37 protein-coding genes and 1 tRNA gene are annotated in these 55,142 nt (G+C 40.4%); 26 read left to right on the top strand and 12 right to left on the bottom strand.

From position 1 onward, the window contains the following. Positions 1 to 290 precede the first annotated feature (290 nt). Positions 291 to 1,121 (bottom strand): Cof-type HAD-IIB family hydrolase, encoded by an 831-nt coding sequence (locus AC2JBO_RS09875; RefSeq protein ID WP_496953470.1) that lies wholly within the window; start codon positions 1,119 to 1,121, stop codon positions 291 to 293. A 695-nt stretch (positions 1,122 to 1,816) separates the two neighbouring features. Here AC2JBO_RS09875 and AC2JBO_RS09880 point away from each other — a divergent pair. The 3 genes from AC2JBO_RS09880 (at position 1,817) to AC2JBO_RS09890 (ending at position 10,171) form a co-directional block, all read left to right on the top strand. Next, complete coding sequence (locus AC2JBO_RS09880) at positions 1,817 to 2,632, top strand: DUF4114 domain-containing protein (protein ID WP_496953471.1); 816 nt, start codon at positions 1,817 to 1,819, stop codon at positions 2,630 to 2,632. A gap of 61 nt (positions 2,633 to 2,693) precedes the next feature. Continuing rightward, positions 2,694 to 5,705, top strand: a complete 3,012-nt coding sequence (gene polA, locus AC2JBO_RS09885; RefSeq protein ID WP_496953472.1) for a DNA polymerase I — start codon at positions 2,694 to 2,696, stop codon at positions 5,703 to 5,705. A gap of 587 nt (positions 5,706 to 6,292) precedes the next feature. Next, positions 6,293 to 10,171 carry an NACHT domain-containing protein gene (locus AC2JBO_RS09890; protein WP_496953473.1) on the top strand — a complete coding sequence of 1,293 codons (3,879 nt, stop codon included), beginning with the start codon at positions 6,293 to 6,295 and terminating at the stop codon, positions 10,169 to 10,171. Between the two features lie 418 nt (positions 10,172 to 10,589). On the opposite strand, the gene AC2JBO_RS09895 is transcribed toward AC2JBO_RS09890, so the two are convergent. Next, positions 10,590 to 10,663: transfer RNA gene (locus AC2JBO_RS09895), tRNA-Pro, on the bottom strand. A gap of 232 nt (positions 10,664 to 10,895) precedes the next feature. Between AC2JBO_RS09895 and lipA the strand changes: the two genes are divergently transcribed. The 4 genes from lipA to AC2JBO_RS09915 all read left to right on the top strand — a co-directional run bounded on the left by lipA (position 10,896) and on the right by AC2JBO_RS09915 (position 15,875). Next, positions 10,896 to 11,777: a lipoyl synthase gene (gene lipA / locus AC2JBO_RS09900; protein ID WP_496953474.1), complete on the top strand. Its 882-nt coding sequence runs from the start codon at positions 10,896 to 10,898 to the stop codon at positions 11,775 to 11,777. A gap of 187 nt (positions 11,778 to 11,964) precedes the next feature. Then, the gene (locus AC2JBO_RS09905; protein WP_496953475.1) at positions 11,965 to 12,894 is read left to right on the top strand and encodes an NAD(P)H-dependent glycerol-3-phosphate dehydrogenase; all 930 of its coding nucleotides are present in this window, start codon (positions 11,965 to 11,967) and stop codon (positions 12,892 to 12,894) included. Between the two features lie 733 nt (positions 12,895 to 13,627). Beyond that, positions 13,628 to 14,890, top strand: a complete 1,263-nt coding sequence (gene sigC, locus AC2JBO_RS09910; RefSeq protein WP_496953476.1) for an RNA polymerase sigma factor SigC — start codon at positions 13,628 to 13,630, stop codon at positions 14,888 to 14,890. Positions 14,891 to 15,419: 529 nt separating this feature from the next. Further along, positions 15,420 to 15,875, top strand: coding sequence for a Fur family transcriptional regulator (locus tag AC2JBO_RS09915; protein ID WP_496953477.1), 456 nt, complete (start codon positions 15,420 to 15,422; stop codon positions 15,873 to 15,875). A gap of 92 nt (positions 15,876 to 15,967) precedes the next feature. Here the strand turns inward: AC2JBO_RS09915 and AC2JBO_RS09920 are convergent, their stop codons facing one another. After that, entirely contained in the window at positions 15,968 to 17,113 is a 1,146-nt protein-coding gene (locus AC2JBO_RS09920) for a peptidoglycan-binding domain-containing protein (RefSeq protein WP_496953478.1), read from the bottom strand. 112 nt (positions 17,114 to 17,225) lie between these two features. After that, positions 17,226 to 21,053 (bottom strand): cobaltochelatase subunit CobN, encoded by a 3,828-nt coding sequence (cobN, locus tag AC2JBO_RS09925; RefSeq protein WP_496953479.1) that lies wholly within the window; start codon positions 21,051 to 21,053, stop codon positions 17,226 to 17,228. A 126-nt stretch (positions 21,054 to 21,179) separates the two neighbouring features. On the opposite strand from cobN, the gene AC2JBO_RS09930 reads away from it, so the two are divergent. Further along, positions 21,180 to 23,135 carry a GAF domain-containing sensor histidine kinase gene (locus AC2JBO_RS09930; RefSeq protein ID WP_496953480.1) on the top strand — a complete coding sequence of 652 codons (1,956 nt, stop codon included), beginning with the start codon at positions 21,180 to 21,182 and terminating at the stop codon, positions 23,133 to 23,135. Positions 23,136 to 23,253: 118 nt separating this feature from the next. On the opposite strand, the gene csaB is transcribed toward AC2JBO_RS09930, so the two are convergent. Next, the gene (csaB, locus tag AC2JBO_RS09935) at positions 23,254 to 24,291 is read right to left on the bottom strand and encodes a polysaccharide pyruvyl transferase CsaB (protein WP_496953481.1); all 1,038 of its coding nucleotides are present in this window, start codon (positions 24,289 to 24,291) and stop codon (positions 23,254 to 23,256) included. A gap of 1,093 nt (positions 24,292 to 25,384) precedes the next feature. On the opposite strand from csaB, the gene AC2JBO_RS09940 reads away from it, so the two are divergent. From AC2JBO_RS09940 to AC2JBO_RS09955, 4 genes are all read left to right on the top strand, one after another. Further along, positions 25,385 to 25,690, top strand: a complete 306-nt coding sequence (locus AC2JBO_RS09940) for a DUF2499 domain-containing protein (RefSeq protein ID WP_496953482.1) — start codon at positions 25,385 to 25,387, stop codon at positions 25,688 to 25,690. A gap of 32 nt (positions 25,691 to 25,722) precedes the next feature. After that, positions 25,723 to 26,022 (top strand): DUF3593 domain-containing protein, encoded by a 300-nt coding sequence (locus AC2JBO_RS09945; protein ID WP_496953483.1) that lies wholly within the window; start codon positions 25,723 to 25,725, stop codon positions 26,020 to 26,022. A gap of 179 nt (positions 26,023 to 26,201) precedes the next feature. Next, positions 26,202 to 26,621 carry a hypothetical protein gene (locus tag AC2JBO_RS09950; RefSeq protein WP_496953484.1) on the top strand — a complete coding sequence of 140 codons (420 nt, stop codon included), beginning with the start codon at positions 26,202 to 26,204 and terminating at the stop codon, positions 26,619 to 26,621. A gap of 268 nt (positions 26,622 to 26,889) precedes the next feature. Then, on the top strand, positions 26,890 to 27,300 hold the full coding sequence (locus AC2JBO_RS09955) for a hypothetical protein (protein ID WP_496953485.1): 411 nt from the start codon (positions 26,890 to 26,892) through the stop codon (positions 27,298 to 27,300). Positions 27,301 to 27,340: 40 nt separating this feature from the next. Here AC2JBO_RS09955 and AC2JBO_RS09960 read toward each other — a convergent pair whose 3' ends face one another. Then, positions 27,341 to 27,760 carry a class I tRNA ligase family protein gene (locus AC2JBO_RS09960; protein ID WP_496953486.1) on the bottom strand — a complete coding sequence of 140 codons (420 nt, stop codon included), beginning with the start codon at positions 27,758 to 27,760 and terminating at the stop codon, positions 27,341 to 27,343. A gap of 261 nt (positions 27,761 to 28,021) precedes the next feature. Between AC2JBO_RS09960 and AC2JBO_RS09965 the strand changes: the two genes are divergently transcribed. The 10 genes from AC2JBO_RS09965 to AC2JBO_RS10010 all read left to right on the top strand — a co-directional run bounded on the left by AC2JBO_RS09965 (position 28,022) and on the right by AC2JBO_RS10010 (position 44,120). Beyond that, a complete protein-coding gene (locus tag AC2JBO_RS09965) occupies positions 28,022 to 33,292 on the top strand; it encodes an ATP-binding sensor histidine kinase (protein WP_496953487.1) in 5,271 nt (1,756 codons plus the stop codon). A gap of 81 nt (positions 33,293 to 33,373) precedes the next feature. After that, a complete protein-coding gene (locus tag AC2JBO_RS09970; protein ID WP_496953488.1) occupies positions 33,374 to 33,853 on the top strand; it encodes a L,D-transpeptidase in 480 nt (159 codons plus the stop codon). Positions 33,854 to 34,058: 205 nt separating this feature from the next. Continuing rightward, positions 34,059 to 34,907: an STAS domain-containing protein gene (locus AC2JBO_RS09975; RefSeq protein WP_496953489.1), complete on the top strand. Its 849-nt coding sequence runs from the start codon at positions 34,059 to 34,061 to the stop codon at positions 34,905 to 34,907. Positions 34,908 to 34,924: 17 nt separating this feature from the next. Beyond that, positions 34,925 to 35,335 (top strand): STAS domain-containing protein, encoded by a 411-nt coding sequence (locus AC2JBO_RS09980; RefSeq protein ID WP_496953490.1) that lies wholly within the window; start codon positions 34,925 to 34,927, stop codon positions 35,333 to 35,335. Further along, positions 35,322 to 35,720 (top strand): anti-sigma regulatory factor, encoded by a 399-nt coding sequence (locus AC2JBO_RS09985; protein ID WP_496953491.1) that lies wholly within the window; start codon positions 35,322 to 35,324, stop codon positions 35,718 to 35,720. Before AC2JBO_RS09980 ends, AC2JBO_RS09985 begins: the two co-directional genes overlap by 14 nt. Position 35,721: 1 nt before the next feature. Beyond that, complete coding sequence (locus tag AC2JBO_RS09990; protein ID WP_496953492.1) at positions 35,722 to 36,726, top strand: anti-sigma regulatory factor; 1,005 nt, start codon at positions 35,722 to 35,724, stop codon at positions 36,724 to 36,726. Beyond that, positions 36,723 to 38,867: an ATP-binding protein gene (locus AC2JBO_RS09995; protein WP_496953493.1), complete on the top strand. Its 2,145-nt coding sequence runs from the start codon at positions 36,723 to 36,725 to the stop codon at positions 38,865 to 38,867. The genes AC2JBO_RS09990 and AC2JBO_RS09995 overlap by 4 nt, the downstream gene beginning before the upstream one ends. Then, positions 38,860 to 40,845, top strand: coding sequence for a hybrid sensor histidine kinase/response regulator (locus AC2JBO_RS10000; RefSeq protein WP_496953494.1), 1,986 nt, complete (start codon positions 38,860 to 38,862; stop codon positions 40,843 to 40,845). Before AC2JBO_RS09995 ends, AC2JBO_RS10000 begins: the two co-directional genes overlap by 8 nt. Before the next feature lie 325 nt (positions 40,846 to 41,170). Beyond that, on the top strand, positions 41,171 to 41,611 hold the full coding sequence (locus tag AC2JBO_RS10005) for a retroviral-like aspartic protease family protein (protein WP_496953495.1): 441 nt from the start codon (positions 41,171 to 41,173) through the stop codon (positions 41,609 to 41,611). A 241-nt stretch (positions 41,612 to 41,852) separates the two neighbouring features. After that, positions 41,853 to 44,120, top strand: coding sequence for a response regulator (locus AC2JBO_RS10010; RefSeq protein ID WP_496953496.1), 2,268 nt, complete (start codon positions 41,853 to 41,855; stop codon positions 44,118 to 44,120). Here the strand turns inward: AC2JBO_RS10010 and AC2JBO_RS10015 are convergent. Together AC2JBO_RS10015 and AC2JBO_RS10020 are read right to left on the bottom strand one after the other, a co-directional pair. Then, positions 44,098 to 44,640: a GrpB family protein gene (locus AC2JBO_RS10015; protein WP_496953497.1), complete on the bottom strand. Its 543-nt coding sequence runs from the start codon at positions 44,638 to 44,640 to the stop codon at positions 44,098 to 44,100. The two genes, AC2JBO_RS10010 and AC2JBO_RS10015, sit on opposite strands and share 23 nt — an antisense overlap. 241 nt (positions 44,641 to 44,881) lie before the next feature. After that, the gene (locus AC2JBO_RS10020; RefSeq protein ID WP_496953498.1) at positions 44,882 to 45,064 is read right to left on the bottom strand and encodes a hypothetical protein; all 183 of its coding nucleotides are present in this window, start codon (positions 45,062 to 45,064) and stop codon (positions 44,882 to 44,884) included. Between the two features lie 217 nt (positions 45,065 to 45,281). Here AC2JBO_RS10020 and AC2JBO_RS10025 point away from each other — a divergent pair, with 217 nt between their 5' ends. Continuing rightward, positions 45,282 to 45,731, top strand: coding sequence for a DMT family transporter (locus AC2JBO_RS10025; protein WP_496953499.1), 450 nt, complete (start codon positions 45,282 to 45,284; stop codon positions 45,729 to 45,731). 10 nt (positions 45,732 to 45,741) lie between these two features. On the opposite strand, the gene AC2JBO_RS10030 is transcribed toward AC2JBO_RS10025, so the two are convergent. The 3 genes from AC2JBO_RS10030 to AC2JBO_RS10040 all read right to left on the bottom strand — a co-directional run bounded on the left by AC2JBO_RS10030 (position 45,742) and on the right by AC2JBO_RS10040 (position 50,855). Continuing rightward, on the bottom strand, positions 45,742 to 47,388 hold the full coding sequence (locus AC2JBO_RS10030) for a beta-barrel domain-containing protein (RefSeq protein ID WP_496953500.1): 1,647 nt from the start codon (positions 47,386 to 47,388) through the stop codon (positions 45,742 to 45,744). Positions 47,389 to 47,601: 213 nt separating this feature from the next. Beyond that, positions 47,602 to 50,562 (bottom strand): peptidase domain-containing ABC transporter, encoded by a 2,961-nt coding sequence (locus tag AC2JBO_RS10035; protein WP_496953501.1) that lies wholly within the window; start codon positions 50,560 to 50,562, stop codon positions 47,602 to 47,604. A gap of 50 nt (positions 50,563 to 50,612) precedes the next feature. After that, entirely contained in the window at positions 50,613 to 50,855 is a 243-nt protein-coding gene (locus tag AC2JBO_RS10040; RefSeq protein WP_496953506.1) for a Mo-dependent nitrogenase C-terminal domain-containing protein, read from the bottom strand. A 434-nt stretch (positions 50,856 to 51,289) separates the two neighbouring features. Between AC2JBO_RS10040 and AC2JBO_RS10045 the strand changes: the two genes are divergently transcribed. Then, a complete protein-coding gene (locus AC2JBO_RS10045; RefSeq protein WP_496953502.1) occupies positions 51,290 to 52,522 on the top strand; it encodes a glycosyltransferase in 1,233 nt (410 codons plus the stop codon). Positions 52,523 to 52,661: 139 nt separating this feature from the next. On the opposite strand, the gene AC2JBO_RS10050 is transcribed toward AC2JBO_RS10045, so the two are convergent. Further along, the gene (locus tag AC2JBO_RS10050; RefSeq protein ID WP_496953503.1) at positions 52,662 to 53,123 is read right to left on the bottom strand and encodes a cupin domain-containing protein; all 462 of its coding nucleotides are present in this window, start codon (positions 53,121 to 53,123) and stop codon (positions 52,662 to 52,664) included. Positions 53,124 to 53,150: 27 nt separating this feature from the next. On the opposite strand from AC2JBO_RS10050, the gene AC2JBO_RS10055 reads away from it, so the two are divergent. Continuing rightward, positions 53,151 to 53,315 (top strand): hypothetical protein, encoded by a 165-nt coding sequence (locus tag AC2JBO_RS10055; protein WP_496953504.1) that lies wholly within the window; start codon positions 53,151 to 53,153, stop codon positions 53,313 to 53,315. 217 nt (positions 53,316 to 53,532) lie between these two features. Next, complete coding sequence (gene nifV / locus AC2JBO_RS10060) at positions 53,533 to 54,663, top strand: homocitrate synthase (protein ID WP_496953505.1); 1,131 nt, start codon at positions 53,533 to 53,535, stop codon at positions 54,661 to 54,663. Positions 54,664 to 55,142: the final 479 nt, after the last annotated feature.

Raw genomic sequence — 55,142 nt, forward strand, 5'->3', positions numbered from 1 at the left:
AGTAAGCTAATATTAAAAATATAAAAACTTTTGTAAAAGCTATTGACTCATCAAGGTGGTCAGGATATAGTATCAAGTGTGTGAGGAGCGAACCAGCAAGGGCACCGAGACGAAACACGGCCAGTCGTCGGTGCCCTTTCTGATTTTTTGTTGTAATGTATATCTCCTTACATCCATTAATTTGCCTTTAAAGCAATAAACTAAAATAATAAATTACAATAATAAATAAATATCAATGGTAATGATTAATATATGTTTATGGATGAACATTAATCATTATCCATTAAGTATTAACTCAGAATAAATTTTTTGATAGCGGCAGCGACTCCATCGTTCTCAACGCTTGGAGCAACCCATTTTGCAATAGTCTTGACTTCAGAAGGTGCGCTACCCATTGCAACACCGATACCAGCATATTGCAGCATTTCTACATCATTAAAGTTATCTCCGACTGTCATAACGTTGCTGCTTTCGATTCCTAGCAATTCTTCAGCTAGATATTTAACAGCTACTCCTTTATTGACTAATGGGTTGGTAGCTTCAAAGAAAGTTGCAACAGATGTAGTTAGGTAAAGTTCTGCGGGAGTATATTGACGGCGTAAATTTCCTAGCAGATTGTTTATTACATCGGTATCGTCACAAAGGGCAAGAATTTTAGTTGGTTCGTTGTCAAGTGTTGAGCGTAAGTCACCAACTGTAATAGGAGTAATATTAGAACGTTTGGCATAAATCTTTGTTTCGCGCGTAACTGAGCGGACGTAAAGTTGGTCGTTGATATAAAAGTGTACAGATAACAGTTCGCGTAGTTCTGGTTGCTCAAAATAATCAAGTAGCGAAAGAGCAGTCACGCGGTTAACTGGGTAGTGTCTATGAATTTTATCACAAGCTGGGTCTTGTATCCAGGCGCCTTGATAAGCTATAAGCGGTAGCGTCGAACCAATTTCTTGATGGAACCGTAACGCAGAACGATACATCCTACCAGTTGCAACAGCTACTTGAACTCCGCGCGCAGTAGCTTGTTGGATAGCATTTTTCACACCTTGGCTGATTTTATTCGAGTGTCCAGCTATTGTGCCGTCAATATCAACGACTAATAACTTAATATCTGTTTGTTGATTCATGTTTTGTGGTGATTAAAGTTAACCAGTACAAGACTATCAGCTATCGTCGCCTTCGCTTCAACAAATTATGAGTATGTTCTAATACTCGAAATTATCGAACAACCTTAAATCCAGTATAAACTCGGTAAATAAAACCTGAACGCTTACTGCGATTATATGTGTGAAAATAATTTTCTTGCTGCACTGTCTCCAGTAATACACACCGTTAATCAAATGAACTAAGCAATACGCAAGATTTGACGTAGACTTCTAGCATTTTAGTTAATCAAGTCAGCAATCATACGAAATTTGCTCAGTAATTAGACAGAGATTATCTAATTTTGTGCTGATAAATAGTCTGAGATAGATGTACATAGGCAAGCTATTTCAAAAATTTGCTTAGTAATACGGAAAATTTCACAGATACTTTCGGAATTTCCGCTTATTAAGTCAGCAATTGTACGAAAAATCTCAGTAGTTAAGCAGATATTTTATAATTTAAACTCGATTTTTTGCTGATAAATAGCACAGTATATATTGCGAAAAGCTAATTATTATAAAGACTCTGCAAAAACAGTTTTTAGGTATCGACATTTCTCTATATGCTGAGATACAAAGTATATATTGAAACAATTTTGCTTCGGTGCATAAAAAACGAAGTGAATCGTTTTAAGCACGTTCAAAAATATTGTGTAAAACGAGAAGGATTTGAAATCATGTTTAAGAAAGCTTTAACTGGATTCGCTGCTGCTCTAACTGCTGCTGGTTCTTTAGCTGTAATGGCGCCTGCACAAGCTGCTTTGACCTCTAATTTGCCTCAATTTGAGTGGAAAGACCTGACACAACACGAAACAAAAGACTATTCGACTGATCAGTCAGGTTTCCAAGCTTTAATTCCTGAGTTTCAAAAGTTTGTACAACAAGAAAAACTTTCAATTAGCGCAGAAAAGCAAAAAGCTCAGGCATTAGACCCAACCAAGCTTTTCCTGAATTTTGACCATAACATTCGCATTTGGTTTCTAAATGAAGGTGCTGCTTATAAAAACCAATTAGGGTATCAAACCGTCAAAGATGGCAAGGAAACTGGTAAAGGTCAGATATTCAATAACGTTTCTTGTGATATTTCTGGTGGCAAAAATAGCGCTTGTCAACTTGGTAATAACGGTGATGGTGTTCTAGACATCGGTGATTATGTTGATATTGGTAACGTCAGTGCAGGAACACAACTCAACTTTTTATTAAGGTCAGATGGATATAATGGAGGAACCACTGTACTTGGCGGTGCCGACCCCAGCCAAAACGTAGATAAGCTTCAGCACTTAATGGCTTACTCATATGGTAACTACTTGGTAATGGGCTTTGAAGATATTATTGGTGGTGGTGACCTTGACTTTAATGATGCCATGTTTGTAGTTGACTTCGGTAAAGGTAACTTGACTCAAGTGCCTGAACCAGGAACAATGGCTGCGCTTTTAGGTGTTACTGGCGCCGGGATGTGGATGCGTCGTCGTAAAAAGCAAGCTACGGCTTAATCGATAAAAAAGTCTAAATAAAAAATGCTCTGTGGCGGAATCAACTGGTTACAATTGAAGTATGTCAGATACTAATACATCAAACCAGTTGACTTCCCAATCTATCGCAGAGCAACCCACGTTCATCCTCATCGATGGACACTCACTAGCATTTCGTTCCTACTTTGCCTTCGCCAAAGGACGCGATGGCGGTTTGCGAACCAAGTCGGGAATTCCTACGAGCGTATGCTTCGGTTTTCTTAAGTCCCTGTTAGAAGTAATAGCTAAGGAGCAACCCTCCCACATAGCTGTAGCATTTGATTTAGGTTTACCGACTTTCCGTCACGAAGCCGATGATACCTACAAAGCCGACCGTCCAGGGACTCCCGAAGATTTCGTCCCCGACCTTAAGAATCTGCATGAGTTACTGGATGCACTCAATTTAAAAATATTGACTGCATCCGGTTATGAGGCAGATGACGTTCTTGGTACTCTTGCGAAAAAAGCTTCTGATGCTGGTTATCGCGTCAAAATTCTCACAGGGGACAGAGATTTATTTCAACTCGTTGACCCTGAAAAAGAAATTAAAGTATTGTATCTAAATAAAGAAGCGCTTCAACGTTCCTCTACATCAGGTCCTACCGAGTTTGGATTAGAAGAAGTCAAAAAGAAACTCGGCGTATTACCATCACAAGTGATTGACTATAAAGCCCTTTGCGGCGATACATCAGATAATATACCCGGAGTCAAGGGAATCGGTGACAAGACAGCAGTTGATCTGCTTTCTAAATACGGTTCCCTTGAAAATATTTATAATTCTTTAGATCAAATCAAAGGCGCCGCTCAGAAAAAGCTTGAAGCGGGTAAAGAAGACGCAGAAAAATCCCGTTATTTAGCCACAATAGTTCAAGATGTTCCATTATCTGTAAATCTCGAAGAGTGTAAACTCCAAGGTTTCGACACAAACAACCTCACACCACTCCTCGAAAAACTTGAATTTAAATCCTTCCTAGGCAAAATCAACCAAATTCAAGAACGTCTCGGTGGCGCCACACAAGAACCACCTACCACTCAGAACTCAACATCCACAACTCGTACACAAACGATTAATCCTGTCTCTACACCTACCGAAAACTCAGCACTCAGCACTCAGCACTCAGCACATAGTAGCGATTATGACTTATGGTTTTGGAGTGCAGAAGACACCGACGCATTTCAACAGCAAGAAAAATCAGAAATTCAACCGCGCATTATTACTTCTCAGTCTCAGCTAGAAGAACTAATTAATATACTTGACAATCATACTAGTGCCGAAACTCCTGTAGCCTGGGATACAGAAACAAGCGACTTAGAACCGCGCGATGCAAAACTAGTTGGTATTGGTTGTTGCTGGGGAACTAAGCCAGATGAACTTGCCTATATTCCACTTAACCATAGTCAAGGTGAAAACTTTGACTTAGAAACAGCACTGAATGCGCTAAAACCAATTTTAGAAAGCGACAAATATCCTAAAACTTTCCAAAACGCTAAATTCGACCGCTTAGTATTTCGTTGCCAGGGAATAAATTTAACTGGGGTTGTATTTGACCCGATGCTGGCAAGTTACATTATTAATCCCGATGCATCTCACAGTTTAAACGGAATCACCGAGCGTTACTTAAAGTTAACACTCACAAGCTACCAAGACTTGGTGTCCAAAACCAAAACTATTGGTGACATCGATATAAAAAGTGTAGCTGATTACTGCTGCTCACAAGTACACGCTACCTACCAACTCGTTCCTAAACTACGTGAAGAACTCGATAAAATACCGGATTTATCAAAGCTATTATTAGAAGTCGAGCAACCACTCGAACCAGTTTTAGCTGAGATGGAATATCAAGGTATCCGTATTGATAGTGATTATTTAAAAGAATTATCTAAGCAGTTAGAAATTGATTTAGCTAAATATGAACAGCAAGTTTATGACCTTGCTGGTGAAAAATTTAACTTGGGTTCACCCAAAAAACTCAGTGAAATATTATTTACAAAATTGGGATTAAGCACCAAGCACTCGCGTAAAATTCAAACAGGCTACTCAACCGATGCTGCAACATTAGAAAAGCTTCGCGAAGTCGATGATACAGGTATAATTGATGCCATCAGCGAATTTAGAACACTCTCCAAATTAAAATCTACTTATGTAGACGCATTGCCATTACTGGTACGTTCAGATACTCATCGTGTCCACACAAACTTTAACCAAACGGCAACATCAACTGGACGCCTATCATCATCAAATCCAAACTTACAAAATATTCCTATACGTACAGCCTTCAGTCGTCAAATTCGTAAAGCCTTCATTCCCGAATCTGGATGGTTACTAGTAGCAGCAGATTATTCGCAAATCGAACTCCGAATTTTAGCGCACTTGTGCCAAGAACCCATATTAGTAGAAGCATACAAAAACAACGAGGATATTCACACCGTAACCGCGCGCTTAATGTTTGAAAAAGAAAACGTCACATCAGACGAACGTCGCGTAGCAAAAACAATCAACTTTGGTGTTATCTACGGAATGGGTTCATTAAGATTTTCCCGTTCCACAGGTGTAGACAAAAACTTGGCAAACGAATTCATCAAACGCTTTTATACTCGTTACCCCAAAATATTTGAATACTTAGAAGGAGTCAAAAAGCAAGCAATTAGCCAAGGCTACGTCGAAACCATTATCGGTAGGCGTCGTTACTTTGACTTCACAACAGACAGCTTACGTAAACTAAAAAACAGCAAACCCGAAGACATCGACCTCAGCAAACTAAAAAACCTCGGAAACTTCGACGCAGGACTACTACGTGCCGCAGCTAACGCCCCAATTCAAGGCTCAAGCGCCGACATCATCAAAATCGCAATGGTAAAAATGCACCAACTCTTGCAAAACTACCAAGCGCGCGTACTCCTCCAAGTTCACGACGAACTAATATTTGAAGTCCCCCCCAACGAATGGGAAGAACTACAACCTCAAATCAAATCAGTCATGGAAAACGCAGTAAAACTAACTGTACCTCTACTAGTCGAAGCGCGCGCGGGAGAAAACTGGATGGAAACAAAGTAAAGTAATATAAATTAGTTTAAACGTAGAGACGTTATATGTAACGTCTCTAAATTCCGACAAAATTTGCGAAACCAATGGCATAGAACACTAGTTTTTGCAATATCTATGTATAGGTGTGCGAAATTCAATAGAACGTGCTTCACCCCTTTATTTGCGAAGTACTGCTCTATACAAAGTTTTGCGCTAATTTCAAGCAGAAACTCATTGTTTTTTAATTGAGCATTAAGTTAAGTTATTTACTTGTGTTTTTGTTTTTGTTTTAAACTGAGCCTACTAGCATTTTTTTAAGCGCGATTGTAAGCGAACTCTTTAAAAATGCTAAGATGGGCATTACTCATAGACATTTTTACACCTTTTACAGTGATAAGGAAGTAGCAGAAGTTATACTAACAGTGATACTGTTGTCTAGTTACCCTCGGAGAGCAACAAAGTAGTAAAAAACAAAGTAGAACAGTTTATGTTTAAATTAAATACGTGATACAAGTTTTACTTGATTCCATAAAAGTGTTAGTATAGGTTGTTACTTGTAATATTACTGAAAATATGTTTTAGCTATTGATACAACAAGCTCCACGTAGGAAAACATTATGGATTACCCCTTCGAAAATCTAGACCCAGAAACTTTTCAGCAATTCTGCCAAGCGCTACTTGTGAAAGAGTTTCCGAATGTCCAATGTTTTCCAGTTGCACAGCCTGATGGTGGTAGGGATGCACTAAGTCCTCTCAATGAAGATGAGGAGCGCGGTTTCATAATGTACCAAGTTAAATTTTTAAGGCAACCTTCGGTAGAAGCCGATCCTCACAAATGGTTGGTACATACTCTCAAGGGGGAAGCGGCAAAACTTAAACAGCAAATCCCAAAGGGAGCCAAACAATATATTTTACTTACGAATATAAAAGGAACTGCACATCCTGATTCTGGCTCAATTGATAAAGCTGATAAATTACTTAATAGTGAACTTGGTGTTCCCTCAAAGTGTTGGTGGCGTGATGATTTGAGCCGACGTTTAGATAATGCCTGGGATATAAAGTGGGTATATCCTGTATTAATGACAGGTCAAGATTTAATTAGGTCTGTAATTGAGTCTGGATTATCAGAAAATAAGGAGAGAAGAGCTTCTGCAATTAGAGCTTATGTTACATATCAATTTGACATAGACCAAAAAGTTAAATTTAAGCAGGTTGAGCTTGATAACAGGCTTCTTGATTTATTTATAGATGTACCTGTTGTACCACCGAGTAGCGCACCCACAAAAAAACGACTCTACTTTTATCATTTTATTTATCGCTCTATTGCTCGTGATATACTTCGTTATCGTAGAGCGAATAAAAAAGTTTTTTCTTCCGAAGATTTACTCTCCCCATTTGACACAGGCCTTGAAGTTAATGGCGGTAGGGATGAGCAACTAGTTGCGGGAGCAGCAGCAATGTTGCTTAACCCACTTGTACAAAAACATATTCCTTGTGTAGTACTTGAAGGTGCCCCTGGGCAAGGAAAATCAACAATAACCCAGTATATTTGTCAAGTACATAGGATGCAAATCCTTGGTAAACAGCAGATAGAGCAACTAATTCCAGAGAAATACAGAGAAGATGAAGCTTTTGAAAAATTACCAGAGGAGCATAAGTTTTCAGCCGTCCGTTTACCATTTAGAGTTGATCTTAGAGATTTAGCTTCTTGGCTTGCAAAACAAAATCCTTTCTCTGCTGATAGATATAGTGAACCGCACCCCAAATGGCATAAATCTTTGGAGTCTTTTCTTGCTGCTCAGATAGAAAATGATTCTGGTGGATTTGAGTTTGATGTAGCAGATTTACACGCTGTAGCAAAGCTAAGTTCCATTCTTCTTGTTTTTGACGGATTAGATGAAGTTGCTGATATAGAAAAAAGAAGGGAAGTAGTCAAAGAGATCATTAATGGGGTTAAGCGTCTTAGAGGAAATGCAGCATCTCTACAAGTTATAGTAACTAGCCGTCCAGCTGCATTTGCAGATTCACCGGGTTTTCCAGAGGATATATTTCCTTATTACCATTTAGGCTCAGTTACTCGTCCACTAATTGATGAATATGCACAAAAGTGGATGAAGGCTCGAAAGCTAGATCAGCAACAAATTAAGGATGTTAAAAAAGTTATTCAGGAAAAGTTAGACCTGCCTCATCTGCGGGATTTAGCTAGAAATGCAATGCAGTTAACCATATTATTTAGCCTTATACGTAGAAAAACTGCATCTTTACCTGATAAACGCACTGCACTCTATAACAGTTATATAGAGCTTTATTTTGATAGGGAAGCAGAAAAAAACTCGGTAGTCGGAAAGTACCGTGAATTATTAATAGATATTAATGGTTACTTAGCATGGATACTCCATGTAGAAGCTGAAGAAAAAAATGGTAGTGGTCGTATCACTCAAGAACGACTTTATAGTTTATTAGCTAATTATTTGGTTGCTGAAGGCCATCCAGAATCTTTGGTAAAAGATTTATTAGTTTGCATGGTTGAACGTGTGGGTGCTTTAGTATCTCGTATTGAAGGTACTTATGAGTTTGAGGTTCAGCCTCTTCGGGAATATTTTGCAGCAAAACATCTCTATGTTACAGCACCGCCATCACCGCCAGGAAACGAAAAACCAGGGACAAAACCTGATCGGTTTGATGCAATTGCACGTGATTTTTACTGGCTAAATGTTACAAGATTTTACGCTGGGTGCTATAGCAAAGGAGAACTTGCAGATTTAATTGATCGTCTTGATGAACTAATTTCAGAAGAGGGATATTCGCTTATCAGCTATCCAAGGCTACTTGCAGCTATGCTACTGTCAGACTGGGTTTTTACCCAGCATCCGAAGTCTGTACGTCGAGTTATAGAACTGATTCTGGACGGCATTGGATTACGTTACGTATTAACCTCTAATAGTCGCAGGCTTGGTTCTGGTAGCCCATTAGTACTTCCAAAAGATTGTGGACAAGATGAATTAATCATTCGTTGCGTTGCTATTTTAGCAGATATTCCTCCTAAAGACTATGCTTTAGATGTTATTGATTTAATTAAAGCTAATGCGTCCTCAGATGATGTTGATAAGTTATGGCTTGGAGCTGTTCTTGCCCAAAAAAATGGAGACCGTACACGTTGGTTGGAATATGGTTTGTACTTTGGTAGTCTATCAAGACTCTCAGCAAACGAATTAAGTACAGTTCTATCAGATGAGATTAGTAACCTGCAACGTATCGAAATTCTTTTCAAAGCGCGACGATTTGATTATTTTGAAACCACAGAAGAAAGTTTTAGTATAGCTTTGGAAGCAATTTTAAGCGGAGATTTTATTACTGATATTCAATCTCTACCAAAATATATTTTAGAGCTTTTTGGTTACGCTCTAGACGCAAAGCGATATGCTCTAGCTTTTAATGCTTATTATTATCCTTTGCCTTTATCGCAGGTTTGGCAGAAAGAAAGGATTTATGCTAATAATAAAATGATGTATATTTCTCCTCTAAAACGAGATAAAATAAAAAGTCAAGTAAATTTACCTATAGTTTATAAATGTTATAAATTTATAGAAAATGTCGAGAAACAATCAGAACATTCTGTTGCTGAATGGGCATCAGAAATAACACCTTGGGATAATTTGGTTGAAGACGCTCGTACATTATTTGGTGATAAATGGGCATTTTACCATATTGCGAGTATTGCAAGTGGAATTAAATCTAAAAGTGAAACCTGTAAAGAATTTACTGAACTTTTTGATAATTCTGTTTCATTATGTAAGCGGGCACGCTATGCTCGATTGAGAGCTGGGACTGTATCTTATTGGAATAAATTATTTGATTTATTAGACGTAGACAATGAAATGGAAATAATGTTTGCGATTTTACTTGCAATAACATGGGGTAGTAAGAAAACGCTAGAGCAAATCATTGGGAAAATAAATATTTTCCTAGATAAATTATCTATCGAGAATTGGCAACGTTTGTATAAATCTGTAGAAGATTCGGTTTCATGTACACAACAATTTCAAAACCGTTTAATTATATTCAATGTTAAATTATTGCCGGAATCTTTAAACGCAAGAACAGTAACTTTGTTAGGGATTCGCGCAAACACTCCAAAAGAATTGTATTCAAAATATTTAAATCAATATAATGGTAATGACATTCAAATACTACAATATTGGCAAAGCGTTATAATTCAACTACTAGGTGAAGGTAAAATTACTTGGCAATCCGCTTTAGAAATAATATCCAAAAGCTATCTCAAAGGTGTGGTATCTGAACGTTATGCTTACCAAAGATTTATTCGTTTAGTCTCAGCAGATTCTCTTCCTGATAATATTGCCAAACAAATTGCAACACAACCAAACCATTATCCTGGATTTTTGGTAGCTGCCGCTGAAGCTCAATGCAGAAGCCTGGTTGCATCCAAAGTAATTAAAGTAGGAGAAATTGCACGTAAGGATAATTGGTTTTAGCTTTGACTTTTTGAATAACGTTAGCTACTTTACTGTAGACTCTTTATAAGCGTACCCTTATTTTTATGAATTTTATTTTAATATCTAAAAATCAAAGCTGACTTTAACTTTTTTAAAAGATATAATTCACTCTAGCCCGCTGGCTTTCTTGCTATTGATTCATAAATCGCATCTAACTAACCACATCGGAATAACAGGTTACTTTCATCTGAAAGACGCGATCACCTTTTTTAATATCATATTTCACCAGAAAAGTGATAACAGTGGATAGTTGATAAAAAGTAAAGCTAAAGTATTAATCATACGCTACATAATTTCTTCGCAGTACAATGCAACTAATTTGGTAACAGTGACAAACAAATAGTTAATGTACAGCCACATTAATATCGACAAATAATCAATTAATCAAAAAATACTATCGGGATGACTGGATTCGAACCAGCGACCCCTTCGTCCCGAACGAAGTGCGCTACCAAGCTGCGCTACATCCCGGCATAGTTTTACTAGCCTATATTGAAGTGTACCACAAAGAAAGAAAAATGACAGTATAAAGTGCTGAGTGCTGAGTGCTGAGTCATAGCTCCTAACTTCTAACTCATAACTCCTAACTCATAACTTCTAACTCCTAACTCTACTCAGCACTCAGCACCCAGAACTTTTTACTCTGGCTTACAACTTGCTAGGATTAACTTTGTATATCTATATAAATGGGTAGAAGTTGATTGTGGCTGTAAAACCAGATTGGTTGCGGGTAAAGGCGCCTCAATGGGAGCGTGTCGGCAGTGTTAAAGAGATATTGCGGGATTTAGCTTTAAATACAGTATGTGAGGAAGCGTCGTGTCCAAATATTGGTGAGTGCTTTAATGCAGGAACCGCAACGTTTCTAATTATGGGTCCTGCTTGCACGCGCGCTTGTCCTTATTGCGATATCGACTTTGAAAAAAAACCCAAACCTCTCGACTCTACTGAACCTGAACGGTTGGCCGAAGCAGTACGACGCATGAAGCTTAACCATGTGGTAATTACTTCTGTTAACCGCGATGATTTACCTGATGGAGGCGCCTCTCAGTTTGTAAAATGTATCGAAAATATTCGCGCTGTATCACCACACACAACTATAGAATTATTAATTCCCGACTTGTGTGGAAACTGGGAAGCACTAGAAATAATTCTTCAAGCACAACCTGAAGTTCTCAACCATAATACAGAAACTATCCCACGCTTGTATCGTCGGGTGCGTCCACAAGCTAATTACGCGCGCACCATAGAATTACTCAAGCGCAGCCGTGAAATTGCACCTTGGGTTTACACTAAATCTGGCATTATGGTTGGACTTGGTGAGACTGATGAAGAAATTCGTCAAGTTATGCAGGATTTACGTGCGGTTGATTGCGATATTCTAACGATTGGGCAATATCTACAACCTAGCCAAAAACATCTACAAGTTAATGACTTTGTTCGTCCTGAACAATTTGATGCATGGCAAGCTTTTGGTAAAGAAATTGGTTTTTTACAAGTTGTTTCATCACCATTGACAAGAAGCTCATATCATGCTGAACAAGTCAGGGAATTGATGCAGCAATACCCTCGGTTAAAGAAGAAGTAGGGTGCGTGACGCTACCAACAATTCTTCAACGAAGCAGACTAACTTGTAGCGTCACGCACCTTATAAAGCGCTATGTAGTATGCCTTAATCTTTAACTTCGTTCCTTGCGCTGGTGCGTGAAGGCTACAAGATTACTCGTTTAGAGTGATAATTTTGGCAGCCTTCACGCACCCTACCTCTTAACATAATGACTAATTCTAAATCAGTAACTATAGTCGGCGCCGGCGCATGGGGAAATGCTCTGGCACAATTAGTATCGGTAAATGGTCACCAAGTACGCATTTGGTCGCGTCGTGGTGAATTACAATTGGCGCCTGCGGTAGAGAATACGGATATTATTGTCAGCGCTGTATCTATGAAAGGAGTGCGTGAGGTCATCGCACAACTTCAGGAAATAAAGCTTCCAGATAAAGCAATTTTTGTAACTGCCACAAAAGGTTTAGACACTCAAACTACTTGTACACCGTCGCAAATTCTCCAAACAGCGTTTCCTTCACATCCGGTTGTAGTCTTGTCTGGTCCAAATTTATCTAAAGAAATAGATAATGGTTTACCTGCTGCAACAGTAGTAGCAAGCTATTCGCCAACTGCGGCAGAGTCTGTACAGCGTGTTTTCTCCTCACCAAAGTTTCGAGTTTATACAAATCTTGACCCTTTGGGTGTTGAACTTGGCGGAACTCTCAAAAATGTTATCGCAATTGCAGCAGGCACCTGTGATGGTTTGCAATTAGGAACTAACGCCAAAGCCGCCTTAGTCACGCGCGGACTTAGCGAAATGGTTCGCGTTGGTGTTTCTTGGGGCGCCAAAAGCGAAACATTTTATGGTTTGTCAGGATTAGGTGACTTACTAGCAACTTGTAACAGTCCCCTAAGTCGCAATTACCAAGTCGGTTATCAGTTGGGTTGTGGCAAAACACTTGCTGAAATTCTCACCCACTTACAAGGAACTGCCGAGGGTGTAAACACTTGTTCGGTACTAATAGCACGTGCGCGCGTGCAAAACATGGAGATGCCTATCACCGAACAAGTTTACCGCGTCCTCCAATCCCAATCCACACCTCTTCAAGCATTAGAAGAATTAATGCTACGCCACATCAAACCCGAATATTACAACTAAACTACTCCATGTCAAAAGTTTTGGTGTGTTCTTTCTTCTTGTTTCTTTCTTTGCGTCCTTTGCGTCCTTTGCGGTTCGTTTTTTCTACACCCCAGAATTAATGACTCTCTTTCCTCCGCGTACTCTGTGTCTCTGTGGTAAAAAAGCGCACGTTATTGCACAGGCGAGGACGCCTATGCTACGGGAACACACCCTTCTTTTAAGCTGCGGGTTTCCAATCCTTAGAACGACATGAACAATACTTAACGCAAAATTGCCAACACGCGCGCAAAAACATCAGGAAATCTTAAATGGATTCCTGTATACATAAGCATCGGCACCAATCAAAACTATTTTCCCAATAATACTACTTAATTTATGATTATATTACGTCACAAAAAGTACCGTCAAGACTCACACACGCAAAAATCTGTTTAAATACTCTAATCCATGCCATGAGTCAAATATAACTCACGGCAAATCAAATTAATGAGCCAGATTTGCGCTATTAATTATTAATTGCAGGTATTAAATAATACTAAAATGCTGATTTTTGAGAAATAGAACCCAAAAATATTTTTGATTTGATGTTAGTTTCCGCAATTTTGCGGGAATGATATCAACAGTTGATTATGCTGACCGTGCAGCCGACCATGCAGGGTTCGCAGTTACGCTTCAATACGGGTGAAACCGTGCATAAGCGTGTACTGCCCACCACAATCTATTGTTACCTGGAGCCATTGAGACGAACCTTATGCCAGCAACATCTTTTTACGCCGCAGACGCCTACGAAGCCCCACAATCTAATCCAGCATTTGACTCAGACCTCGGAATTGATGAGAACGAGTTGTCTAACGACTTATCTGTAGAAGATTTGGAAGAGCTGGAAATGGCATCGCAAGACCCAGCTAGCTACGCTGTAGCGCCAAACCGCCGCAGTACAGATTTAGTACGTTTGTATCTTCAGGAAATTGGGCGGGTTCGCCTGTTGGGACGCGATGAAGAAGTTTCAGAAGCTCAGAAAGTTCAACGCTATCTAAGATTACGCATATCGCTATCCAATTCTGCCAAGCAGGGTGATGAAATTATTGCTCCTTACTTACGCATTATTGAAATCCAAGAGCGTTTAACTTCCGAGTTAGGTCATCGTCCTTCGCTCGAACGCTGGGCAAAAACAGGTGATATGGATGTTTTTGAACTAAAGCAACTTCTTGCTAAAGGTAAACGTCGCTGGGCTGAAATTGCTAAGTTAACTGTTGAAGAGTTAGAGCAAATTCAAAGCCAAGGACTTCAATCTAAAGAACACATGATTAAGGCGAATCTCCGTCTTGTTGTGTCGGTTGCTAAGAAATATCAAAATCGCGGCTTAGAACTTTTAGATTTGGTTCAAGAAGGTACTTTAGGCTTGGAACGCGCGGTCGAAAAGTTTGATCCAACCAAAGGGTATCGCTTCAGTACTTATGCTTACTGGTGGATTCGTCAGGGAATCACTCGTGCAATTGCTACAAGTAGCCGCACTATTCGCCTCCCTGTCCACATCACAGAAAAACTTAACAAAATTAAAAAAGCACAGCGTAAAATTGCTCAAGAAAAAGGTCGCACACCGACTTTAGAAGATTTGGCAATTGAACTCGAAATGACGCCAACACAAGTTAGAGAAGTTTTACTGCGCGTACCTCGTTCAGTCTCTCTCGAAACTAAAGTTGGTAAAGACAAAGATACCGAATTAGGCGAACTTCTCGAAACTGACGGTGTAACACCCGAAGAAATGCTAATGCGCGAATCACTACAACGTGATTTACAGCACTTGTTAGCTGACTTAACCAGTCGTGAACGCGATGTTATTCTTATGCGCTTCGGTTTATCTGATGGTCATCCTTACTCCCTAGCTGAAATTGGACGCGCGCTTGATTTATCCCGCGAACGTGTACGTCAAATCGAATCCAAAGCATTGCAAAAACTACGTCAACCCAAGCGTCGTAACTTAATTCGCGATTACTTGGAATCTTTAAGCTAGTTTTTTCAATTGACGAGCGGTGTGACCTTATGACTTATACAATGCCTCCCACAATAGTGGGAGGGCAATTGATATAAAGTTATTGTTGAGCTAATAACACAAAAGTTAATTTTTTGTTACAAAAACATCAAGTCTTCCCAATTGAAGCTAAAAGCTTGTCAAAACACAACTAACAGCTAATAGTTCACAATAAACAAATATTTTATTTTGTAATATTGTTGCAATCTATAGCAATAAATTTGCAACAAATACAACATAAATTAGTATAAACACAGTTTGTAATAATTTCTAAACAGCCAAAACTGATTATTTGACAGTCGGAGCATGTCAAAGATTCAAGACGAAAAATGCACAAGCGGTAAGCAAACCTCATTTTTTTATCCCCTCTCTCCCTTACCCCTCACCCCTCCCCTTTTACCTTTAGGCTGTAAAATATTTAAAAAAGACTCTCAATAAGTTGCTGTTGTTGCAACTTAGTCCGAATATTTGTTATATTCTCAATTGACAGCCTTTGTTGAGAAAGATTAGTATGTCTGTCTACACATCTGCTTCGCTGAAGGCAGAACTTAATGAACGTGGCTGGCGCCTGACTCCCCAAAGAGAAGTTATATTACACATTTTTCAAGAACTTCCACAAGGTGAACACTTGAGCGCTGAAGACCTTTACGAAAGGTTGGAAGAACAAGGAGAAGGCATCAGCTTATCAACGATTTACCGCACCCTCAAATTAATGGCGCGGATGGGGATTTTACGGGAATTGGAACTGGGAGAAGGACATAAACATTACGAAATCAACCAACCATACCCACATCATCACCATCACTTAATTTGTGTCAGGTGTAACACAACGATTGAGTTTAAAAACGATTCGATTTTAAAAATTGGGTCGAAGACAGCCCAAAAAGAGGGTTTTAACCTTCTTGACTGTCAAATGACAATTCATGCCGTTTGTCCTAAATGTCAACGTGCGTTAATGCCGTTGTAACAACGTGCGTAGGTCGAGAGGTAAGTTTTTTGGGGGAATCAAAATCAACAAAAATCCCACGCACTATCCCGCGTGGGATTTTTTGAGTCATGTTAATAGCGTCCTGTTGTTACATCATTAAGACTGATGCCATAAAACTCTTGTGCTTGTTTAATCGCGCGTTTCGTATCGTTACCCATTACGCCATTAAGTGGTCCTTTATAAAAACCTTTTTCTCTCAACCGACGTTGGATTTCCAAAACGTTAAACTCGTTGCTAGTTCCAGTACTCGTGGTAGCGTATAACTTCGCGCGCGTTGTTGGACCTGCAATACCACTTGCTGCCAAATAATTCTCAGCCTGAAAGCGTTTTACTGCATCCGCCGTATACGGTCCATAGTAACCGTTTGGCTGTCCTTCTAAGTATCCGGCTTTAATTAACTGTTCTTGTAAAATACGTACAGGTTCACCTCGATCGCCCAGACGAAGTTTATCGCTGGGAGCAGGGCGCCGTGAAGAAGTATCTTCACCACCAATACCGACAGGAGGCAGTCGGCGTAATGTTGCAGGTCCAACCAATCCATCTGCTTCCAAATTATAAGCTTGCTGGAATTGTTTAACTGCATCTTCGGTAATTGGACCGAAAATACCAGTCGAACTACCGTAATAATATCCCGCTATCCGCAACCGTTCTTGCAATACACGAACTTCCTCTCCTTCGTCACCCTTACCAATAATTCCTGAAACGCGACGCTTGGTTGCTGGTGCAGTCGCTTTTTGCGTTGCCACAGAACGAACTTCTTCAACACGCGGTTTTTGAGTATTGACAACGTTCTGTGCCCTCGTAGTGGTATTTTTAGCTGGTGGGCGCCAGCTATCTAATTTACCAACTGTTGTTGGACCTGCAATACCGCTTACCTGTAATCCAGCAGCTTTTTGAAACCGCTTGACAGCATCTTCTGTACGAGCATCATATACATGAGTGATAGGAGCAGCATAAAAACCTGCTCGTCTCAAATCCTGTTGCAATTCCCGAACAGAGGGTCCTTGGTCGCCTTTTTGCAGTGCAAAAGCACTACTCATTGTAGTCATCATTGATAAAGTCAAAGCCAGGGGTAACATGTACCGCCAAGCTCGACTCGATAGTTTTTTCCAGTTCGGCGATGTTCCCTGATTGGCTAAAAGGCTGAGTTTAGCTAGTTCAATCGATGGGCAGTCTTCGTAATCGAAAGCTAGGTGTAAATACGCAAGGTTTTCCATAGTTATTTTCCTAATTTTTTCCTACACCACTTATTTTTCGATGCCAGTAACACCCACGCTCTAAAAAAACGTGGTGACAATTACCTAAAAAGATAAACTTCTTGGATACTGGCTATTCGATAGCTGCTTCAGCTTGATGTACTAAGTTTCGCAGATTTTCCAATGTTTGTATATTTACATCCTCCCATAAACCGCGCTTGTGTGCTTCAAGTAATCTCTCAGCAATATCACGCAGAGCATACGGGTTTTTTTCCTCAATAAATTTACAAACTCTTAAATCAAACAAGTATGTCTTCGCAATTCCTTCATACATATGGTCTTCTACACACCTGGCAGTAGCATCATAAGCGAATAAATAGTCAACTGTAGCAGCCATTTCAAATGCACCTTTGTAACCGTGACGCATTACTCCAGCAATCCACTTTGGATTAATTACCCGTGAACGGTATACCCTGGCTATTTCTTCTTTGAGTTTACGAACTCGCGGTTTTGACGTTATCGAGTTATCGCCAAAATAAGTTTCAGGGTTTTCTCCCCGAATCGAACGTACTGCTGCCGTTAAACCGCCTTGAAATTGATAATAATCATCAGAGTCAAGCAAATCGTGTTCGCGGTTATCTTGGTTTTGCAGCACTACTTGCGTCAACGATAAACGTTTAGAAAACGCTTCGGGTGCTATCGAGCCTTTGTTGTTTTGAGTATAAGCGTAGGAACTCCAATTTATATAAGCGCGCGCTAAGTCCGAGTCATCTGACCAACTTTGCGACTCGATTAAACCTTGAAGTCCAGCACCATATGCACCTGGTTTGGAACCAAAAATTCGGTACTTAGAGCGTTCTTTGGCTTCTATTTCACTCAATCCCATTGAAAGCCAATACTCCGTTTCTTGTAACACTTGAGCGGCTAGCGGGTTTGAGTTCTTCGGTTCATCCAATGCTGCCACAGCTTTTACAGCTTGGTCAAATAAGTCTATCAGATTTCCGAAAGCATCTCGGAAAAACCCCGAAACTCTCAATGTTACATCCACGCGCGGGCGCCCTAACACTCCTAACGGTAATATTTCAGTGCTAACAACACGGCGTGCTGCACTATCCCACACAGGCTGTACACCTAGCAATGCAAGTGCCTGGGCAATATCATCACCTCCAGTCCGCATTGTTGCTGTTCCCCATAAAGATAATACTAGTGTTTTTGGATACTCTCCGTGTTCCTGAGTATAACATTCTATCAGTGTTTCTGCTGCTTTATAGCCTACATCCCACGCTGACTCTGTTGGAACTGCACGAATATCGACTGAGTAAAAATTATTACCTGTCGGTAAAACTTCTGGGCGCCCACGTGTTGGCGCACCGGATGGGGCACTCGGTACATATCGACCATCTAGTCCACGTAACAAATTAATAATTTCTTTGTCAGTTTGTAATAAAGCTGGTAGAAGACACGATTTTATCCAAGTCAGAGAAGTAATGAGTGTAGAGACGCGATTAATCGCGTCTGTACGAGTGCTGAGTGCTGACTGTTGAGTGCTGAGTATAGAGACAGAATTTATCGCGTCTGTATTTGGGGAACTTTGAATTATTTGTTCTATTAGATGTGCTGCATGTTCTTCGAGAGCTTCGACTGCATCACCAACGGTGTGGATTTTATGGTGTGTTTTTTTTGCTAGAAGTTCTATTTGCTCTTGGGTAAGTTTTTGACTAAAATCATCTGTCAAAGGATTGATTTCTAAACCCCAGTCAGTAGCGATGGCACAGGTAATACCTATATGGTGTCGGTTTGACTGTCTAGCTATAGCAATAATTAAATCACGAAGTTGCCGACCATCGGGACACTGCCCAAAAATATGTAGCCCATCACGAATTTGCGCTTCTTTCAGTTCACACAAATAACCGTCAAGTTTACCAATTGGGATTTGAGACTCATTACCTTTTGCCCTTTCCCCTTTACCTGTTCTTAAATCTAAATGAAGATTTTCTTGGCTAACAAGTTCACTAATACGCGCGCTTATTGCTGGTAATCTACTGGGGTTCAAAGTATCAGCTTCGTAATACTCATCAATCAAATTTTCGAGATTTTGCAGCGAACCGTAAAGTTCCGCACGGGTTAGAGGTGGTGTTAAATGGTCTACAATTACCGCTTGCGCGCGTCGTTTGGCTTGAGAACCCTCACCTGGGTCATTTACAATAAAAGGATATAAATGCGGCATGGCGCCTAATGCCACTTCTGGGTAGCAATTACTCGACAATGCTACGCTTTTACCTGGCAACCATTCCAAGTTTCCATGCTTACCAACATGAACTACCGCATCACCTCCAAAATATTTACGCACCCAATGATAAAACGCTAAATAGGCGTGAGTTGGCGCCAAGTCTGGGGCGTGATAATTTAAGCTAGGGTCAAGGTCATAACCCCGTGATGGCTGAATCCCAATAAATATATTGCCAAGTTGAATACCAGGAATCGCAATTTTGGATTTTGGTTCTTCTCCCCAACGTTGATTAATTCCTTGCTGAACGGTTTCTGGTAGAGAACTAAAATAAGCTTGATATTCTTCCCACGTAATGCTTTGGTATATAGGACGTAATTCTCTTCCTTCAGGGTCATTTGTAACTCCCTTAGTTAACCACTGTATTAATTCATCCCCATTTTCTGGAATCTTCTCTACGTTATAACCATTGTTTCGCAGGGCTTTCAAAATTTCTACGCAGCTTGCAGGTGTATCCAAACCAACCCCATTTGCAAGACGAGCATTGCGCGTTGGATAGTTAGCCAAAATTAAGGCTACTTTCCGTTCTGATGGTGGTAAGTTACGCAGTCGCACCCAGTTCGCAGTAAGTTCGGCAATAAAATTAATGCGTGAAGCTACTGGTTCATAGCCAACTACATCAGTTTCTAAGTCGGGGTGCTGCATTTGCAACGCTTTGAACGAAACGGCACGGCTAATAATTCTACCGTCAACTTCGGGAAGTGCCACATTCATCGCCATATCGCGCGGCGACAAACCCATAGTATTTGACTCCCACTGTTCAATAAAACCACCGCTAAGAATTACTTGTAGCACTGGCACATCCAATTTTTGCCAAAGCTCAATTTGTGGGGTTTCTGTATCTAAGCGTGCGAGTGAAAAGCTTGTTGTGTTAAGCAATAGGCTAATGGGCAAAGGCGAAGAAGAAATTGGTTGAAATATGGCTTCTAGTTCGGCTTGGACATCTTTTTCTCGCAGCGAAGATACAAAGACTGGTACGGGTTCTAAATTATGCTTAATTAAAGCCGAGCATAAAGCATCAATGACTTTAGTGTTGCCTGCTAAATAATGCGCGCGGTAAAAAAGTATTCCAACTCTTGGCATTATGCGTTCTTTTTCCATTGCCACTTCGGACTTACCTCTTTCCCATCGCTCGTATATTCCCACGCGCGGAACGGCTTTTACAGGAGGTGGGTTAAATGTGGTTTCAAAACAGCAATCTGAAATATATTGGAATGCATTAACAATATTTTCGACACCACCTTCGTTAAAATAACGCCATATCTTGTGAACTTTGGCTTCTCCCAAAGTGGAATGAGATATCAAATACGGGTCAATACCATCATCTCCAGGCATTACAATTAAATCTATATGGTTACGTTCTACAAGTTCCTGCACAACTTCAAAACCGTAAGTCCAATACGAACGCCCCCCTAAAAGGCGCAAAATTATTACTTGAGCAAACTCTAAAACTTGTTCTGCATAAGCATCAATGCTAATTTGCGCCTGTAATTGTAATAGGTTAGCGACTCGGAGCGCAGGAAAATTCGGTAAAAACGCATAAGCAGCGGCAATGCCCTGAATGTCCGTATCCGCTGCCGTCAAGAATATTACTGGAGCAGGATTTTGTTTAATAAAAATAATGCCTTCAGATTGAGCAAGGGCATCGACTGATGTGCTATTAATACGATGCATAGTCCTCTGTAATCGTTTTAAAGTACATAAAGTAAAACTCAAGTAAACTCAAAATTATGTTAAAAATTATTACAAACTGTTAATAACCCCTCGACCGCCCGCCCCTTTTATTGTCATAAATTGAAAATGCTTAGTTCTCCTGATTTGGGCTTTTCTCGAACGTTACGTGTTGAAATGTTTGATCAGCTTGGAAGATTGTTAGAGCAGATGGCTCCAGCAGTTGAAAATCAAGCTTTAGTACTTACAGAAGCTGTGTTACAGCGAATTCCTCTTTCGAGCCAATGGCAGGTAAAGCGCTTTACAGTATTTGTGTCGCAGGGGTTTAGCGCGCTGCTAACAGGAACTAAAGAAGTAAATTCAAACAACATAGTACAAAATATAGTTCAACAGGATTTGACTAATGAAATTCAAGAGGACATCATCTCGTTAGATGCAAGTTTGACTTTTGACTCTCACGTCATAGCTTCGTTTTTGTTAGAGTTAGGAGCTTTATTTCCGCTTCATTCCCAAACGTATCGAGATTTAAAACACTTCCGTCATCGTATCGCACCTAATGACGCAACACTACAACAAAAATTTACATTGCTGCTATTAGATTGTTTACTGGCGCCATCAGCAATAGAGTCATCAAACACTGACAATGTAAACTATTCTGCTTGCCAGCACGTCGAGGATGCACTCTCTAAGCAAATTGCTCAAGAACGACTTTTAAATCGTGTAACAACTCAAATCCGTAAAAGCTTAGATTTATCTGTAATAATGACAACAGCGCTCGCGCAGGTACGTGAGTTTTTAGAACTAGATAGGTTGGTAATATATAAATTTGAAGAGTCTAAGATTAATCGTAGAAACATACCTATATCAAAATCTTTATCTTCAAACTCATTCGGTTCGGTAGTGGCAAGTAACGAGAATCATGTTCTTCAGTACGGGGGTTGCATAGTTTACGAGGTTTGTGCAAACAATACTATTCCGTCAGTATTGAATTGTAAAGAAGCAAATTGTTTTACTCCCACTACTGAATGTTGGAAAAAGTACCGTCAAGGTTTTACGCTGGCAGTCAATGATATTACTAAAACTTACCCTATCGAAAAATGTTTGTTGGACTTTTTGAAAGCCGTTCACGTTCGCGCTAAGTTAGTGGCGCCGATTATGTTTGAAAATAAGCTCTGGGGGTTGCTTATTGCCCATCAGTGCTACGAAGCGCACAACTGGAATGAAAGCGAGAAAAATTTATTAGGCGCCGTTGCCGAACAGCTAGCTATTGCTATTCACCAAGCTGAGTTAATGAAGTCGCTAACTCAAGAAAAGCAAACTCTCGAACAGCGAGTAATTGAACGAACTATGGCACTACACGATGCCTTAGTTGCCGCTGAAGCTGCTAGTCGTATTCGCAGTGAGTTTTTAGCTACTATTAGTCATGAATTACTAACACCGTTAACCTACGTAATTGGTATGTCATCAACATTACTAAGGTGGTCATTCGGTGAATTAACCCAGCGTCAGCGTGATTACTTACAGACTATTCATGATAGCGGTGAACACCTGCTGGAAATGATTAATGATATTCTCGATTTATCACAAATTGAGGCAGGTAAGGCAGTTTTAAATAATACAGAGTTTTCATTAACAGAAGTTGCACAACTGATAAGTAGCTCGTTGCAGGAAAAAGCAACGGCTCAACAAGTAGATTTAAAATTAGACTTGCAAGTTAATGAGAACCGTCGTTTTCATGCAGATGCACGACGAGTACAGCAAATTATTAATAATCTTCTTAGTAACGCAATTAAATTTACTCCAGAAGGTGGTAGCGTTACTTTACGGTTGTGGTGTGAGGATAATAACGCAGTATTTCAAGTCGAAGATACAGGTATTGGTATACCTGAAGAAAAATTACCACAGTTGTTTGAAAAGTTTCACCAGCTTGATACTCCTTATAGGCGCCGTTATGGAGGTACAGGTTTAGGACTAGCTCTTACTAAGCAACTTGTAGAAATGCATCGTGGTCGAATTGAAGTAGAATCTACAGTTGAAGTTGGCTCAGTTTTTACAGTTTGGATACCCGAACAACCCAATGAGTAACCTTGGTAACGGATGGAACGGATGTAACGCATGAACAGTAGGTTGGGTTACGCGATAGCGCAACCCAACATATTTAATGACGGGCAGGGATGCCCATTCCACAAGAGTAGATTTACATTTAACTTAAGGCATCTTCTAGAACAGCTTGATGAATTGATGCCCTATCGAGGAAAAATTGTATTTTATCTGGTGATAGCGGGTCGCCGTTTGCGTAGTGTTCAATCCAGGTTTTACTTATTACGTTAGCATCATCAGGTAAGGAAGCTAAATCCCAACCTGGCATATCTGTATCTTCCATCAAGCGGTTTACTTTTGGGTCATAGCTGATGGCAAATGTTCGACATCCTTCGCTTGCTGCCATAATTAGGCTATGTAAACGCATTCCTATTGCCATTTCAACACCGCGAAATACACCTTTCAAGATTTGTGGTTCTTCAAAATGCAGTATTTTACTAACATCTTTCAGTGCAGGCTGGATAGTTTGGGCTATTACATAGTCTTGTGCTTTTTGGAAGGGTAAAAGCACGATAAATGTTTGTGTCGCTTTCTGAAAATCAACTAACGCGCGCGTTATTGTTTCTAGACGAGGCGCCGTTAGTTGTGAATGTGACCTTAATGTTACTGCGACTCTAGGCGCCGGTAAATCCCAAAGCCCTGGTGTTGGCTTAGACTCCATTGCCCATACAGGGTCAGGGGCGAGGAAATGGGGAACTTTCCACTCAGTCAACAGTGCTGCACTCTTTATATCACGCACACTAACCTTAGTACAATTACTGAATGTTTGCCTTGCTATCCAGCGTACTTGTGAACGTTTGAGTGGGCCGATACCTTGCGCCCATGCTACTGTTTTTAAACCCATTTTTTGTGCTAACGCCATCAAGCCAGCGTAATAAAACGGACTTATAAAGCTTGTTGCATCTTGAATTAAACTACCACCACCCCAAATAAATGCATCACACGAGCGTAAAGTTTTTATAACGGTTGGCATCGACATGCGTTGATGTGCTTCAACTCCGTAGCGCTGACTCGTTTCGTCAGGGTTTCCTGACAGCACTACAGGTGTGACGTGTGAGGGTAGCATTTGTAAAAGTGTCGCTAACAGTGCCTCATCGCCACCGTTGCCTTTACCGTAATATCCAGATAGTAACGCGCGCATTTTGGATTTTGGATTTTACCTAACAGGATTTTAGATTAACAGTTTTTATTCAAACTGTGTATGCGGTGGTGTTACATATCTGGTTGCGGGTGGTTAGATTCCGGGAATCTAAACTAGAACCAGGCTATAAAAATTAAAATCTCTGAAAGAGAATGAAGAAAGGTACTATACATATAATACAATTTAAAATCTTAAAGGCATTGGTTCAGAGCAAGACGATTTATGAGTTTTCTTTTTGCTTATATCGAGCTATTGCTTTAGAATGAGTCACAACACTACCAAATAGATAAAAACCTCGCAAATACAAATTGCAAGGTTTAATGCTATACAAACCAACGTACAAGAACTAATGCCTTTCCACTAATTACTATTTACTTTCATATCTATTAAAAATAATTCCGGCTAAAGTCACGAATAAGGTATGACTTTAGTCACGGTTTTTCAATAAATACAGGTTCAATGAATATTGGCGCTATTTGTGGTACAAAATTAAATTTTAAGAAAGTACTTGTCTGTTCATTTGCCTCGAAGTCCTATCTCACAAAATATTTTCGCTCTTCGACTAAAACTTGCATATTTCTGGTTTAACAGGGCAAGTTTTGTTTTTAATTGGATTTTCCCTAAGATCAAGTTTTGTCAATAAACTTTGTTTACAACACACTTTTTAAGTATAAATAACCAACGCACGCTCCCAAGGCACCGATACTTTAGTTTTACCAGATGCCTACCCAATAGTGCTCGGTATATCACCGTCCGGCTCTTTTTTGGTTTTGCTGACATTGACAAAGATGTGGATAGCATGTGCAATACAATTAAGTACATGTAGTTCAAATAGCTTGAGACTTTGTATAACAACAAAGACTCGCGTTGCTCAGTATTTGAAGCCACAGTATACGAATCTATCGAACGTTACTTATAATCAATAGCGTTCGTACCAGGCGCCCACAATTTTAACCGAATATTTTCTCCTAGGTTGAACTCTAGGTGTCTTAACTCCTAACTCCTAACTCGTAAGGTGCGTGACGCCATCTGATGGTTAGCTCCGTTGAAGAATTGTTACTGCGTCACGCACCCTACCTCCTAATTATTGTTTATGCACGCTCTTTCAATTCCCACTTGGATAATTCACGTTTCTAGCGTTATTGAATGGATAGCCGCTATTTGGTTAATTTGGACTTATGGCGAACTTACTCAAAATAAGGCTTGGTGGGGATTTTCATTTGCTATGTTACCGGCTTTAGTCAGCGCGATGTGTGCTTGCATCTGGCATTATTTTGATAACTCCCCATCTTTGGAATGGATGGTGACACTACAAGCTAGTATGACAGTATTGGGTAACTTTACTCTACTAATAGCCGCGTTCTGGATTTGGCGCACAAGTAAATCACAACAAGTTTAATTTACCCCTTTACCCTTTTCCCCTTCCTTAATATGTCTAAAGAAACATTATTCGCGCTTTCGCTATTTCCCTACTTGGGCTTTTTGTGGTTTATTACCCGTTCGGGACAAATGCCTAAGTTAGCTTTATATGGCTTTTACGGGACACTTGTATTTGTTGCTGTGACTATTCCAGCAGGAATTTATGCTCAAGTCCACTACGGTACGTCTTTAGCTAATGTTGACTGGCTACATGGTAGTGCGGAAGTATTTTTAACGCTTACTAATATATTGGTTGTGCTGGGTTTCCGACAGGCTGTGATCGAAAAAAAACAAGCCGCAAAGAATATTTAAATACTTCCTTAGAGGGTATTACTGATGTAAAACATCCCCCAATCATGTGATTTTATAGGTAGTATGTGACACTTACGTAAGTTGAACATGACAATTTTTATTTCGGTAATATTGTTTAATATGGAGATAAGAGCGAAGACACAATAATCTACAAACCTTAGTTAAATGGTAGGTGCGTAATGAATCTATCAATCAAGAGCGCGATTAAGCGCACAGTATTACCAGGCTTAATGGCTACAAGCTTGTTCGGCGCCACACTATTTCCAGCGCAACAAGCATCAGCAGACGACCGAGTTCTACGTGATGTTGGTGTTGGTGCTGCTGCTGGAGCCGCTGCTGGCTTAATTACTGGTAAAGGCTCGTTTTTGGGCAATGCCGTGAACGGTGGTGCTGCTGGTGCTGCTGTAAATGCAACACAGGGTACTGTGAAACAAGGCAGCAGTAACAGATCTCGTAGAAAGAAACGTAACGCAGTTCAAGACATCGGTGTTGGTGCTGCTGCTGGTGTAGGAGCAGGGGCTATTAGAGGAAATGGAAACACTGGCAATAATGCGATAACTGGCGCCGCCGCTGGTGCTGCAATTCACTTACTTAAGTAAGTAGATAGGTAATATTAGGTAGAGACAGACGTTACATGTAGCGTCTTTACCATAATCATCAAAAACTCATCTTCTAGAAGAAGGTGAGTTTTTTCATCTTCGTGTAGCAAATTTCTAATTTACATGACTTTAGTCATAGTATGAACAGTGACTTTTTATACTAGTTTTTATTTATTAAGACTTATAGGATGAATTTGTTGAATCAAAGGCAATTTGTTGATGCCAGTAAAACTAAACTTATTAACCTTAGTGAAGAGGCAAATGTGTGATGAATTTATCTATTAATAAAGTAATTTTATCTGCGATTATGGCTACAGGCTTATTCGGCGCCACATTATTACCAGCAAAGCCAGCATCAGCAGACGACCAAGTTTTACGTGATGTCGGTATCGGTGCTGCTGCAGGTGTAGTTACTGGTGCAATCACTGGTCATGGTTCGTTTTTAGGTAATGTTGTTAATGGTGCTGGTGCTGGTGCTGCCGTGAACGCGGCTAATGGCATTAAAAATGAAGGCAGAAGTAATAGAGCGCATAAAAAGGATCGTAGCCTTGTTCAAGACCTTGGTGTTGGTGCTGGTGCTGGTGTAGTATCAGGGGCTGTTACTGGACATAGAAACACTGTCAATAACGCGCTAACTGGCGCCGCCGCTGGTGCAGCAATTAACTTACTCACAAAGTAGATAGGTAATAAAAGTAGAGTGGGAATTTAAGATTCCCCAGTTAACTACCAAATTTTACAGACGAAGCTTTGATTTCTTCATCTTCCCATTTTTTAAACAAAGGTGGAATTATGTCAAATTTATGACCGGGTTGCAAAGCTTCAAAATTAACGCTTTCGCTAATCTTGGTCATTCTATCTGTATCAGATAAGTGCAGTGCATCAAATAATTTTGCTGATGTAAATGGAAGGATAGGCGCCTGTACAATTGCATGAATTCTAATTAAATTTATACAAGTACGTATTACTTGCGCTGCTTCGTCACGGTTGGTTTTAATTTGCTTCCAAGGTGCCTTCTCATCTATATACTGGTTGCCTAGTATCCATGAAGAGTAGAGTGTATCTACTGCTTTACGAAATTCCAAGTTACTTAGATAATCGCAGTATTTATTTAATAATCGCGCGCAGGTATTTGATTCCATTAATGTACGGCAGTGCGCCCTTTGATTAGATGTTTGACTTGATTAGTGTTGCTGAAGTTAAGCTTCCTGTTTTTGATGAGTTGTACTTTTCTATATTACAACATGAAACACTGGTAATAAGCACTTTAGTGCTTAATATTGACAAGCACTGAAGTGCTTATTACGAAATCATTCCGCAAAATTACTGAGTGCAAAAGTATATAATTTAAGCAATTCTATGTAATGAGGTATTACCAAAGTTATATTTATATTTGAGCGTTTATGCTAAGAGCTACGAGGATTCCGGGTTATGAACTGCATGAAGTGATTAGCGAAAGTGCTAGCAAGCTAATAATTCGAGCATTTTCGCACGCATTACAAAAGTCTGTTGTCCTCAAAGTTCTAAAGCCTAATTGCCCTATCGACGCTGTAACACGTTTGAAGCATGAGTATCGAATTGCATCTAGTCTAGCCAAAGCTAAAAGTTCAGATATACCAGGTGTTGTTAAAGTTTATAGCTTGGTGAAGCAGGAAGATATCTCATTTTTAGTGTTGGAGGACTTTGGTGGAATATCGCTGGATAAAATAATTGCGTCGCAAGCTTTAGATGTTGTTTCATGTTTGACTATTGCCGTTCAGCTTGCTACTGTATTGATGTCGCTGCACTCCTACGACATTATCCACAAAGACATTAAGCCATCCAGTATTATAGTTAACCAAAAAACTGGAGAAATTAAACTTACAGATTTTGGTATTGCTTCATTTAAGGAAAAACTAAATGCATCCTCTTTTCAACTCGAAGGAAGCTTTGCATATATGTCTCCCGAACAAACTGGGAGAATAAACCGTGCAGTTGATTACCGCAGTGATTTTTACTCTTTGGGTGTGACTTTGTATGAAATGCTTGCTTTTAGACTACCGTTTATAAGTGATGATGCTTTGGAATTGATTCACAGTCACATTGCTAAACAACCACCTCCATTAACAACTCTTCCACAATTAGCTGCAATTGTCATGAAGTTAATGGCAAAAAACGCTGAAAGCCGGTATCAGAGCGCAGTTGGACTTTTAGCTGACTTGGAGTTTTGTTTAACACAACTTAAAGCAAACGGTGTGATTCCAGCATTTAAACCTGGAGAACGCGACAAAGCTGGACAGTTATCGTTCCGGCAGAAGCTCTACGGAAGAGACAAAGAAGTCGATACTTTACTTGATGCTTTTGCTCGCGTAAGTAATGGAAGTGTCTCTAGTGGTTTTGTTCTAATTTCTGGTTATTCGGGTATTGGTAAATCAGCACTTGTTAGTGAAATTCAGCAACCAGTCACTCGTCAGCGTGGATACTTTATTGCAGGTAAGTTTGACCATCAGCGTAACATTCCTTATGCTGCTTTTTTCCAAGCTTTTGAGTCATTGATGCGGATTCTTTTGGTCGAAGACTCGATAAAATTACTAGACTGGCGCCAAAAATTGCAAACTGCACTCGGTGATAATGGACAAATCATAGTAGAAGTTATTCCAGAGCTTGAATTAATCATTGGTGAACAACCACCTGTACCTCAACTGAGTTTGAATGAAACCCAAAACCGTTTTCATTTAATTTTTCGCGCATTTATTAGTGTATTTGCTCAAAAAGAGCGTCCTTTAGTAATTTTTCTAGATGATTTACATTTTTGCGATACAGCTTCTCTTTTATTGATACAACAGCTAGCTACTGATAATCAAGGTTTATTATTAATAGGTGCCTATCGGGATAACGAAGTAGAAAGCAAACACGCTTTAATGCAGTGCGTGAGAGAAATTGAAAAAGCTACGAAAATAGTTCGTCTTGCCTTAGAACCCTTAAATTTAGATCAAACTATCCAACTTCTGTGCGATACATTTGATAGCGATGACAATGGAGAGCTAGTACAACTTGCATCACTGCTGTTAAATAAAACCGCAGGTAATCCATTTTTATTCACTCAGATTATAAAAACACTTTATGAAGAAGGCTTAATTAAATATGATTTTCAACTTCAACACTGGAAGTGGAATATAAACCAAATTCAAACAGTAGGAATCACTGATTTGAGTGTAGTTGAGCTAATGGTGCGTAATTTAATTAAACTTCCTCCACATAGTCAAGAACTATTAAAATTAGCAGCTTGTATTGGTGAGCGTTTTAATTTGACAACGCTCTCGATTATATCTGAAACATCGCCAACTGAAGTAACAGAAAAATTGAGCATAGCTTTAACACAAGGATTAATATTACCTGTTAGGAACAGCGGACTTTCAACAGTACAAGCAGAAATACATGAATATCGTTTTTTGCACGAGCGTGTACAGCAAGCTGCATACCTACTCATTGATAGTAATCTTTATGAAATAACGCATTATAAAATTGGTAAGTTATTATTGCATCAAGAGTCAGAAAAGATAGAAGAAAATATATTTGACATAGTTAATCAATTTAATTTAGGAATTTCTCAAATTCAAACTGAAGACGAAGCGCAAGAACTTTCTAAGTCAGTTGCAGAATTAAATTTAATTGCTGCACGTAAAGCTAAAGCTTCGCTTGCTTTTACTGCCGCAGCTAAATATTTACACCATGCTGTACAACTTCTACCTGTGGATAGTTGGAGCCAATATTATGATTTAACTTTGAATATATATCGAGAACGCGCGGAAATTGAGTTTCTTAACGGTAACTTTGAATTTGCAAAATCTATAACGTATACAGCAATTGAAAAAGTATCATCATTGGAGAAAGCAGATTTTTATAATCTTATAGTATCTCAGTACACGCGACAAGCAAGATATGATGATGTACTAAAGTATGCTAAAAATGGCTTAAGCTTACTTGATATTTATTTACCTGAAGGTGACTGCGAAGACATTGCTTGTGAAGAATTAATGATTGCAAAGCAAAATTTGGATAATATTGGTATTGATTCAATAGTTAATTTACCAAAAATTGAGAATAAGCAGATAGAAATAGCTGTTAAACTTTTAATAAATTTAGAACCATTAGTTTATACTGCTTCAAATTTTACATTGTATACATTTATTGTTAGTAAAGCTGTAAATTTATCGCTGAAGTATGGTAATGTTTCGGAGTCAGTAAAAGCTTATGCTAATTTTGGTTTAATTATTGGTTCAAAATTAGGTGAATATCAAAGTGGTTATCAGTTAGGTTTATCAGCATACGAACTTAGCGAAAAACTTAATGACAAATCACAAAAATCTAAAGCTAGCGCATTATTAACTGGATGGTTACATTGCTGGTCTAAACCTATTAAAAATGCCGCTGTAATTAGCCGTAAAGGTTATCAAGCTGGATTAGAATCTGGAGACTTAATGTTTGCTGGTTGCAATCTAGTTTCTCTAATTTATAATTTATTTTTTCAAGGTCTAGCACTTAACTCAATTAGCAAAGAAATATTAGTAAGTTATCAAGCAGCAGTTAAAATTCAACATGTTGTACTTATTGACACCATTATTGCCATTAAATTTACTGTTGATAATCTAACTAATGTTGATAGTGAATACTTAAATAATTTAGAAATATATAACTATAGCATTACCAAATCAAATTTTATTAAGCAATGTAAAGAGCAGCAATCGTTTTGGTCGTTAACTTTATATTATGTATGTCAAATACAAGTATTATATTTACTAAATAATCAAGATGCAGCTTTAGATTATATAAATAAAGTTCAACAATATTTAGTTGCTATATTAGGTTTTACTATTTCTTCAGAGTATTACTTTTATTATTCACTAGTTTTAAGTAAATTGTATTTAAGATGCGATGTTGTAACACAGGAAAAATATTTAGTGCAAATTCATCAAAATCAACAGCAATTAAAAATTTGGGCTGCTAGCTGTGCTGAAAACTTTCTACACAAGTATTTACTTGTTGAAGCTGAAATCGCGCGTATAACTGGAAAAAATTGGCAAGCTGTTGATTTATACGACAAAGCAATTGAGTTAGCACAAAAAAATGGTTTCATTCAAAATGAAGCTTTAGCAAACGAGCTTGCAGCTTTGTTTTGGGAAAATCAAGATAAAGAAGATTTTTCCAAGATTTACATTACCAAAGCACATCGCTGCTACGAAAAATGGGGAGCAAAAGCGAAAGTTAAACAATTAGAAAAACGTTATCCATATTTAGTCATCGACTCAAATGAAAAAACGATCACTTCGAGTAAAAACTATTCGCTTGATATTGCAACCGTCGTCAAAGCTTCTCTTGCACTATCCCGTGAACTTATACCTAGTCGTTTAAACACTAAGCTTTTACATTTAGTTCGAGAAAACGCATGCGCCGAAAAAGTATATTTTATTATAAAGCAGAATAATCAGTTAATTATCGAATCATTGCTTGTTGGTGATAGTGATGATAATACCGTATGGCAACGCATCGCAGTTACTGAAAGCTATCAATTACCTGTTTCCTTAATCAACTATATTGAACGTACTCAAACATACTTGGTATTAGACGATGCATCACAATCATTAGAATTTAATACTGACCCCTATATAAATATTACCCAACCATTATCAGTACTCGCTGTACCAATTATCCATACTGGTAAAATGTTAGGAGTTCTATATTTAGAGAATAATCTAGTAAAAGGCGCCTTTACAAGTGAAAGAGTAGAGATATTGCAAATACTGGCATTGCAAGCAGCAATATCGTTAGAAAACGCTCGATTTTACACTACTCTAGAAGCGCGCGTTGCCGAACGCACTAAAGAATTAGAAACAGCACTAGGAGAACTTAACCGTACCCAAATACAATTAATTCAAAGTGAGAAAATGTCGGGTTTAGGACAGTTGGTAGCTGGTATTGCTCACGAAATAAATAATCCAGTTAGTTTTATATTTGGGAACTTACTGCACACAAAAGAGTATACAGATTATCTGCTTGAATTAATCAAATTATATCAAAATGAATTGCCAAATCCTAGCTCTAAAATCACAAACAAAATTGATGAAATAGATTTAGACTTTATCTCAAAAGATTTACCTCAAATTATCCAATCGATGCATACTGGTGCAAAAAGGATAAAAGATGTTGTACTGTCTCTACGCACCTTCTCACGTCTCGATGAAGCAACATTGAAAGAAGTTGACATTCACCAAGGCATCGAAAGTACACTGATGATACTTCAGCAAAAGTTGGGCAATATTCAAGTTATCAAGGACTATGGTGATATTCCACAAGTTAATTGTTTTGCTGGAGAAATAAATCAAGTAATCTTGAACATACTCACTAATGCTATCGATGCTTTAGATGTGTGTTCCAACAGTACAATCTGGATTAAAACCTATCTTAGCCAAGATAATTATATTGCAATTGAAATAGCTGACAATGGTATTGGGATGAGTCAAGATATATTAAGCAAAATTTTTGACCCATTTTTTACAACTAAACCAGTTGGCAAAGGCACAGGTTTAGGGTTATCAATATGTTATCAAATCATCGTTGATAAACATCAGGGTAAGCTAACTTGTACCTCGGTGCCGAACCAAGGTAGTAAGTTGACAATTTTGTTACCTAGATGATCCCCCTTCCACGCGGGGGGTTAGGAGGGATTAAAATAGTCTACATAACTTTTTTAGATATCTATGAATGAAAATAAAAAAATGAAATTAAATATATTTCTTCTTGCCACTTTACTAAGCCTCTCCATCACCACACCATCAAACGAAGTTTTAGCGCAAACCAAAACCAAACGAATAGAAAATCAGATTCAAACTCTCAAACAATCAGAAAAACGCTGGATACTAGTAGATATATCCAAGCAAACACTAACAGCTTGGGAAGGAGACAATCCTGTTTATGCAGTCAAAGTTTCCACAGGTAAGAAAAAGACTCCCACTTTAATAGGTACTTTCAATATTCAAACAAAACACCGTAAAGCTAGAATGCGTGGCGTCGGCTACGATGTTCAGAATGTTCCATATGTAATGTATTATGATGGCGGTTATGGAATACATGGCGCCTATTGGCATCGTAGTTTCGGTACACCTGTTAGTCGTGGTTGTGTAAATGTGGCGCCGAACCATGCAAAATGGTTATATGATTGGGCAACAGTAGGAACACCCGTAATAGTTCAGAAGTAGGGTGCGTGACGCTACCAAAAATTTCAACGTAGTTATAAGACTTGTAACGTCACGCACCTAATTTTAGATGCGTGGAGATGTTTACGCGCGCCGATTTAAATCCAAGTCGTGGTTCAGAACAAGCAGTTGTGGTAGTAGCTATAACTGCGGGGCTTCTTACTGTATTAAGCTAATGAAAGTGGTTGCCCTTATCTGAATAGAAACGATGAGCGAAAGTAAAATACCAAAGATTCTGGAAACCTTCGAGGCAGATTTGTTGTCGGAGTGGATGGCTGAGTTAGCCACTATTAATATTCGGAGAGGTTTGATTAAAGAAGTCGAGCTAAAGGAGGAGTGCCGTGAATTCCTTAGCTTGTTTCGGATCGCCGTTGGGCAGGGCAACTTGACCAATATTCAGGCAGCAGCGTGGCAGGAGATGCGGGAGATGCTCAGTAGTATTTCTCGATCTCGATCACAAAAAGGCTTCACACCGTCTGAAACGGCTACATTCGTTTTTTCGTTCAAGCAACCCCTCTTCAACCGAATGCGTCAGCAATTGAAAGACCCAGTCGAGTTGGGTGAAGAAATTTGGCTAGCCACAAACTTGTTAGATCAGATGGGATTACTGATCATGGAAGTGTATCAGAAGGCGCGGGAAGAGGTGATTTTGCGACAGCAGGAAGAGTTGATGGAGCTATCTACGCCAGTGGTTAAACTCTGGGATGGAATTTTGGCACTACCCATTATCGGCACTCTCGATAGTGCCCGCACTCAAATAGTGATGGAGTCATTATTGCAAAAAATTGTTGAAACCGGGTCAGAAGTTGCCATCATTGACATTACCGGGGTTCCCACCGTTGATACCCTTACCGCTCAACATCTGCTTAAGACCGTTACTGCTGCCCGTCTCATGGGCGCCGATTGTATGATTAGTGGTATTCGTCCTCAAATTGCCCAAACGATCGTCTATCTTGGCATTGATTTGGCTAATGTTGTAACAAAGGCAACGTTAGCTGATGCCTTTCTCACCGCGCTAAAACGCTTGGGAGCGACCATTAGCTCTCGACCCAAATAGGTGGATAGGAGAAACCAATGGAACGCATTCCCATACTCAAAATGGGCAATTTACTGCTTGTGACAATTCAGGTGGATATGCACGATCAGCTTGCCCTGACGCTACAGGACGACCTGACCAATCGCATCACTCAAACTCACGCTCACGGTGTCTTGATCGATATTTCTGGCTTAGAGATTGTTGATTCCTTTATTGGTAGAATTTTAGGTAACATTGCCAAAATGTCACGGGTGCTGGATGCGGAAACAGTTGTTGTTGGGATGCAGCCTGCTGTGGCAATTACCTTAGTAGAATTGGGGTTATCACTGACAGGCATTCGCACTGCCCTAAATGTGGAAAAGGGTATGGCACTGTTGCACTCGTCACTTAATGAAACTACAAATCAAATTAGTACCACTTGGCGTGCTTCAGACGATGGAGAAGACTGAAACGATCTTAATTCAATCTTCTACAGATGTAGTTTTAGTTCGGCAGACCGTGCGCCACTTTGCCGTGGAGATTGGCTTTGGCTTAGTAGACCAAACTAAAATTGTGACTGCTGCATCGGAGTTAGCCCGCAATACCCTTGACTATGGGGGAGGCGGCACAGCAAAGTTAGAAACGCTCTTAGAAGGGAGACGACGAGGACTCAGGCTGACCTTTGAAGATCAAGGCCCTGGAATTATTGATATTGAACTGGCACTGAAGGACGGGTTCACAACAGGGAGCGGATTGGGTATGGGGTTGAGCGGCGCCAAACGACTTGCCAACGAGTTTGAGATTCAGTCTGTGGTAGGAGAAGGGACACGAGTAACAATTGTACGATGGAAATAAAATGCAAGAATCTGTTGCTATCACAATTACTGAATCCAGCCAGACTGGAGAAGCCCGACGGGCAGCGATGGCTTTGGCAACTCGGCTTGGCTTTGAGGAAACCCAACGGGGCAAAGTTGGGATTGTGGTGACAGAGGTTGCTAACAATTTGGTGCAGCACGCAGAAGGCGGAGTATTGTTGCTGCGGGTACTCAAGCACGATTTAGCCGTCGGCATTGAGGTTTTGTCGCTCGATAAAGGATCGGGGATGGTCGATGTAGATAAGTGTTTGCAAGATGGCTTTTCTACAGCTGGGACGTCAGGGAATGGAATGGGCGCCATTCGTCGTCTCTCTGATTTATTTGAAATTTACTCGATTCCTAACCAAGGGACAGCCCTCCTCGCCCAGCTTTGGTCAGTGAAGACACGGCAACCGTCGGAAAAAACCTTAGAAATTGGAGTGATATGTTTGCCCAAACGAGGGGAGGACGTTTCAGGAGATGCTTGGGCATGTATCGCGAGTCGCCGCAGCTTATTTCTAGTAGTCGATGGGCTAGGACATGGGGCTGGAGCTGCCAGTGCTGCCGTCTTAGCCGTAAGAATCTTTCAAGACAATCATCATCTTTCTCCTAGTGCGATTGTGGAAGCTGCCCACGCAGCCTTGCGAAGTACACGAGGAGCAGTACTAGCCATTGCCGAAATCGACTTTGAACAAGAGTCTTTGCGTTTTGCTGGAATTGGCAACATTACTGCTACCATTTTATCGTTTACTGAACATAAAAATTTACTGTCTCACAATGGCACGGTCGGGCATGAAATCCGCAAAATTCAAGAGTTTAGCTATCCTTGGTTCGAGAATGGACTTTTAATTATGCATTCTGACGGATTAAGTGCTAGGTGGCGCCTTTCAAGTTATCCCGGTTTGAGTCAAAAACATCCCAGCCTAATTGCGGGTGTGCTATACCGAGACTTTAACCGAGAACGGGACGATGTGACAGTGTTAGTAGCAAAAGGAATGGGCAAATGACAATCCTTTTTGCGCTCGAAATCCACTATCAACAGGATGTTGTACAAGCTCGGCAACGAACTCGCTCACTTGCCTCCGCGTTGGACTTTGATAGTCAAGATCAGGTACGATTGGCAACGGCAGTTTCGGAAATTGCCCGCAATGCATTTCAATATGCCAAAGGCGGAAGAGTTGAATTTTATTTGGAAAGAGAGCCTCAGACGTTTTTGATTAAAATACAAGACCGGGGTGGGGGCATTCCTCATTTGGCAGACGTTTTGGCAGGAAGCTACACCTCTCACACAGGAATGGGGCTGGGTATCGTGGGCGCCCGCAGGCTAATGGATTTGTTTGAGATTGAATCGTCAGAACAGGGAATAACGGTGGTGATGAGCAAAAGGTTATCGAAGCGCACACCTACTTTCACCGATTCTCAATTGCAACAAATTCGAGAAACCGTGATTGGTAGCGAACCCGAAAATCCCTATGAAGAAATCCAGCGACAAAACCAGGAGTTACTGCGGGCAATGGCAGAGCTACGAAAGCGCGAGGAAGAATTAACGCACCTCAACCGAGAACTCGAAGATACCAATCGCGGTGTAATTGCCCTCTATGCGGAACTGGATGAGAAGGCAAGTTCTTTGCAGCAGGCAAACGAGCTAAAAACCCGTTTTCTCTCGAATATGAGCCACGAGTTTCGCACGCCGATTAACTCGATTTTGTCGCTTTCTCGGATGTTGCTAGCACGAATGGATGGCGATTTGGGCGCCGAGCAAGAAAAACAGGTAACATTTATCCGTCATGCGGCGAGCGGATTATCAGAACTGATCAACGACCTGCTGGATTTGGCAAAGGTGGAAGCTGGAAAAACTGAAGTGCGTCCCAGTTCCTTTGAAGTTAGCGACTTGTTTGGCACGCTGCGGGGAATGCTGCGTCCATTATTGGTTCAAGGCGCCTCTGTCGCGCTAATTGTCGAGGAACCCAATGACATACCAAATCTTTATACCGATGAGGGCAAAGTCGCTCAAATTCTCAGAAACTTTGTCTCGAATGCGCTTAAATTTACCGAGCAGGGAGAAGTGCGCGTAACCGCTGTGCAAACAGGTTATACTGTGATCTTCTCAGTATCTGATACGGGCATCGGTATTGCTTCAGCTGATCTTGAGCGCATTTTTGAGGATTTTGTGCAAATTGAGTCCCCTCTGCAAAAGCAGGTAAAGGGAACCGGGTTAGGATTGCCGTTATCGCGAAAGCTGGCGGAGCTACTCGGTGGCAGCGTTTCGGTTACAAGTGTTTTGGGTACTGGCTCCACCTTTACAGCATCGATTCCAATTGTCTACCCACACGCAACTGAATTTCCCACCCGGATGCAACCTCCATCACTTGAGCCAACTCGTTTGCCCATTTTGGTGATTGAAGATCATCCTGAAACACTATTTATTTACGAAAAGCACCTTCAGGAGTCAACTTATCAATTAATTGCAACCCGCACTTTAGCTACTGCTAGGCTTGCTTTACAACAACTTCAGCCAACGGCAATTATGCTAGATATTATGCTAGAAGGAGAAAACGGGTGGACGTTCTTGCGAGAAATCAAAGCTTCGGAAACGACTAGCAACATCCCTGTACTCGTTATTACCATTATTGATAATGAGAAGCAAGCACTAGCGCTAGGAGCTGACGGCTTTCTAATTAAGCCTGTAGACAGATGGCCTTTGTTGAACAAACTCAATACCCTAATTAGTAAAAATAAGAGTCAAAAAATCTTATTAATTGACGATGACCCCGCCTATCGGTATTTTGTAAAACAGCTGTTGGTAAGTACACCGTTGAGTATTTTAGAAGCCGCAAACGGACAGGAAGGATTAAATCTTGCACAACGTGAGCAGCCAAACGCGATTGTGCTTGATTTAGAGATGCCTTCTATGACCGGGTTCGATGTACTTCAGCAGCTTAAGAATAATCCCCTCACTAAGTCAATTCCTGTGATCATCCACTCATCTGCACAACTGGATGCAGAAGTGCAAAGGCGGTTAACAGAACAAAGTATTGCAATTCTTTCCAAAGAAACAGGCTCTCAAACGGCAGCGATTGCTCAACTTCAAGATGCGCTCGTACTAGGCGGACTGGTTTTAGGTGATTGGGGGAAAAACAATGTCTGAGCCACAGGTAAAAATCCTGCATGTTGACGATAATGAAGCCAATCGTTACATTGTGTCCCGTATTTTGCAAAATGCTAACTTTACTGTCGTGGAAGCAGCAACTGGAGCAACTGGATTAAAGGCAGTTGCCGAGTATCAACCTGCTCTGGTAATTCTGGATGTAAAATTACCAGATTTGAGTGGCTTTGAGGTATGTCGCCAAATTAAGGCAAATCCCGAAACGGCTTTTATTCCCGTACTACACCTTTCTGCTACCTGTACCCAAAGCAAGGATAAGGCAGAAGGCTTGGACAGTGGCGCCGATGCTTATCTTATACAACCCGTTGAACCAATCGAACTGCTTGCCACCGTGCGATCTCTGTTGCGAATTCGACGCGCAGAGGAAGTTGCTCGGTCATCAGCACGGGAGTGGCAAAGCACGTTTGACTCTATCAACGACGGTGTATGTTTGGTAGACCAGGAAGGTATAATACTGCGCTGTAATCAAGCAATGATGCAGCTTTTTTGCAAGCCCCACCACGAAATCTTAGGTTTTGCTTACCATGAGTTGATGCGGAAAGAAATGGGAATGGGTGACGGAATCTGTTTTAGGCGAGCTAAAGAAACTCACCAACGTCAAGTTCTAGAATTTCACTCCCAAGGACGGTGGTTTGCCAAAACCATCGACCCGGTATTTGACCAGCATGGGACTCTCACTGGCGCCGTTTTCATTTTGTCCGATATTACCGAACGTAAACAAGCAGAAGCGTTACTGCAACAGCAGAACTTAAGCCTCAATCAGTTGATGCTCTCTTTGCAACAACAAACTGAGCAAGCACAGCAAGCGAACCGAATCAAAGATGAGTTTTTGGCAGTACTGTCTCATGAATTGCGATCACCCCTAAATCCAATTTTGGGTTGGGCAAAAATTTTGCTAACAAGTCAGCAAGATGCAGCCAAAACTCAGTATGCACTCGAAACGATTGAACGCAACGCTAAACTACAAGCACAACTGATCGAGGATTTACTCGATGTATCGCGTATTCTCCAAGGCAAGTTGACTTTGAACTTTGTTCCAATCAGTCTAGCATTCACTATCAAAGCTGCTCTTGAAACCGTGCGGCTAGCTGCTGAAGTAAAATCAATTCAAATTGAATTAAATATTGAATCTGAAGTTGGGCAAGTGCTGGGTGATTCTGGGCGCCTGCAACAGGTAGTTTGGAATTTACTTGCCAACGCGATTAAATTTACCCCACAAGGTGGTCGAGTAGAGGTGCAGTTAAAAAGGGTAAAGGATGAAGTTGAGGCGATAAATGAAGTTGATACTCATCTAAAGGAATACGCTCAAATCACTGTCAGCGACAACGGCAGGGGTATTTCTGCTGACTTTCTGCCCTACGTTTTTGACTACTTCCGCCAAGCTGATGGCACAACGACCCGAAAATTTGGAGGGTTGGGGTTAGGGTTAGCAATTGTTCGTTATTTGGTTGAACTGCACGGAGGAACCGTTGAAGCAGCGAGTCTTGGAGAAGGGCAAGGAGCAACATTTATAGTCAAGCTTCCATTCGCTGTGGTAAAACTAAATCAAGATGATACTGCGTCTCTTCTTCGCTCAGACTTTAATTTAAATGGATTACAAGCGCTGCTTGTAGACGATGACACAGATTCGCGGGAACTCATCGCGTTCCTGCTAGAACAGTACGGGGTGCAAGTGACGGCAGCGGATTCAGCTAGTAAAGCCTTAAACAGTTTGGAGCAAGCAAAATTTGATTTGCTAATTAGCGATATTGGTATGCCCGATATGGATGGCTATACACTAATTCGTCAAATTAGAAACCAGGCGCCTGAGCAGGGCGGAACAATTCCAGCCATCGCCCTCACTGCTTATGCAGGAGAAATTGATCAACAACTTGCACTGGGTGCCGGATTTCAACAACATATTTCCAAACCAATTGACCCAGACGTATTAATACAAGCTATTTTAACCATCGTAGGATAGGCGTCCCGCCTGTCCATACGCTCGTACAGTTAAATATCGCTGTATTTGCGCTCACCTTTTCGTTCCTTTTTGAACTTCAAGTTGATACAATTAATTTATTTTTAGAGGTCATTTATAAAGAAAATTTTAAGTCCGCTAAAACGCAGGTTGGGTGAAGGCTTTGCGTAACCCAACGTTCTTAATCATTATGTTGGGTTGCGCTGTCGCTACACCCAACCTACAGATATTTAATATTTACTTTATAAATCAACTCTAAATTAATCATATGATATATAATACAAATGCTCAAGATTTCCATTTTTAGTGGTAATTAAGGAGACCAGGTATGCAAGTTAAAGATAACAACCAAATGGGTAAAGTTCTTACAAATCTAACTGTAATTAATAACGCGGACCAAATTCGTGCTGAAGATGGGACGATATCAAAAGAGCAAGTGCGTTCAGTTACACTTGAGAATGTATTAGTCGATACAGGAGCTACAACTTTGTGCTTGCCAGCAGATGTTATTGCGAAGTTAGGTTTGAGAGTATTAAAAGAGGTTGATGTTGTTACCGCTATGGGTATTGGAACAACAAGAGTTTTTCAGGACGCAAAAATCAGCGTTGCTGGCAGAGAAGGAACTTTTGAGTGCTTAGAATTACCGGGAGGAAAAAATCCGTTGTTAGGTGTAATTCCACTTGAAGCATTAGGTTTAGAATTAGACCTTAAAAATCAGCACCTTAAAGTTTTGCCAATTAGTCCAACAGAGACTTATTTAACTATTTGATAAATAATATATAAATGAATAGGCGTAACTTTCCTTTGCGAATAATTTGGAGGTTATCTAAAAAAAGTCTATCAAAGGATGGATGAAAAAATTAAGGCTATGAGGGTTCCCAGATACGTTATAACTGCTCAATTAATTGCACATGTGACTAAAAATTGTAACTTTCAGCTAGAAATAGATTTACTCTTCTTAGATAATAGCATTATCAGATGCATTCATTCTATACTGAGGGCTTCTCTTAATGCGAATTTTGTTAATAGAAGACGACGAAGTGTTGCAAGGTGTACTGGTGCAATCTCTAAGGAGCCAGCACTATATTGTTGACACTATCGAGGATGGTCAAACAGGATTGGAATATGCTCAAAGCACGAGTTACGACCTAATTCTAATGGATGTTGGGCTACCTGTACTTGATGGTATAAAAGTATGTCAAAAGTTACGTGCTTCTGGTTGTTCTACACCAGTGCTGCTTATAACTGCTAGAGATGCCAATGTAGATAGAATTCATGGACTAGATGCAGGCGCCGACGACTATTTAGTTAAACCTTTAAATTTAGAAGAACTTCAAGCAAGGATACGGGCATTATTACGACGTGGCGAAGTTTCTCCTACAACTGTTTTACAAGCAGGCAATTTACGTTTAGACCCTCGCAGTTGTGAGGTTAGTTACGGAGAAAAACTCCTGGCATTAACTCCAAAAGAATACACTCTATTGGAAGTATTTTTACGGAATCCATCGCGAGTTTTTAGTCGTGGACAACTAGTTGACCAACTGTGGACGTTTGACGATCCCCCTTTAGAGGAAAGTGTTAAAGCACATATTAAAGGACTGCGGCAAAAGCTGAAAAAAGTTGGAGCTGTGGACTGGATTGAAAATGTGTATGGTTTAGGGTATAAATTGCGCGAAGGTGTGGGGGAGGATGAAGGGGACAAGGGGATAAGAAAACAAGTAAGTAATCTTTCTACCGCTCCGTCTACATCTGTTGAGCAGCAGTTTCAGCAGGGTATTAGTAAGCTGTGGCAACAGTATCGAGGGTTGATGGTTGAACGTTTGGAGGCTTTACATTCTTGCGCTACGGAAATAAAAGCAGGAAACCTCACTGACTCCGCTCGCCAAAGTGCAAAGCAGGCAGCGCATAAGCTTGCTGGTGTGTTGGGGATGTTTGAGCGGGAAGCAGGAACTATATTAGCGCGCAATATTGAAAAAATTTTGAGTTCAGATGAAGCATTACAACCTGCCCAGGAACAAAAATTTTTAGATTTGGTGCGCGAATTGGATGAGATGCTGGATTTGGGAGAATCACAACCGTCTTCGTCTCCAGAACCTCGACTACTGTTGATTGACCCCAACCCAATTTTAGGTCAAGAGTTACAAAATACGGCGTCTTCTTTGGACTTGAGTTGGAAACAGTTGGCAACTTTGAAATTAGCTGAAACTTGGCTTCAGTCTCACTCTCCTGATTTGGTGGTGCTTGATGTGGACACTACAGGACAGTCTGATTGTTTAGCGTTGCTATCTAAACTAGCCGCGCGGACACCACCTATACCAGTATTATTAATAACATCAGCTTCGGGGCTATTAGATCGGGTTATGGCAACTCGTGCTGGCGCGCAGGGGTTTTTAGTTAAACCTGTGACAGCAGAGCGAGTTTGGGATACAGCAACCCAACTATTGCAGCGTAACCACTCTTCTAGCGTAAATATATTAGTAGTCGATGATGACCCGGTATTTTTGGCGGCGTTGCGTCCAATGTTGGAACCTTGGGGTATTCGGATGACAGGATTAGATGACCCCTTACGCTTTTGGGAAGTGTTGCGGTCTACTGCTCCCAACCTATTAATATTAGATGTGGACATGCCGCAAATCAACGGTATTGAACTTTGTCAAGCAGTTCGCACTGACCCAGACTGGCAAGGACTACCAATTTTGTTTCTTACCGCACGTTGCGACCGCGAAACCATTCAAAAAGTGTTTGCAAGTGGCGCCGACGATTATATCAGCAAACCAGTTGTGGCAGTTGAACTGTTAACTCGTATTACCAATCGTTTGGAACGCATCCGTTTAATTGAGAACCTTTCTACTAAAGACCCTGTAACTGGATTAGCAAATCAACCTCAATCAAGTTATGACCTACAACGCATTTGCAAACCCTTTTGTCTGGTAGTATTCAATATTATTGATTTGCGGCAGATAAATATACAGTATGGTCATGCTATAGGAAACCAAGTTTTACACAAATGGGGGCGCCTGTTCCAAAATACTTTTCGGGGTAATGAGGTATTGGGCTATTGGGGAAACGGGGAATTTGTAGTTGGAATGCCTGGTTTAACGAAACAACAAGCAAGCGACTGTTTAGGTGAAATCTTAATTACTTTGCGACAGCAAGTATTTACCGCACCAGATAACAGTCGTTTTCAAGTAACATTTAGTTTTGGTATTGCTGAGTATCCAACAGATGGATTGACATTACAATCTCTATATCAATTTACAGCCTCGCGCGAATTGTAGCACATCTGTCTGCACGGATAAAAATACCATATTTAGAACCTATTAGCATTGGCGCCCTATAAAAAGTAGTATTGCTCCAAGATACATTGGGTGCCTCACAAAACCGTAGAAGGTCAAAGATAATTTTTGACCTACAATGTTTTACGTACAATCTCGAATCCCATTTTTTTCCAAAAACGCAATCCTGCCTCATTGGCTTCAATTGCACGTTGTGGGTTCGGTAGACACCACTATCTTTAGTGAAAAAACGTCGCCCTTTTAGCCCGTACTCTCCCCACGCTTTGTAACCTAATTCCTGAAAGCGCGCGGTTAGGTTGTCTACATACTCAATGTTGCGAACCAAAGGTAGCAAATCGATAATGGGCTTTGCTGCCAATCCTGAAACTGATGTGCTACCAATATGATGGATAGCAATCAACCCATCACCGAGTAATGCTTGGAGTCGTTTGGCTTCTCGCTCGAACTCAAACTGCCATTCTGGCGAATAGTTTGTGAAAGTATATAGGGAGCGGGCTTCCATTTTGCATATCCTCCTTATAGTGGTCTGTATAAATAGTTTTGGGGCGTTGTAGCATAGGCGTCTCGCCTGTGCATTCAGATATTTTTTACCACAGAGTACACAGAGTACACGGAGAGAAGAATGAACCACAGAGACACAAAGGACACAAAGCAATACTGGTTCGTGTCATTAATTTTGGGGTGTAGAAAAAACGAACCGCAAAGAACGCAAAGGACGCAAAGGAAGAATTATGCATATGTTTCTATTTTTCTTGATTTTGAATGCGATTACTCAAAAGAAATTTTACTAATCTCATTGCAGCAGTTTGTTTAGTTTCGGTACTCCTATTTTCTGTATTTTCTTTATTAATAGTTTTACCTCGACTATTTTTTTTTGATTTGTTTAGATAATTGATTAAGAATTGTTTATTTTCAATATTATTCATTCATTTAATCCTTTTGTAATCTCCAAGTTATAATCCATTAGTTTATATTTGTAAGGTTAAAGAGCAATCGGGAAGAACTAGGGAAGGTCAAAGATAATTTTTTATTGTAGTGCAAGGAAGGTTAGAAGGTTAGTGAGTTGCTCTCGGTTTACTGCATCCGGTAAACTTCGTCGGAGCGGAGTTTTTACTTGCTCCCTCTAAACGAAAGCACTTAATCATGTTTACTCGATTTGTCTTGTTTATTTTGGTCGCGCTTGGCGGTGCAGGTCTTACCATACAGATGGCTTGGAACGCGCGCTTGCGAGTATCAACTGGCTCTCCGGTTCTCACCACAATTATCTCAGTATTCTTAACTCTCCTTTCACTAGCTCTAGTGTGGGTTAGCGGAGCAACACCCCGTGGCTCGATCCCAGCTTTTAATTCTCTTCCCCTGTGGGCTTGGTTCGGTGGGATATTTGCTGCTTACTATCTTGTCGCGTCCCTAATTGCAATCCCGAAATTAGGCGCCGCAGTAGTTTTTTCTTTAGTGATTGCCGGACAAATGCTTGCGGCGCTCATCCTTGATACTACTGGTGCGTTTGGTATTACCCAAATTTCTCTTAACCTGTCGCGCGTCTTGGGAACGGTGTTACTACTTGTTGGAGTAATCCTTATTCAAAAACGGTAAACAAAGTAGCTTATCTAACTGTCTCTAAGCTCTTAACTTTTTTATGAAACATGTCGGTAAAAATGCTTAAAACAGTGCGCTTGCGTATCTTTATACTACAATTAACTGCCATCCCAGATTGTAATGGTAGTTTTTTGCCATCTATTGACAGTGATTTACCATCTAGCTGAATTTTGGCTGGGAAATTATAAAATGGTCGTTCTTGGGTTGGAGGTAAAGCATCGGAACCAACCCATATTAATTTCCCTTTGACGCTGCCAAATTCTCTGTCTGGGAAAGATTCGATATTGATATCGGCACCCATACCTTCTTTTACGAATCCGATATCTTTATTCGTTATAAACACATGAGCTACTAAATTTTCACTCGGTACAATACTCAATATTGGCTGAGTGGTATTTGCTACAAACCCAGCAGAGTGAGCTTGTAAATTAAATACTACTCCATCTGTAGGCGCCCGAAGTTCTTCATACTGAAGCGTTAATTTTGCTTTACTGATTTGAGCATCTATCTCATTAATCTTTTTTTGGTTATCTAGTTTGGCTCGACTAAGTTGGCTATCAATTTCGGCAATCTTTTTGTCGTTGTCAGTAATTTTAGTCAAAATTTCTTTGGCATTTAAATCAACAGTATTTTGTAACTGTGCTTGTGCCTTGGTAACTGTCGCGTTGATACGTTGTTCTTCTTCCTTAAGACGAGCTATTTCAGCTTGAGCATTGACAATTTCTCTTTGACGGTTACTAATTTCACCTTTTGCGGCAGCAATTTCTTTTTGGCGTGTTAATATTTCCGCTTGGCTTGAAGATATTTCTTGAGCGCGCGTTAATACTTTTTGCCGCTGTTGTTGGGCTTGTACAACTGAAATTGCTCCTTGCGATGCTAAAGGCGCCAATCTATCTAAAATATTTTTATCTGTAGATAAAATTTGTTTAGCTATAGCTTCACGTTGCTGTGCTGCTGGCAATTGTTCCTGAGCCGTTATTAATTGTACCTTAGCGGTTTCTGACTGTGCTTGGGCGATTGGTAATTGCTTTTGGGTGCCGATTAATTGTACTCGTACCTCATTAAGTTGTGTTTGTAACTCAGTAACTTGTGAACGCGCGGCTGCTTGGCGAGATTGTAGTTCCGCGCGACTTGCTATTACTAGTTGTTGTTGATTACTATTTAATTTATCTGTATTGTGTTGATTAATACCTGGTAATAAAGATTTAAAAGCCTGATTTTCGGATATTAATTTAGTTCTTAGTTGCGTTAATATTTGTAAATTTGATGGTTTTCCTGTAGATACGTTGCTAATGACTTCTGTAGTGTAAAATTGGTTTTCTTGTACCAATGAATCTCTAAGTTTATTGAGTGATTCTAGTTCGGCTCTTGGTACTGTGGGATCAAAACTTAGCAGAATTTCTCCTTTTTTAACCTTTTGACCATCATGAACGTAAATCTCACGTACTACACCTCCATTTGCGGCTTTAACTTCTTGTACAAAACCTTGAGGTTCTAATTTTCCAGTTGCAGGAATGGCTTCTTCTATTTTGGCTAAAGATGCCCACGCTATTCCAGAAGCAGTAAGGCTAATTATCAGCCATGTAAATATTCTGGAGGAAATTTTTGGGCGTTCTAAAACAAGAGATTGGTCGGGAAAGTTTGCAGAGGTCATGGTTTTAATTTCTGTGATTTTAATGAAGATAAGTAGGACGTTAATACTTTTCGCTGACAGATTAAATCCCCCCAACCCCCCTTAATAAGGGGGGCTTTAAATCTTGTCTTTACCTTATTAAGGCGGACTTTGAAATCTTGTCTTTACCTTATTAAGGCGGACTTTGAAATGTTGTTCCCCCCTTCCACGCGGGGGGTTAGGGGGGATCAATTCCTATAATTGTGATTCTTGTTGTTGATAAAGGCAATAATAACTTCCTTTAAGTGCCATTAACTCTTTATGAGTACCTTGTTCAACCACAACCCCTTTATCCATAACTAAAATTAATTCGGCATTTTTTACTGTACTAAGGCGATGAGTAATAAAAAAGACTGTGCGATTGCGGAAAGCTTCGGCTAGGTTTTGACATACTTGGCGTTCAGAATTATAGTCAAGGGCGCTGGTTGCTTCGTCCAAAATTAATAAGTTAGGATTTTGCATTACAGTCCGCGCGATAGCTATTCGTTGTCGCTGTCCACCAGATAAAGCAGAACCTCGTTCTCCCACCATTGTGTTATACCCATCTGGTAACGACATAATAAAATCATGGGCAGCAGCTATTTTGGCAGCTTCGATAATATTTTCGGAACTAGCTTCGGGATTTGTTAAAGCAATATTTTCTTGAATTGTGCCGTTAAATAACAGTGTGTCTTGCAAAACTGTACCTATTTGGCGCCGCAGTGAATAAAGCTCGACTTTACTAATATCGTAACCATCAATTTTTACCCTTCCTGCTGTTGGTTCGTAAAGTCTTTGTACCAACTTAGTTAAAGTGCTTTTACCAGAACCGCTTTGACCAACAATACCGACAAATGAACCCGCAGGAATTTCTAAATTAATATTAATTAACTGCAAGGCGACATTTGGATTAAAACCAAAAGATATTCCTTCATATGCCACTGTACCTTTAATTTCAGGCAGCGTAATATTTTTACTGTTAGATTCATCAATTTCTTGAGGTGCATCAAGAACATCACCTAGGCGTTCAATAGACAAAGCTGTTTCTTGAAAGTTCTGCCAAAGTTGAATTAAACGCAGTAGTGGACTAGTAACATAACTTGCAATCATTCGGAAAGCAATTAACTGTCCTAAAGTCAAGTTATTCGATAACACTAGATGGGCGCCTACCCACAGCAGCAAAAAGCCAGACAATTTATTTAAGAACCCACTGATAGAGCTAGCTGTAGTAGATGTAATAATATTTTTAAAGCCAGCACTAATGTACTTAGTATGACGTTGTTGCCACTGCCAGCGTGATTTTAGTTCAATATTTTGAGCCTTAACCGTTTGAATTCCTGTAAGGACTTCGACTAAATAAGATTGAGTATCAGCATGACGTTGAGCTTTATGATTTAACTGTTGCCGTATAATTGGAGAAACACTCATTGTTAATAAACCAAACAAAGGTACTGTTGCTAAAGCCACAAGTGTTAAAATCCAACTGTAAAACAGCATGACGGCAATATAAATCACTGAGAAAACTGCATCTAAAACAACTGTTAAAGCAGTTCCAGTTAGAAAAGAACGAATATTTTCCAATTCATTCATCCGACCTGCAAGTTCCCCAATTCGGCGTTTTTCAAAGAATGATAGAGGAAGCCGAAGTAAATGGTCGATTACTTCTGAGCCTAAACTTAAATCGATGCGGTTGGTAGTGTCAACAAATAAGTAGGTGCGGAGGGTAGTAAGCAGAGCCTCAAATATACCGACTCCCAACAAAAATATACCTAAGACATCTAGAGTATCAAGGCTTTTTTGAACTAAAACTTTATCAATAATAACTTGGGTAATTATCGGGTTAGCCAGACCAAATAACTGAACAAAGACCGATGCGATTAATACTTCTGTTAAAACTCGACGATATTTATAAACTGATGGCAAAAACCACCGCAAGCTAAATTTTTCTTTAGGCTTGTTTAAAGGAGCTTGTATCAACAATACCTGACCATCACTTGACCATAAATCTGTGAATTTATGATGTTTTACACGGATAATCCCTGATTCTGGACTTGCCATCACAACTTCTTTTTCTGTGGTGTTGTAGATAATCGCTAAACTCTCACAATAACGAATTAGCGCTGGTGCTTTGATACGGTGAATAGCTGTGGCAGGTACTTGTATTAATTGCGCGCGTAATCCCACCATTTCTACTATTGCACCAGCAACTTGTAGAGAAATATTATTTGCCGTTTTAAGTTGGTTCTGTAAGACTTTTTTAATCAAATCTCGACGAAAAGAAACGCCGAAATACTGACTTAACATTTGCAAGCATGCAAGAGGCGCCTCAATTGTACCGCGTCCACGCACAAAAGGAAATTTAGCTTGTTGTGTACTAGATTCTGTTACTGAGCTTGGAACTTCATCGGGTGCATAGGAAATTTCTAAATTCTGGATTTTTGATTTTTGATTACGGATTTCAGATTGTTGATTATATCCAAGATTCAATGGTAAACTTAGCAACCTGGTGCCTCGTGTTCCAGAAATTCTTAAGTATTGACCCATTTCATCAAAATTTAAACGACTACCAGCAGCGAAATTTTCGACGGCACCACTGCTAACAAGCCAAATTCGTTGTGAATCAAATTGAGAAATATTAACTTTACCCTTTGGCAGATTGACAACAGTCACATCTTGCCAAATTTTCAAAGCCAATTCTTTAAGATTTGTGTTAGCGTCTGCTTGTCGGTTAAGTTCAACACTCAATAATTCAGATAATTCACTTAAAACACAATTACTACATAGTGCTTCCGTAAATAAAGGCTCCGATGCGATTAGATCCAGAAAATCTGCTGATGGTAGCGTAATGCAAATTACTTCTGTGGATGCAATTGCAATTTCACAAGGTACTCCCCGCACTAATCCTACCCAGCCAAGAATTTCTCCAGTCCCTACTATTTGTAAACTTGCTGGCTTTTCTGTACGTTGGTCATAGCCCAATAACCTAACTTTTCCTTCATAAATAATCGCTATCTGAGTTGGCATACTTTCCCGGACAAATAACGGTTGTCCAGTACGATAGCGGACGAGTTGACATTTTTTTATGATTGTATGTAACTGTTGAGGATTGAGGTGATTAAAGGGAAATGTTTGCTCTAAAAATTCGTGAACTTGATCGCTAGCAACTGAGTAAGTCATACTACCGTATCTCCTACAGAAACTCAAAAAATAACTAAAAAATGAAATTATTAGCAATAAGCTGTGATGTCTTCGCCGCATTCATCAGCCAAGTAGCAAAGGCACTTAAAGCGCAAACCAACTAATTGCTCGTAAAAAGGATTTAATTTGCACAAAGAAGGAATATGGAATAGCGCGCGTTTAAAAAGTTTTACTTCTCGCTCAAAAGGACAGCGAGCAGGAATTATTTTACAAATTAAATGAGCAAAATCAGAGTTTTTAATCTCTATTGATTCCAGCAATTCGCGTATCAGATTTAGGGGATTAAGTTCAAACTGAACAGAATATAAGCTAATGATTGAACTGCCTCTTAACTCGATGCTTTTAACTTTAGATAGCAATCGAGAATAAGTAGGGAAGAGCAAAACGATTTGGAAATAATTTTTTGACCAATTTTACCAAGCTTTTCAAGCTCCTACGTGTGTCTATCGCAAAGGGCGCGAAGCGATTAAAAAATCTGCGCTCACGTTTGATAGTATTTGCTAATTGGTCTGTTGGCTATGAAATCTAAATACAACTTTTCAATTGAGCAAGAAATTTTTACTATTAGTGCTATTACTATTAGTGCTAATATATCTGACATAGGCTTTCTGTGTGCCAATCTTTGTAGTTTAGTAAACATCACTCTACTACAGAAGGTCTTCTTTTATTTTGGCGAAGGTATTGCCTTACGCGCGAGGAGTAAGTAATGCGTGTGCTGCTGTCTACAATTGGATCACGGGGCGATGTCCAGCCGTTGGTGGCGCTGGCGTTGCAGTTAAGGTCTCTAGGTCAGGAAGTTCACCTGTGCGTGCCGCCGGACTTCCGAGACTGGATCGACAGCCTCGGCATAAGCGTGACACCCATTGGTCCTGAACTGTCCAAGGCTTATGCCTCTAGCCCATCGGCTACGTCGGCTCCGCCCTCGCTTGAGCGCCGTCGTCAGTTAGCCCAAGCCACAGTCGCCACCCAATTTGAGACAATCGCGACGGCAGCCCAAGGCTGCCACGTCATCGTAGGAGCAACAGCCCTACAGATCGCCGCACGCTCAGTGGCAGAAGTGATGGCCATCCCTTACGTCTTCGTCGCCTACTGTCCTGTAGTTCTGCCATCGCTGCACCACGCACCACCGCCATTGTCTCCACCGGGACACACCTATGCGCCTGCAACGGTTGACAACCACGAACTCTGGGTTCGGAATGCAGAACGCTTCAACGACATGTTCGGCAGTTCGCTCAACTCCCATCGATCATTAGTCGGACTGCCCAGAGTTAGTGACGTGGAAAGCCACATCTTCACAGACCGTCCGTGGCTGGCAGCTGACCCGACGTTGGCGCCCTGGCCTGATCCCGCGAACCAAACCGTGTTTCAAACCGGCGCATGGATACTGCCGGATGAACGTCCCCTGTCCGCTGAATTAGAGACGTTTCTTGATACAGGCGAACCACCCGTCTACTTTGGCTTCGGCAGTATGAATGTCCCGCAGAACCTCAGCCAGGTGATAGTACAAACAGCTCGTGCGCTTGGATGCCGTGCGATTATCTCGCGTGGGTGGGCTAACCTGTCACTCCTTTCCGACTCACCCGACTGCTTGGTCATTGGCGAGGTCAACCAGCAAGAACTGTTCAGACGGGTTGCAGCCGTCGTCCATCATGGCGGAGCAGGCACCACAACCGCAGCTGCCCGTGTCGGTACACCTCAAGTTGTCATTCCCCAAATCTACGACCAACACTACTGGGCGCAGCGAATCCATTATCTTGGCATTGGAACCGCGCACGCACCTGGCACACCGACCACTGACTCACTGACAAACGCTCTCGAACACACCCTCCAACCCGATATTGGCGCCCGTGCCCAATCCATCGCCACTGCGGTGCGCTCCGACTCAGCACAAACTGCCGCGCAGTACTTGATAGACGCTTATGCACAGAATTCATTTTGAAACCCTTTTGTGTCACTCTCCGAAAACATTGTTGGGTTACGCAAAGCCGTAACCCAACCTACGCAGTATTGGGGTTGGAGTGAATTGTTAATGGCGCCGTTTTATGAATTTCGGTAGTTATAATTTTCTACAAAATGCCTCAATGGGCATCAGCAAAGAGCGGTAGTCCAATAACTTCTGTTCCATATTCATGACCTAGCTTTACGAGGAATTCAGGGTCTAACGCCTCGGCTGAGGATATCAGAGTCTTGAAAAACCCTTCTGAGTTGCCAGGACTTAAAACTGCAACGGTGCGGGCTGGTTGGTGTTGCAGATTGATCCAAGCGTGAGGTGTGCCTTTGGGAATGTGGATACAATCGCCACTGTTAGCATCGATCGTCTTCTCACCGATCTTGTATCGGAGTTGTCCTTCCAGAACGTAATGGGTTTCATCCTGCTCCGGATGAATGTGTAGTGGAGGACCGCCGAGGTAGCCCATTTTGCTCTCAGCAAAGTCATATTCTGCCGTGGTTTGTATTGGCATTAGAAATGATACTTGCCAATTGGGGTCACAGGTATAGTTTCGTCCTTGACCATTGATGGTTATAAATGGGTTACTCATAAAATTTATCCTCCTAGAGTGTTGGTAATGATTAACTTAATACAATCTCTTCGCTTGATATTTTCAACTTTAGAGAGCAATCGAGAAGAACTAGGGAAAATAGCGCGCGTTTTTACAAATAATTTTGCTAGTAAGTTGCGCTCCTATATTCCATTGAGAGAACCCCACGGAAAAATTGATCCTGTAGGATAGGCATCTCGCCTGTCCATCTATTTGTAGGACATCTGGGACAGATATCCTACGAGATAACAAACGGATATTTTTTTAATTGGAGACAGGCGGGACGCCTATCCTACTTCTTTGCTTTCAAAGAATCTGTTGTGAGAAAGTAAGAAGCAGACAATTGGCTTTCAAGTATTTCAATCAAGTTCTACTCAATAACTTTATCATTCTTAGAGGTATTTCCCAAGTGAATCAAGTATTAATTAACGACACGACACTGCGTGATGGTGAACAAGCTGCCGGTGTTGCTTTCAACTTACAAGAAAAAATAGCTATTGCTACATTTCTTGATGCTATAGGTGTTCATGAATTAGAAATTGGTATTCCAGCAATGGGAGAGGCAGAACAATATGCAATAAAAACAATTTATGAATTAGGTTTGCGGGCTAATTTGTTAGGTTGGAATCGCGCGGTTATTTCAGATATTCAAGCTTCTATAGCTTGTGGTTTAAAGCGAGTACACATATCTATTCCTGTTTCTGCAATTCAAATTAACGCTAAATTTCAAGGTCAATGGCGAACGGTTTTACAAAAACTTAAAGATAGTGTTAGCTATGCAGTTGACCAAGGACTTTTTGTATCTGTTGGTGGAGAAGATTCTTCTAGAGCTGAAGATAGTTTTTTGCTTGACGTAGTTTCGCTTGCTCAAGAATGGGGGGCATTACGATTTCGCTATTGTGACACAGTTGGTATTCTTGACCCTTCCAAAATATATACTAAGGTTAACCAATTGGTAACAGCGTTGTGGATACCTGTAGAAATGCATACTCACAATGACTTTAGTTTAGCAACTGCCAACGCGCTTGCAGGTATTCAGGCTGGAGCTTTATCTGTAAATACTACAGTTAATGGGTTAGGTGAAAGAGCTGGAAACGCAGCTTTAGAAGAAGTTGTGATGGCTCTTAAACACATCCATAATATTGACTTAGGTATCGACACCCCTCGTTTACTAGAAATATCTCAATATGTCGCATCTGCATCAGGTTATGGTGTACCACCTTGGAAAGCAATTGTCGGTGAAAATACTTTTGCTCACGAGTCAGGTATTCATGCTCATGGTGTACTACAAAACCCTAATACCTATGAGCCATTTGCCCCAGAAGAAGTAGGCAGAGAACGGCGCCTGGTTGTAGGAAAGCATTCAGGGCGCCACTTGTTATCTAGTGTACTTGAGCAACATGGTATAAATTTGAGTACAGAAGAAACCCAATCTGTGTTAGATGCAGTGCGGCAAGAGTCTGTTGAGAAAAAACGCAGTTTAACTACGCAAGAACTGCTGCATTTAGCACAAGCACAACAGCTTTCTCATGTAAAGTGACGTGTTTTTTTATATTAATGATTTTTCTAAATAATTTGTAAAATTCTAAATTGTTTTAGAGGTTACGTATGGTGGGCATTGCCCACCTTACAGATATATATAGTTTAAAGATAATACTTTAATATTTTAGACAGAAAGGTCTAAATAGAAGTTAAAAACATAAAAAATTTAAAACAAATATAAATTTAAATAGTGAGCAAGTTTACTGTTAATAATCAAATTCATAATTAAGATTTAGAAAGATAACAGGTAGAAGCTGATTTCTTCTCCTAAATCTGACTTTTCACATTATGTGGAGAACCTAACCCCCTACCCCCTTTCCTACAAGGGAAGGGGGAATACATTAGCTCCCATCTCCTCTTAGGAGCTACCGTGTACACACAAGTCTCTTTTTCTTATCTTTCTTATCTTTCTTGTCTTTCTTTGTGTTCTTTGTGCCTTTGTGGTTCCATAAAGAGATAAACCACGAAGACACAAAG

The organism is Calothrix sp. CBUCES-K 9914 (genome assembly GCF_059640475.1).

Excerpts from the sequence above, each read along its gene's own strand:
- AC2JBO_RS09875 (WP_496953470.1), bottom strand. The coding sequence starts at position 1,121 with ATGAATCAACAAACAGATATTAAGTTATTAGTCGTTGATATTGACGGC.
- AC2JBO_RS09880 (WP_496953471.1), top strand. The coding sequence starts at position 1,817 with ATGTTTAAGAAAGCTTTAACTGGATTCGCTGCTGCTCTAACTGCTGCT.
- polA (WP_496953472.1), top strand. The coding sequence starts at position 2,694 with ATGTCAGATACTAATACATCAAACCAGTTGACTTCCCAATCTATCGCA.
- AC2JBO_RS09890 (WP_496953473.1), top strand. The coding sequence starts at position 6,293 with ATGGATTACCCCTTCGAAAATCTAGACCCAGAAACTTTTCAGCAATTC.
- AC2JBO_RS09905 (WP_496953475.1), top strand. The coding sequence starts at position 11,965 with ATGACTAATTCTAAATCAGTAACTATAGTCGGCGCCGGCGCATGGGGA.
- sigC (WP_496953476.1), top strand. The coding sequence starts at position 13,628 with ATGCCAGCAACATCTTTTTACGCCGCAGACGCCTACGAAGCCCCACAA.
- AC2JBO_RS09915 (WP_496953477.1), top strand. The coding sequence starts at position 15,420 with ATGTCTGTCTACACATCTGCTTCGCTGAAGGCAGAACTTAATGAACGT.
- AC2JBO_RS09920 (WP_496953478.1), bottom strand. The coding sequence starts at position 17,113 with ATGGAAAACCTTGCGTATTTACACCTAGCTTTCGATTACGAAGACTGC.
- cobN (WP_496953479.1), bottom strand. The coding sequence starts at position 21,053 with ATGCATCGTATTAATAGCACATCAGTCGATGCCCTTGCTCAATCTGAA.
- AC2JBO_RS09930 (WP_496953480.1), top strand. The coding sequence starts at position 21,180 with ATGCTTAGTTCTCCTGATTTGGGCTTTTCTCGAACGTTACGTGTTGAA.
- csaB (WP_496953481.1), bottom strand. The coding sequence starts at position 24,291 with ATGCGCGCGTTACTATCTGGATATTACGGTAAAGGCAACGGTGGCGAT.
- AC2JBO_RS09940 (WP_496953482.1), top strand. The coding sequence starts at position 25,385 with ATGCACGCTCTTTCAATTCCCACTTGGATAATTCACGTTTCTAGCGTT.
- AC2JBO_RS09945 (WP_496953483.1), top strand. The coding sequence starts at position 25,723 with ATGTCTAAAGAAACATTATTCGCGCTTTCGCTATTTCCCTACTTGGGC.
- AC2JBO_RS09950 (WP_496953484.1), top strand. The coding sequence starts at position 26,202 with ATGAATCTATCAATCAAGAGCGCGATTAAGCGCACAGTATTACCAGGC.
- AC2JBO_RS09955 (WP_496953485.1), top strand. The coding sequence starts at position 26,890 with ATGAATTTATCTATTAATAAAGTAATTTTATCTGCGATTATGGCTACA.
- AC2JBO_RS09960 (WP_496953486.1), bottom strand. The coding sequence starts at position 27,760 with ATGGAATCAAATACCTGCGCGCGATTATTAAATAAATACTGCGATTAT.
- AC2JBO_RS09965 (WP_496953487.1), top strand. The coding sequence starts at position 28,022 with ATGCTAAGAGCTACGAGGATTCCGGGTTATGAACTGCATGAAGTGATT.
- AC2JBO_RS09970 (WP_496953488.1), top strand. The coding sequence starts at position 33,374 with ATGAAATTAAATATATTTCTTCTTGCCACTTTACTAAGCCTCTCCATC.
- AC2JBO_RS09975 (WP_496953489.1), top strand. The coding sequence starts at position 34,059 with ATGAGCGAAAGTAAAATACCAAAGATTCTGGAAACCTTCGAGGCAGAT.
- AC2JBO_RS09980 (WP_496953490.1), top strand. The coding sequence starts at position 34,925 with ATGGAACGCATTCCCATACTCAAAATGGGCAATTTACTGCTTGTGACA.
- AC2JBO_RS09985 (WP_496953491.1), top strand. The coding sequence starts at position 35,322 with ATGGAGAAGACTGAAACGATCTTAATTCAATCTTCTACAGATGTAGTT.
- AC2JBO_RS09990 (WP_496953492.1), top strand. The coding sequence starts at position 35,722 with ATGCAAGAATCTGTTGCTATCACAATTACTGAATCCAGCCAGACTGGA.
- AC2JBO_RS09995 (WP_496953493.1), top strand. The coding sequence starts at position 36,723 with ATGACAATCCTTTTTGCGCTCGAAATCCACTATCAACAGGATGTTGTA.
- AC2JBO_RS10000 (WP_496953494.1), top strand. The coding sequence starts at position 38,860 with ATGTCTGAGCCACAGGTAAAAATCCTGCATGTTGACGATAATGAAGCC.
- AC2JBO_RS10005 (WP_496953495.1), top strand. The coding sequence starts at position 41,171 with ATGCAAGTTAAAGATAACAACCAAATGGGTAAAGTTCTTACAAATCTA.
- AC2JBO_RS10010 (WP_496953496.1), top strand. The coding sequence starts at position 41,853 with ATGCGAATTTTGTTAATAGAAGACGACGAAGTGTTGCAAGGTGTACTG.
- AC2JBO_RS10015 (WP_496953497.1), bottom strand. The coding sequence starts at position 44,640 with ATGGAAGCCCGCTCCCTATATACTTTCACAAACTATTCGCCAGAATGG.
- AC2JBO_RS10020 (WP_496953498.1), bottom strand. The coding sequence starts at position 45,064 with ATGAATAATATTGAAAATAAACAATTCTTAATCAATTATCTAAACAAA.
- AC2JBO_RS10025 (WP_496953499.1), top strand. The coding sequence starts at position 45,282 with ATGTTTACTCGATTTGTCTTGTTTATTTTGGTCGCGCTTGGCGGTGCA.
- AC2JBO_RS10030 (WP_496953500.1), bottom strand. The coding sequence starts at position 47,388 with ATGACCTCTGCAAACTTTCCCGACCAATCTCTTGTTTTAGAACGCCCA.
- AC2JBO_RS10035 (WP_496953501.1), bottom strand. The coding sequence starts at position 50,562 with ATGACTTACTCAGTTGCTAGCGATCAAGTTCACGAATTTTTAGAGCAA.
- AC2JBO_RS10045 (WP_496953502.1), top strand. The coding sequence starts at position 51,290 with ATGCGTGTGCTGCTGTCTACAATTGGATCACGGGGCGATGTCCAGCCG.
- AC2JBO_RS10050 (WP_496953503.1), bottom strand. The coding sequence starts at position 53,123 with ATGAGTAACCCATTTATAACCATCAATGGTCAAGGACGAAACTATACC.
- AC2JBO_RS10055 (WP_496953504.1), top strand. The coding sequence starts at position 53,151 with ATGATTAACTTAATACAATCTCTTCGCTTGATATTTTCAACTTTAGAG.